The sequence below is a fragment of the Mangrovibacillus sp. Mu-81 genome (genome assembly GCF_036867415.1).
In the GTDB taxonomy this organism is placed as follows: domain Bacteria; phylum Bacillota; class Bacilli; order Bacillales; family Bacillaceae_B; genus Rossellomorea.
In genome coordinates, this window is the sequence record NZ_JBAJHU010000015.1 from 1 (window position 1) to 56335 (window position 56335).

Consider the following 56335-nt stretch of genomic DNA (forward strand, 5'->3'; position numbering starts at 1 on the left):
TTTATTAATTTATCACATCTCAACGTGTGAAGTCAACTGTTTTTTGAATTAATTTTTTCATGCGTTTTCGATATGTTCGATGGCGCAACAGCGACGATTAATAATATACCAAGATTTTTTTACGGGGTCAATACATTTTTAAAGTTTTTTTCAACTTATTAATTGATGACAATTGAAAACAGCTTTCCGTGGACTGGCTGTTCCTGCCGGAAGGCAAGTCCAATTAGAAAGCCGCTGAACATATTAATATTTTTCTTTTTTGTCATTGCTGGTCTTCATATATTTGAGGCATTCTTTATGACTTGCAAATCTGCGGAATAACGAAAAAAGGATTTTATATCGTTCGTCCATTGCCCGCTTCACAATTTGATCAATCCGGGCATCTTTCAGGTCAAACAGGATTTCATCCATTTCTCTTTTCAACAGATATTCCAACTCTTGTCTTTCTCTGTCATCAATCATTAACCCCAGCAAGTAAGTCACCCCTTTTTGTTGTTATTTGTAGTTTTTTCCATCCGGAGGGTTTTATAATCACTTTTTTTCTGAAGTTAGATATTTTTTCTGAGGACATGCATATCTTTAAAAGAGATATACCGTAACGGAGGGATTGTGTAATGAATGTTTTCTATACCGTAAATGCGAAAAGAATGAAACAGATCACTCTGGTCATCGTCATCTCGTTCTTTACTGCTCTGTTTGTTTATAGCAGTACGCTCTCTTCTGTTCCAGTATTTGGGACGAAGGATGGACCGAAGGCCATTTATAAAGGCGAAAAAGGTATAGCTTTAACGTTCAATATCGGATGGGGCGATGAAAAAGCAAAGCCGATATTGGAGGAATTAAAGAAATTAAACGTTCAATCGGCCACTTTCTTCCTGTCAGGATCATGGGCTGAACGCCATCCTGATTTGGTTGAGCAAATTGTGAAAGCAGGATATGAAATCGGTAATCTTGGCTATGCATACTCGGATTACACCGACATGGAATCGAACAAAATCAGACAGGATATCTTGAAAGCTGATACCGTTTTTGAAAAGCTGAATGTAAAAGGTGTAAAATTGCTGCGTGTTCCGACCGGTCACTTTAATAAAGAAACATTGAAGGTGGCTGACGGCCTCGGTCTGACTGTTGTTCACTGGAGTGTGGATTCGAAGGATTGGACCAATCCCGGGACAGATGAGATTGTCGAAAATGTGGAAGATGCCAAAAAAGGGGATATCATTCTCCTTCACGCTTCCGATTCGGCAAAGCAGACCAAAAAAGCGCTGCCTGCTATCGTGAAAACCCTGAAGGCGAAAGGGAACTTTGTGAGCGTGTCCGATATGATTTCAAATGGTGATGCAAAATCGACTTTGATACAATAACCAAAAACCCCTGAAAGAGCTCAGCCTCTTTCAGGGGTTTTTATTAATTCTTTTGTTGTTTATTTTGTCTGTCGACCCGGGACTGCTCAATGTATTCAGGTAGTTTCAACAGCTGGTATGCGTTACAAACCACTAAAGCGATCAACATGAGGTACAGCCATTTAATGGAGTTAACCAATAGGACAGGAAGCCACTCAAGCGTGGTTACAACCACCATGAAGAACAATGCAGAAATGAACGTATTTGTCCTGGCTTCTGATTGTTGATTCTTCAAGTACGCAACCAGCATTCCCACCAATAAGATCCCGATTCCCAGGAATATATACGCAGTATAGGAAGCACCCTCTTCTGCGAAAGCTCTGAATCGGAAGTAGATAAGGTCGAATAGGACAAATGCAATCAAAACCACCTGGACTGAATTCCAGAAGCTTTTAAACATCCCCATCCCGAACTGGTGAATGGTCAAATAGGCAAAGTAGCCCATTTGGCTGATGACGCTGAAAGTGAAACCCACAAATAAAAACCATAAAAGGCTGGATAATAATCCGATTATATTTCCATCTTGAATAAAAGGGCTGTATTGATCCCATCTAATGAAAAGAGACGCAATAGCGGTTACTGCTCCACCTAGAATTAACGTATGTACAAAAAAACGAATCCAATTTCGGATGGTCACTTCATTTTTCCTCCAAATATAAAATATACACTCTGGTTGATTGTACCAACGCCACCTTAAAAAATCTAGGTTCCAGTATTGGATGTGTATATTTTTTTCGCAGTTTCTCATATTAAAGGTAAGGGAATTTGTATGGAAGGAGCCTACCCATGAAAAAACATTCCTTTCTTTTTCTACTGTCCATTCTCCTTTTAACCGCTTGCGGCGGAGGGGGAGATACAGGCAGCAGTAAAATGGATTATGAAGAAACCAAGAAAATGGTTGCCGATATATTAAAGACCGATGATGGAAAAAAGGCGATTCAAGAAGTGATGGCAGATGAAAAAATGAAGTCAGAGCTTATTATGGATCAAAAAGTGGTGAAGGATACCATTTCAAAAACCCTTACCTCCGATAAAGGCACTGAATTCTGGAAAAAATCATTCGAAGATCCCAAGTTTGCTGAATCCATGGCAAAAAGCATGAAGGACGGCAATGAAAAGTTACTGAAGGATTTGATGAAAGATCCTGAGTATCAAGGGATGATGATGGATTTAATGAAAGATCCTGAATTTCAAAAGGAGTTAACAGAAGCCTTAAAGAGTAAAGAGTACCGCGAACATCTTCAAAAAGTGGTCCTCGAAACATTTGAAAGTCCGTTATTCAAAGCCAAGATCCAGGATCTCCTGCTTAAAGCAGCAGAGGAAGCCGGCAGCGGGAAAGCTGAAGAAGGCGGCGGCGAACAACAAAGCGGGCAAACCGGCGGCGGACAGAGCGGCTCTTCTGGCGGAGGCGGAGGTCAAAACGGCAGCTGATCCAAAAAGGACAAATGGTCAGGGAAGAAATTCCCGCAGCCATTTGTCCTTTCATTATGTTATGACAATTTCTCAATGACCTTATGTGCAATTTCCCCGTAAATCTGACCAAGTCTGTGATCCTCTGCATAAATCGACGGAGCGAAATCTTCTTCATTCCAATCAGGCTGCTGCAGTGGCAGTTTGCCCAGTAGGTCTGTGCGCAATTCTTCAGTCAGTTTCTCACCGCCGCCCTGTCCGAATACAAATTCCTTCTCTCCGGTCAGCTTGCTTTCAAAGTAAGCCATGTTCTCAACGACACCAAGGATGTCATGATCGGTCTGTAATGCCATAGCCCCGGCACGAGCCGCAACAAACGCTGCAGTCGGATGAGGGGTGGTGACGATGATTTCCTTACAGTGTGGAAGCATCGTGTGAACATCCAATGCCACATCTCCCGTACCCGGCGGCAGATCAAGCAGCAGATAATCCAGATCGCCCCACTCTACTTCGGAGAAGAAATTATTCAGCATCTTCCCGAGCATCGGCCCTCTCCAAATGACAGGTGCGTTGTCTTCAACGAAGAAGCCCATTGAAATGACTTTGACGCCAAAACGTTCTACTGGAATAATCCTTTCCCCGCGGACAACCGGACGCTTGACGATCCCCATCATGTCAGGGACGCTGAATCCGTAAATATCCGCATCGATCAATCCTACTTTTTTTCCTTGACGGGCAAGCGCGACTGCCAGGTTGACAGATACAGTGGATTTGCCGACTCCGCCTTTACCGCTGGCGATGGCAATAAAAGTCGTTTTACTAGCCGGAGATAATAAATCCGTGCCTTCTCCGCCTGTCCCTCTATGCTTTTCAAGTTCTTCCTGAGGAAGTTCGGTAAATCGGATTCCAACAGATTCCGCTCCGTTGTCCTTCAATAATTGTACAACCTTCTGCTGGAATTGCAGCTGTTCACCTGACCCGGTCTTCGCAAGTGCAATTTTTACACTAACATGTGCTTTTTCTTCTTTCACACTAACTTCGGCAACACCATTGGTTTCTTTTAATGTTTTATGTAAAAAAGGATCTTCCAAGCGGGATAAAAGATCGCGTGTCTGCTGTTCTGTTAACATGAATAACCACCCTTTTTTATGTATTCGGTTTCAACTAGTATCAGTATAACATATCGTTATCTGAAATAACTGTTAAAAGGGTTGGAATGCTTTCCTTGAATATCATTAGGGATGCTCACTATTTCAACAAACCAAAAAAAGAGGCTGGGACAAAACAAAAAAAACAACTGCCTAAAGGCGAACATTATAAGTGTGGATTCTAAATACCGCTAATGATTTCCGTGCAAGACTTCGCTTTCCGCGGGTAGCCCGTGAGCCTCCTTTAAATTCGAGGAGTAATTGTCCAGCTGCAGGGCTTAGAGGCACATGACATAAGTCAAACCGACCAAGAAGGCAAAGAACGCCTTCGTGGCCGATTCGCCTTATGCCACACGCCTCTGAGCAAAGCCCTTCCGCTTTTCTGATAGGAGTCTTCGTCTTGCACTCCAAGCAACCGCTCGAACAAGCTATATACTAAATGGACATTTGAACAAAGCTAATAAAAAACCCGAACTGATTTGAACTTATAATTCAAATTAATTCGGGTTTTATTCAGATTAAAACACTTTTGTACCTGCCTCTATTGGTCATTGTGGATTAGCCATGTGTTTCTGGGCGAAGATCAGTCCGTTATTCAAGGAACTGAATGTTTTCAGTTCTTTTAAATCGATTCCCAGGTTGATGAGCGTCTGGGCAATTTCCGGACGCACTCCGACGAGGATGCACTCGGCTCCGAGAAGCCCTGCCGCCCTTGTAGATTCGATAATACCTTGAGCGGCGAATGTATCCAGTACAGGGACTCCGGTAATATCCATAAAGACTATGGAAGAGTGGAATTTCGTCACTCCTTCAAGCAGGTTTTCTTTAATGCGGTTGATTCTTTCTTCATCGATATGACCGACCAGCGGCATGACCGAAATAGTATCATACAAGCGAATGACGGGAGCAGATAGCTCAACCAGCGTTTTCTTCTGGGCATTGAACGTTTCTTCCCATGTGTCTGTACACTTGCTGATCATTTTATTAAATACCGGATCAAACCAGCGGTCGATGTCACCATATATCTCCAGCACTTCTTCTTTCGTTAAGTCTTCTTTCATCAGGACGGTCAAGGCTGCCCTTCTGAACGATTGATATCCTGCAGATATATATTCAAGCGCTTTATTGTGTTTGACTATTTTTCTATAGAGATCATCAAAGTCCTTGAAAAATCTTTCATTATTCTGTTGAAGACTATTATAAATCGATTCGAACAACTCAGTCTTCACTTGTGTATTCTCGTAATACGAAATATTCAACTTGTCCGTTGTTTCTTCCAGGTCCTTGACCCACCTGGTATATAGATCATCATGATGCTGTTCGAGCATTTTCATCATCGTTGCATTCATCATTTACCGAACCCTTCCTATCCTAAGTAACTAATGTTGATACTTTAATTGTAGACTACTTTCAGGCTTCTAATACTCTATACCCCAACCTGCTCATTCTTAACGTGTATACATGTAAATAACAAAAAAAGCCGCTCCCGATACAGGAGAAGCTTCCATGATCAATTTTCTTTGGTCAGATAGTTCAAGACACCTTGATAGATAGAGGCTGCCACTTTTTCCTGATAATCGCCGTCCAGGAGATTGGACCGTTCTTCAGGATTTGAAAGGAAACCGATTTCCACGAGAGCACCCGTTTTCTTCGCATGCTTCAGGATATACACACTTTGAAGACCCTTTGCTTCCCTGCTCGTGTTTTCCAGGTTCCGGGTAATTTCTTTCTGAATGGCTTTTGAAAGTTCCTTGTTTTCCTCGTACTTCGGATTATAGAAAGTCTGTGCGCCGCTCCACTTCGGGGAAGGAATGGAATTTAGATGGATGCTTAAAAACAGGTCTGCTTCTGATTCATTGATCAGGTTCAGACGCTTGTGTAAATCCTCTACCTTTCTCCGGCTGTATCCTTTCGTATCTTCAGATGCTAAGTCTTTGTCTTCTTCCCGGGTCATAATGACGAGGGCTCCCTGCTCCTGCAGATAATCCCTGATCATCAGGGATACACTTAAAGCAATATCCTTTTCCAGGGCATCTTCATCCCCCGCTCCCCCATCAGGACCCCCATGACCGGGATCGATATATATGATCTTTCCTGACAAGGGAAGATTCCATGAATCCCATGTATCCTTGTCGAGGATCTTATATTGAATGATAAATAACAAGATCCCGAGGGCAGCAATAATCCCTGCAACCTTCAACTTCTGTCTCATGTCACTCCCCCTATTTCAGTAAAGGCTGGTACCTCTCCCTTTCTTTACTAAAAATATGGGACAAGAAACAAATTTAGAACAGAAAAAATTAATGAAGACGGAGCTTCAGCCGCTTGATACCTTTATCATAGCCTTCCGACCACCATGTTTCCACAAAGTGCTCACAGCTGAAATAGATGGATTCGTCCGCTTGGTTGGAGACGCCCATCTCCGACCAGTACAGCCAGAAATTATAAAGCGTGTCGATAAAATGCTTTAATTCTTCATCGCATCTCTTTTTGACCGCTTCCCTGTCTTCTCCGGTGTACCCGAACTTACTTGCTTTTCCTCCCAACAGGTAGGCTTCGATCGCGACATCGAAGCATGCTTCATCAAACCCCTGCTGCATAAAGACGCCGCCTTGAATTTTTATATATCCAAAATGCTTCCTTACACTTTCCTGAAGCATTTTAATCGAAATTTCCTTAAGTAGCTTTCTTTCCGATTTGATTTGCTTTTCTCTTCTCTTTGTATTGAATGTTGTAATAACGTTCAACGTGAATCCACCCCTTTGAACGTATTTTCCTACTGATGGGAGGTCTTCATTCGAGTAACTGTTACCAATTTTGATGAATAAGGACCTTCTGAATACCGCCAATGATTTCTGTTCATCCGCTGGATAAAGCCAATACCAGCCACGATTTAATCTTTAGTATAAAATATAAAGAGACGAGGCAAATTAATCCTCGTCCCGATGTCTCCTATTATTTTGTGAAATACCATTTCCAGAGGGATACTCCTGTTATGAGCAGAAATGTGATGAACCCATACAGCCAAATGGAAAGCATTCCGTTAACAAACATATTCTTTCCCCCTTTCCATCAATTGATGTTGTATGTCTTTTCAATCGTTTCAGTATTGACAGCCTGCGGTGCTTTCATTAATGGAGCAAGTACCGAAATTGTGGCGATACCGATGAAGGTGGCGATGGCTCCAGCCATCATCGTACTCGGCACGATTCCTCCGAAGTACAGGATGAGATATGAAAGCAGACCGCTGATCATCGACCACTCCGCCGCCCGGGCATGTGCTTTTCTCTTTCCATAAACAGCATAGAGAATCGGTCCCATCGTTCCTGCCGCAACACCGGATATGCCGATCCACATGATATCACCCATGTAGGCAGGCGGTTTCAATACAATCAAGAATGCAACCAGTCCGATAAGCGGAACAGATAGCCGGCTGATTTGAAGGGCTATTTTCTCGGCTTTAGATTCACTGACGTTTACGATCCCTCTTTTCACCAGTACTTTCAGAAAGATATCATTGGCAAAAACGGTTGAGATGGAAACAAATAATCCATCAGTCGTCGACATTGCAGCAGCAAGGATGACCACGCCCAAGATGGCTACAATGATGGCAGGAAATGCCCATACTGCATATTCCATCAAAGCCAGGTCAGGTGCTGTGATCGAATTGCCGAGTGCAGCCCTGCTGTAGATTCCGCCAAACAGGACAAACAACGAGAAGGCAGCAGCGATCACATAGGTCAAAATCATTTTCCCTAAATCCTTTTCACTCTTCAGTCCCAATACCTTGTTAAATAAATGCGGGGCAGAAGCGAATGCCCACTGAATTACAATTGCACCAGTCACCAGGCTAAGCGAGGAGAAATGAGCAGAATCGGGATTGAATACCTGAACCAAATTCCCATCCTGGCCGGCAAGTTTGCCGCTGATCCCCTCAAAAGTCGACGTGACGCTTCCTTTCCAGAACACAACAATTCCAGATATGAAGATGAAAACACCCGCCACTGCCATCATGACCGCTTGTACAGCATCTGTATAAATGTCAGCATATGCCCCGCCTCCGAATACGTAAAGCACGACGATCACTGCGATGAAAACCAAGCCGCCTTTATAGGACATCCCAAGCAGATATTCAAAGATACGGGCACCTGCAACAAATTGAGCAGAAATATAAAAGATGTTAAACAATAAAATCAGACCTGAACCGACCCTCAGGAAATCACTGTTATAAAAATCCCCGAGCCAGTCGGGAAGGGAAAGTGATTTTTGGCCGGTATTCAATTTCCTTACTTTTTTGGCCACCATCAAGACGCCGATCGGTCCACCGCCGATAATCGCCAAAAACAACCAGAGATTGGATAATCCCCAATCATGCGACCACCCCGGGTAACCAAGGAATGTAGCTGCGCTTAAATAGGTTGCCGCAAAGGAAAGACCAAGTACATAAGGTCCGAGATTTTCACCTCCGATCGCAAAGTCGCTGACACTTTTTGTTTTTTTGGCACTGACAAATCCCAAAGCAAACATAGCAACCAGAAATATCGCAAATCCTATCCATGTATATAATGCTAAATCACTCATTCTTTACTCCCTTCTCTCACTTGTGTGATGAGGTTTATCCTAAACTTGAACAGGTGTAAGCTTTTTGGCTGGATGATTCTCCCGTAAATGCGCATGGCCTTTTCCAAACATATTCTCCCTCAATGTTGATCCCTCGTATTCCTTCCGGTAAATCCCGCGTTTTTGAAGTTCTGGAACCACATGATCGACAAACTCCGCGAATGTACCCGGTGAATACGTCTGGGCGATATTAAATCCATCCGCATCGCCTTCTACTGCCCAATTCTCGATTTTGTCTGCGATTTGCTCCGGTGTACCGATGAACTTCACTGTCCCATTTCCAAGACCATGATTCTTAATCGCTTCCCGGAGCGTCCATTTTTTGTTAGGGTCCTTTCCATACATATCGAGATTTCCCTGCATGGCATCCGTTTCAATGTCCTCGATATACTGATCAGGATCGAATTGTGAAAAGTCAATACCTGTATGACCCGATAGAAGAGAAGCCGTTCCTTCATAGCTGACGTGGTTCGTCAATTCTTCATATTTGGCATATGCTTCTTCCTCTGTTGAACCAATGATCGGCAGTACCATCGGGAAGATGAGTATGTCCCCTTGGTTTCTTCCCTGTTCCTCCGCCCGTCTGCGGATATCCGCTGTATATAGTTTCAATCCATCCAGCGAATGATTTTTAGTGAATACCGCTTCCGCATGTTTGGCTGCAAAATCCCTTCCTTTTGGGGAAGAACCTGCCTGGAACAGAACAGGAGTGCGCTGCGGAGAAGGTTCCACAAGATGCGGGCCAGGCACATTGAAGAACTCTCCATCATGGTTAATCGAATGAACTTTATTTGGTTCCGCAAACGCGTCGTTTTCCCTGTCATATACCACTGCATCCTTTTCCCAGCTGTGCTCCCAAAGCTTATAAACAACTTGGAGAAATTCATCCGCCCGGTCATATCGGAGTTCCTTAGGAAGCCTTCCGGAAAGTCCGAGGTTAACAGCTTCACTTTCTAAATAAGACGTCACCACATTCCAGGCAACCCTGCCTCCTGTTAAATGGTCTAGAGTTGATAGTTGGCGGGCCAGTGAATAAGGCTGTGCGTACGTCGTGGAGATGGTCGGTGCAAATCCGAGATGCTCCGTGACAGCAGCCATGGCTGAAATAGGGATGAGCGGATCATGAGCCGGAAGCTGCACCGCACCCCTGACAGCCGCATCGTAACTGTTTTCGTATACGCTGTACGTGCCAAGCACATCTGCAATGAACATCGCATCAAATTTACCGCGTTCCAACGTTTGAGCCGCTTCAATCCAATAAGCCAAGCTGTTATGGGATGTTCCACGATCCTTTTCATGTTTCCATAATCCTGTTGAATGCGGGGACGGTGAGTTTTGTATAAAGCCGTTTAAATGAATCTGTTTTTTCATCATTGCATCTCCTCTTCACTTTTTGTCCGTGGCTTAAGAGTCACTTTAAATAAAACTATTCTTATGATTTTACTCGGTTTAGAAGCACCGGCTCTCCACTTGCAGGGACTCCAACACTTCTCAAAATAAAAAACCTCTCCCGATGAGGAAGAGGTTTTAATATTTATAACGCCCTCTCATCTTCCAAGCATACGCTTGCTGGAATTAGCACCTTGTTACAACGTAACGGTTGCTGCGGGATCACGGGACCAGATTCCTCCCCCGGCTCTTGATAAGGAAATGTTCTATTGAGTTAGTTGAATGTAGATTATCATAACGGAGTCAAAATAATCTGTCAAATCAGAATTTAAATTTATTTAAACGGGTATTTGTGAGGATGGTCACAGGTTCGGTATTGGAAACGCTTACTGAACTTTTTCAAATTTTTTTATCCGCTTTCGGTAAAGAGATTGATTTATTCAACGATTGATCGAGAATTACTCGGGATTCTATTTCACCTTTCTTAAGGAATATTGAACTATTTTCAGTATAGAATATAGTCATAATTAATCTTTTTAGTAGTGATTGTACAAATGGAGGGGTGCAGGTTTACTTACTTGAAAAAATGAACAATGCCTATTATACAATGCTGGGTAGTTATCAAGGTTTATGCTCGAAATTTTTGTTTTTTGATCGAAAAAACTCATATATGATCGAAATTCTGATTTTATGAGCAATATCCTAAATTTATGATCGAACTACCGAATTTTCGAGAAATGCGCTTTCCCATACTCCAGCCATCCAACCTGGACTTCTGCCAAAGTCAAAAAAAGACCCCCAACCCAATAAGGTTGAGAGTCTTTGAAAGCCATAATTAACGCTTAGAGAATTGTGGTGCACGACGAGCGCCTTTAAGACCGTATTTCTTACGTTCTTTCATACGAGCGTCACGAGTTAATAATCCAGCGCGTTTTAGAGTACCGCGGTACTCAGGATCAGCTTGCAGTAAAGCACGAGCGATTCCGTGACGGATCGCACCAGCTTGACCAGCATAGCCTCCACCATGTACGTTTACTAAAACGTCATAGTTACCAAGAGTTTCAGTTGCAACTAGTGGCTGCTTGATTACTTCTCTTAGTGCTGCGAATGGGATATATACTTCTACTTCACGATCATTGATAACAATGTTACCGTTACCTGGTACTAAACGTACGCGAGCTACTGAGCTCTTACGACGACCAGTTCCGTAATATTGAACTTGAGCCAAGATAATAACCTCCTCTTATTAATTATCCACGAAGTTCGTAAACTTCTGGTTGTTGTGCTTGGTGTGGATGCTCAGATCCAGAGTATACATGAAGCTTCTTGATCATTTGACGACCTAAAGAACCTTTAGGAAGCATACCTTTGATCGTAAGCTCTAACATTTTCTCTGAATAGTTTGTACGCATTTCTAATGCAGTACGCTGCTTCAAACCACCAGGGTGGTTACTGTGACGGTAGTAAATCTTGTCAGTAAGTTTTTTACCAGTCAATTCGATTTTTGAAGCATTAAGAATGATTACATGATCACCAGTGTCAACGTGTGGTGTGAATGTTGGTTTGTGTTTACCGCGTAGAACTGATGCAATTTCACTAGCTAAACGACCTAGAGTTTTGCCTTCAGCATCTACAACGTACCATTTACGATCGATTTCGTTGGCTTTTGCCATATACGTAGTACGCATGAGTTTACCTCCTATTAAATGAATCCGTAGTATTTATTTTCAAATCACAATAAGTTTCCGGGGCTTATCGTGGGGTTAATAACATACCATATGCTATAATATCTTGTTCTAAAGCGAATGTCAAGGGAATGTTACACCTGGATTAGTTGTTTTAATAAAAAATGATTTATTTAAATTGAATCTCTTCATTTTCACTCTCATACTCTACCTCCCAAAGATAGAGCCCATGCGGTGGAGCGGTCTTCCCTGCACGGTTCCTGTCTTCCGCAGCAAGTATGCTCTTCATGTCCTCACTGCGAATATTACCAGAACCTACCTCCAGCAGGGTGCCGACCAGGATTCTCACCATATTATAGAGGAAGCCGTCTCCCTTGAAGGAAAAAACGAGTCCGTCTTCAAGTTCGGTAATGGTGATGCTGTATAAATTCCTTACTTTGTCTTCCACTTCCGTTTTGGCAGAGCAAAAGCTTGTGAAGTCATGCTTCCCTATTAAATCAAGCGCCGCTTTTTTCATCTCCCCGATTGAGAGCGTATGAGGATAATGAAGGGCGAAATGTCGATGGAAGGGACTCCGCCACTCCTCTGTATATACTCTGTATCGATATTCCTTGTTGACCACGGAAAACCGTGCGTGAAAGTCTTCAGACACAAATTCGGCATGCTTGATCGTCACTTCATCAGGCAGCCTTGTATTCAACACGACCGGCCATTTCTCTTGAGGAATCGTTAACGGGGTATCAAAATGGAATACCTGACCGTAGGCATGGACCCCTGCATCCGTCCTTCCTGAAGCCGTGACGCGTATCCGCACCCCTTTATGGATTGCACTCAGGGTATCCTCAAGCACCCCTTGTACGGTCCGCTGGCGCGGCTGTATCTGATACCCGTGAAACCCGGTCCCGTCATATGAAATCGTACATTTTACACGCTGCATATCGTCACTCCCTATCCTCTGAAGAATAGTAATAAAGCTGTCAGTATGATAAGTACACCAAGGGCACCGGTATCTTTCTTATGCCAGGAAAGGAGCCTGTATTTCGTCCTTCCTTCGCCGCCCTGATAGCCTCTTGCTTCCATTGCTGTCGCCAGGTCCTCTGCACGCTTGAAAGCACTCACAAATAAAGGGATGAGCAGCGGAATGATCGCCTTGATACGTTCTTTGACCGGCCCGGAAGAGAACTCTGCCCCCCTGGCGATCTGAGCCTTCATGATTTTATCCGTTTCTTCCATCAGGGTCGGGATGAACCGTAACGAGATCGACATCATCAGCGCAAGTTCATGGACGGGAAACTTTACCTTCCTCAGCGGGTTCAATAAAGTTTCCAGTCCATCGGTGATCGTGATCGGTGATGTCGTAAGTGTCAGTAAAGATGTGATCAAGATCAGGTAAAAGAATCGCAGGGATATAAAAATACCCTGACGCAGTCCTTCTTCATGTATTTTAAGAAAACCTAAATCCAGGATGACCCCGCCTTCTTTCGTGAAAAATACATGCATGAAAAACGTAAACAGGATCAGCCATAGAATGGGCTTCAGTCCTCCGATGATAAACCGGATGGGAAGATTGGAAAAAATAAGTGCAGTAAGTGTAAATGCGCCCAATATTGCATACGTGACAAAGTTATTCGCTAAGAACACGACACAAATAAATCCAAAAATAAAGAGCAGCTTCGCCCTTGGATCCATGCTGTGCAGAATCGAGTTGGCCGGTACATAACGGCCGAATATCATCTTCTCCATCATAGTGAGCCGCCTCCCTTATCAAAGGAGCGAACGGTTTCAGCGAGTTCTTCAATCGTCAAACAGGTAACGCCGAGCTTCCTGCCGATGCTCTCTTCCAGCTTAAATTGGAAACGGACCACATCAGGTACATCCAGTCCCATTTCAAATAATTCCTTTGGATTCGAGAAAATATCCTGAGGGGTGCCCTTTCTCTTCAGGCGCCCCTTCTGCATGATGACAATCTCATCGGCATAGTAGGCCGCGTCTTCCATACTGTGGGTGACCAGGATCGTGGACAGGCCTTTTTCTTTGTGGAGATCATAGAACATATCCATGATTTCACGCTGCCCGCGAGGATCGAGCCCGGCTGTAGGCTCGTCCAATACGAGCACATCCGGGTTCATGGCAAGGACACCTGCAATGGCCACCCTTCTCATTTGACCTCCTGATAAATCGAATGGGGATTTGTGAAGGATGTCCTCAGAAAGCCCGACTTTCACAATCAGTTCCTTTGCTCTTACTTTTGCCTCTTCCTCAGAGACCCCGAAATTCATCGGACCATAGCAAATATCTTTAAGGACCGTTTCTTCAAATAATTGATGTTCAGGGAATTGAAAGACAATACCGACCTTTTGCCTGACCGGTTTCAAACTCTTCATCTTTTTATCCGGGCTGATTTGGTAATCCCCTACCTTCACCACTCCTGCTGTAGGCTTAAGCAGTCCATTCAGGTGCTGTAGCAGCGTTGATTTCCCTGAGCCCGTATGACCGATCACAGCCAAAAATTGGCCGGAAGGAATGGAAAGATTAATATCTTCCAGGGCAAGCTTTTCGAAAGGGGTCTTATACGAATAACGATATTCTACTTGTTGAAATGAGATTTGCATAACTCGTTCACCAGCTCTTCTTCTGTAAAATATGTTTTGGATAATGGTATACCCGCATTCTTCAACGACCCTGAAAGCTTAATAGTGAATGGGGAATCAAGCCCCAGTTCCTTTAATTCGTCCTCCAGCAGGAAAATATCCTGCGGGGTCCCTTCCTTAAAGACTTCCCCGCGATTGAGTACGATGATTCGATCAGCCTTCGCCGCCTCCTCGAGGTCATGTGTGATTGAAATGACGGTCAGATTCTCTTTTTCTTTAAGATTTCTAACCGTCTCCAATACTTCTTTCTTCCCTTTCGGATCAAGCATGGATGTGGATTCGTCCAGGATGATGATATCAGGCTGCAAGGCAACCACTCCAGCGATAGCCACCCGCTGTTTTTGGCCGCCTGACAAATGGTGCGGCTCTTGATCAAGAAAATCTTCCATATGGACACGTTTTAACGCATCATTCACTCTTTGTACCATTGATTCATACGGTACCCCATGGTTTTCTAACCCAAAAGCCACATCATCTTCCACTGTCGCACCAACAAACTGATTATCTGGATTCTGAAAGACCATCCCTATCTTAGCGCGGATATCCCAGATTGACTTTTCTTCTAGGGAAATACCGTCTACCGTTACCTCTCCCTTTTCAGGAAAATGCAGGCCATTCAACATCTTTGCAAGTGTTGATTTACCGGAGCCATTATGCCCGACGATCGCAAGCCACTCCCCCTGCTCAACATGAAGGCTGATTCCTTCCAAAGCATAAGCTTCCTGTTCCGGATAACGGAAATAAACATCATTTACCTTAATCATCTCACGCATGATAAAACCTCCTCTATGCTCATCAATTCTCAGCTGAATTTCAGCTCTGCTCTGCTATTTGTAATCTTTTGAAAATAGATTTCTGTTGACCATTTCTTCCGCTGCAGGCATTTGCTTTCCGCGGGGAGGAAAGCGAAGCCTTCCACGGAAATTAATAGCGGAATTAGAAGTACAATAAATAAATAATAGCAAAATTCCATATAAATAAAAAAAAGCCTGCACCCCGACCAAAGAAAAGAATCCTTTTCTTGTTCATCCATGAACAGCTTCTATCGTTATAGAAGTCGGAAGGGGTGCACGAGCTAGACGAGTCAGCCGTGCTGCTCATCGTAACGCTCTGCTTTTCATCATCAATCATGCACTTATACAAAAAGGGCAAAGAAGCAGTTAAGGATTAACTGTCCCGCCCTTAATGTTAGTAGTCACGAATTATTAAACTAATTCGATGATTGCCATTGGAGCACCGTCACCACGGCGAGGACCAACCTTCATAATGCGAGTATATCCGCCTTGACGCTCGTTGTAACGAGGAGCGATGTCAGAGAATAACTTTTGAAGAGCATCTTGGTTGTTTTCAGCGTTTGCAATTTCTTTACGAATGAATGCAGCAGCTTGACGACGTGCGTGAACATCACCACGTTTGCCTAATGTGATCATTTTTTCCACAACTGAACGAAGCTCTTTCGCGCGAGTTTCAGTTGTTTCAATACGCTCGTTGATGATTAGGTCAGTAGCTAAATCACGTAGCATTGCTTTACGTTGAGCACTAGTACGTCCTAACTTTCTGTAAGCCATTAAGGGTTCCCTCCTTTGTTGAAACTATCTATCTAAAATGATTATCAATCGTCTTTACGCAAGCCTAATCCAAGGTCTTCAAGTTTTACTTTGACCTCTTCAAGAGATTTACGTCCTAGGTTGCGCACTTTCATCATATCTTCTTCAGTCTTGTTAGCAAGCTCTTGAACAGTGTTGATTCCAGCACGCTTCAGGCAGTTGTAAGAACGAACAGAAAGATCTAATTCTTCGATCGTCATCTCAAGAACTTTTTCTTTTTGATCTTCTTCTTTTTCTACCATGATTTCAGCATTCTGCGCTTCATCTGTAAGGCCAACGAAAATATTCAAGTGTTCTGTCAGAATCTTTGCACCTAAAGAAATCGCTTCTTTCGGTCCAATACTTCCATCAGTCCATACATCAAGAGAAAGTTTATCATAGTTCGTCATTTGACCAACACGAGTATTTTCTATTTGATAATTAACGCGTGAAACTGGAGTGTAAATAGAATCGATTGGGATCACACCGATTGGAAGATCCTCACGTTTGTTTTGGTCAGCAGGTCTGTATCCACGTCCGCGTGATGCGCTTAAACGCACACGGAAGTGACCACTTTTAGACAATGTGGCGATGTGTAAATCAGGATTTAACACTTCCACATCACTATCATGAGTAATATCAGCAGCTGTAACGACCCCTTCACCCTGCACATCAATTTCAAGCGTCTTCTCTTCATCAGAGTAAATCTTTAACGCTAATTTTTTGATATTCAAAATGATGGATGTGACATCCTCTACGACGCCTTCAATTGTTGAAAACTCATGCAGTACTCCATCTATTTGAATAGATGTGACAGCGGCACCTGGGAGTGACGATAATAGGATACGACGTAAGGAGTTACCCAAAGTTGTACCATATCCACGCTCAAGTGGTTCTACGACGAACTTTCCATATGTGGCATCATCGCTGATCTCAACCGTTTCAATTTTTGGTTTTTCAATTTCGATCATTAATATTTACCCTCCTTCAAAACGTCGAAACTCCGGGCTAAATAATATGAAGTCCGAAATTCCCCATGTTTACGTTCCCTATTGTGCACCAACAACTGGTTACCTTTTTCTGAATGAACGTATTTTGTATCATATCCCATTATAGACAACGATACAAAATTTATACAGAAAAATTAAACGCGGCGACGTTTTGGCGGACGGCATCCGTTATGAGGAACTGGAGTAACGTCTCTGATTGCAGTAACTTCAAGACCGGCAGCTTGAAGAGCACGGATAGCAGCTTCACGTCCAGCTCCAGGGCCTTTAACTGTTACTTCAAGAGTTTTTAAACCGTGTTCCTGGGAAGCTTTTGCAGCAGTTTCAGCAGCCATTTGTGCTGCGAAAGGAGTAGATTTACGAGAACCTCTGAATCCTAGTGAACCTGCACTTGACCATGCAACAGCGTTTCCGTGAACATCAGTGATAGTTACGATTGTATTATTGAATGTAGAACGAATGTGTGCAATACCAGCTTCGATATTCTTTTTCACACGACGTTTACGAGTGTTTGTTTTACGTGCCATACTAAGAAGTAACCTCCTTTACCTATTATTTTTTCTTGTTTGCTACAGTCTTACGAGGACCTTTACGTGTACGAGCATTGTTCTTCGTATGTTGTCCACGAACAGGTAGTCCACGACGGTGACGAAGACCGCGGTATGAACCGATTTCCATAAGACGTTTGATGTTTAGAGAGATCTCACGACGAAGATCACCTTCAACTTTTAATTTATCAACGATATCACGAATCTTTCCTAGTTCGTCTTCAGTTAGATCGCGAACGCGAGTATCTTCAGAGACACCAGCTTCTGAAAGAATTTGTGTCGCAGTATTTTTACCAATACCGTAGATGTATGTTAATGAAATGACAACACGTTTGTCACGTGGAATGTCTACACCAGCAATACGTGCCATAGTGATAGCGCACCTCCTTTTAGTTTAGCCTTGTTTTTGTTTGTGTTTAGGGTTTTCACAGATAACCATGACTTTACCTTTTCTGCGGATAACTTTACATTTTTCGCAGATCGGCTTAACAGATGGTCTAACTTTCATCTTATTCTAACCTCCTTAATAGTACGGAGTGCAATAGATTATTTATAACGATAAGTGATTCTACCACGAGTTAAGTCATACGGTGATAGTTCAACTGTCACTTTGTCACCAGGGAGGATACGGATGAAGTGCATACGAATCTTTCCTGAAACATGTGCCAGAACTGTATGACCATTTTCTAATTCTACCTTAAACATCGCGTTAGGCAAAGTCTCAGCGACTTTCCCTTCCACTTCAATTACATCATCTTTAGCCATCGAACATGTCTCCCTTCTTCTCATCAATTAAAACTTCATTTACAAACTTTGAAACAGCATAACGCAGTTTACCGTTCGTCACTCTTCCTGTTTCGATAATACTGTTATGAACTTCTGGAGAAACATAGTCAAACAGTTGAAGATGTCCGATATTCTTTCGCTTGGCGCGATCAAATTTACGTTTATCTCCGTCTGCTATGAGTACAAAACGTTCATCCAATTGCTGAACAACGACCGAATATGTTCCAGCTTCCCTGCCCTTAAGCGGCAGAACAATCTGACCTATACCCGGCATCGCCGAATCTGACTCGATCAATCCAATCACCTTCACTTAGGCTTTCGTCAATATCTCATAGCCTTCTTCAGTAATTGCAATGGTGTGTTCAAAGTGCGCACACATTTTATCATCAACTGTCACGACTGTCCAGTTATCTGATAACGTTCTAACATATCGACTTCCTGCATTAACCATTGGTTCAATAGCCAGTACCATGCCAGGCTTTAAGCGAGGACCTTTGTTAGGAGGTCCGTAATGAGGAATCTGAGGGTCCTCATGTAAGTCTTGACCAACTCCGTGCCCTACATACTCTCGAACGATAGAAAAGCCATTTGCTTCAACAAAAGTTTGAATACTATGAGAGATATTCGACAGACGTTCGCCTGGTTTAGCTTCTTTAAGCCCCAGATATAAAGATTCCTCTGTTACATCGAGAAGCTTTCGGGTTTCATCATCAATCTTCCCAACTGGATATGTCCAGGCGGAGTCTCCGTGATAGCCGTTATATTTCGCACCGATATCGATGCTGATAATGTCGCCATCCTTCAGTACCCGTTCACCCGGAATTCCATGAACCAGCTCGTTGTTGACTGAAGCGCAGATGCTGCCACGAAACCCATTATACCCTTTAAAAGATGGAATTGCATCATGTTTACGAATGAATTTTTCAGCAATTGCATCCAATTCTTTCGTCGATATTCCAGGAAGAATATGCTTCTGCAATTCCGCATGAGCCAATGCCACAATCCTGCCGGCTTGCCGCATGATCTCAATCTCTCTCGGAGTTTTACAAATGATCATACTGAAAGGCCTCCAAGTAATTCATCAATGTCATCAAACACTTTATCGATGTCTTGTTGACCGTCAATGTTTTTGAGATAGCCTTTATCATCGTAGTATGCCAAAAGCGGTTGAGTTTGCTTGATGTTTACGTCCAGGCGATTTTGAACTGTTTCCTCGTTATCATCAGCACGCTGATACAATTCTCCGCCGCAACGATCACAAACGCCCTCTGCTTTTGGTGGATTAAAGACAAGATGATAAGTAGCGCCGCACTCTTTACAGATTCTGCGACCTGTCAAACGCTCCATCAGGATGTCCTTATCTACATTTATATTAATGACATAATTCATTTTTTTACCAAGATCAGCGAGGATGTTTTCAAGTGCCTCTGCTTGAGCTACCGTTCTTGGAAACCCATCAAGTAAGAAGCCACTGCCACAGTCCTCTTTGCTTAATCGTTCACGGACGATTCCGATTGTCACTTCATCAGGGACAAGATCGCCATTATCCATGAATGATTTAGCCTTCAAGCCAAGCTCAGTGCCATCTTTGATCGCAGCACGGAACATATCACCTGTCGAAATATGAGGGATACCATATTTTTCAACGATTTTCTCAGCTTGAGTGCCTTTTCCTGCGCCTGGTAAGCCCATAAGAACTATATTCACTCGAACTCCCCCTCAAATGTCTATAAAATGGCTTCAGGAACAGAACCGTTCCCGAAAACCCTCTTATTTAATGAACCCTTTGTAGTGACGTTTCACCAGCTGTGCTTCCAATTGCTTCATTGTCTCTAGAGCAACACCAACGACGATCAAGAGACTTGTTCCGCCAATTTGTGCCGCAGGAGGCAGTCCAGCGAAGTTAATGAAGAACACTGGAAGAATGGAGATCACTGATAAGAAAATAGCCCCTACAAATGTTAGACGATACAGAACGCGAGTGAGATACTCTTGTGTGGTTTTACCCGGACGGATACCAGGGATATAGCCACCTTGCTTCTTCAAGTTCTCCGCCATTTGTTCCGGATTTACTTGAATGAAAGCATAGAAGTACGTAAAGGCAACGATCAAAGCAACATAAATGATCATCCCGACCGGCTTAGTATAATCAAAGATGTACTGAATCGTACTTGTCACATCATTTTCACCAAAGAAAGTGGAAATGGTCTGAGGAGTGATAATAAAAGAAATCGCGAAGATTACTGGAATAACACCCGCTGCATTTACTTTCAATGGAAGATGCGTTGATTGTCCGCCAACCGGACTGCGCCCCACTAAGCGTTTTGCATATTGAATCGGAATTTTACGCAGTGCTTGTTGAATAAACACTGTTCCAACAACGATTGCAATAACTGCCAATACTAAAAGTGCAAGAACGACAATGCGAAGGAAAAGCTGCTCGCCTGCTCCTTCGATTTGCTGAGCATAAATTTGGTTTACAGTGTTAGGAATCGCAGCTACGATACCTGCAAAGATCAGGATCGAGATACCATTTCCAACACCTTTAGCTGTGATCTGTTCACCCAGCCACATAAGAAAAGCCGTACCAGCTGTCAATACCAATGCGATTAACAGGTACGTGCTTACTCCAGGGCTTTGGATAAGCATTCCACCATAAATTCGGTTAAAGCCGTAGGACATACCCAGTGCTTGAATGAAACCTAATACAATTGTGAAATAACGAGTGAACTGAGCTAATTTACGGCGGCCGACTTCACCTTGCTTTGACCATTCAGTGAACTTAGGGACAACGTCCATTTGGAGCAGCTGAACAATGATCGAAGCCGTGATGTAAGGCATGATTCCCATCGCAAAGATCGAGAAGTTCTGCAGCGCACCACCGCCAAACGTATTCAGGAATCCGAGAATTCCTGCCTGGTCTTGCATCTTCAGTACATTTGCGTCAACATTTGGCACCGGAATGAAGGTACCAAGACGGAAGACGACTAACATTAAAAGGGTGAAGATAATTTTATTTCTTATATCACCCACGCGCATAAAATTGGAGATAGTTTGAAACATTAGATCACCTCAGATGTACCGCCAGCAGCTTCAATAGCTTCTTTAGCAGTGGTTGAGAATTTGTGTGCTTTTACTGTAAGCTTTTTCTCGATTGAACCTTTACCAAGAATCTTAATTCCTGCTTTTTCGTTACTTACTAAACCAGTTTCAACTAGTAAAGTCGGAGTAACTTCTGTACCATCTTCGAAGCGATTCAATGCGTCAAGATTGACGATTGCGTATTCTTTACGGTTGATGTTAGTGAAACCGCGTTTCGGTAAACGTTGGAATAAAGGAGTTTGACCACCCTCGAATCCTGGGCGAGTTCCTCCGCCAGAACGAGCGTTTTGTCCTTTATGACCTTTACCAGCAGTCTTACCATTACCAGAACCAATTCCGCGTCCTACACGGTTGCGGACTTTACGAGAACCTTCTGCAGGTTGTAACTCATGTAATTTCATGTCGGCACCTCCTTATTATCGAAACAACTCGATTATTTTTCTGTTACCGTTACAAGGTGAGCAACTTTGTTGATCATACCGCGGATAGCAGCATTATCTTGTTGCTCAACTGTTTGGTGCATTTTGCGAAGTCCCAAGGCTTCAACCGTTTTACGTTGATCTTGCGGACGACCAATAACACTTCGAGTGAGGGTAATTTCTAGTTTGTTAGCCATCGTTATCCCTCCCTTATCCTAATAGTTCTTCTACTGATTTACCACGTAATTTAGCTACGTCTTCAGCACGCTTTAATTGTTTTAAACCTTCGATTGTTGCACGAACCATGTTAATTGGAGTGTTGGATCCTAGTGATTTAGAAAGGATATCTTGTACCCCGGCTAATTCTAGTACCGCACGAACAGGTCCACCAGCAATAATTCCTGTACCCGCAGAAGCAGGCTTGATAAGAATTTGACCAGCACCAAATCGTCCAGTTACTAAGTGTGGAGTTGTACCTCCAACCATAGGAACTTCAATTAGATTTTTCTTCGCATCTTCAATCGCTTTACGGATTGCATCAGGAACCTCTTGAGCTTTACCAGTTCCGAAACCAACGTGACCGTTTTTGTCGCCGACTACTACAAGAGCAGCGAAACGGAAACGACGTCCACCTTTAACAACTTTCGCAACACGATTGATTGTAACTACGCGTTCTTCAAATTCTAGTTTGTTTGGATCAATACGACGCATCTGGATTGTCCCTCCTTTTTATTAAAATTCTAAGCCGTTTTCACGAGCTGATTCAGCTAAAGCTTTAATACGGCCATGGTATAAGTATCCACCACGGTCAAATACTACAGATTTTAAACCTTTATCTGCTGCACGTTTCGCAACTAGTTCTCCAACTTTCGCTGCTGCTTCAACAGTGTTAGTGGATTCTAATCCGAAATCTTTATCTTTGGAAGATGCACTTGCAAGAGTAACACCGTTCATATCATCGATAATTTGAGCATAGATGTTTTTGTTAGAACGGAAAACGTTCAGACGAGGACGAGTTTCAGTTCCAGTAATTTTAGAACGTACACGGGTATGTCTTTTCTTACGTGTTTTGTTCTTATCTGGCTTAGTAATCACCTACGGTCACTCCTTTCTTATTGCCTACGCGGCATTATTTACCTGTTTTACCTTCTTTACGACGAACATATTCACCTTCGTAGCGAATACCTTTTCCTTTGTAAGGCTCAGGAGAGCGTACTGCACGAATGTTAGCAGCTAATGCACCAACACGTTCTTTATCGATGCCTTTGATTGAAATCTTAGTGTTTGATGGCACTTCGATCTCGATGCCTTTTTCAGCTTCGATTTCAACTGGGTGAGAGTACCCAACGTTAAGCACAAGCTTAGCACCTTGTTTTTGAGCACGGTAACCTACACCGACAAGCTCAAGATTTCTTTCGAATCCTTTAGATACACCTTCAACCATGTTCGCGATCAAAGCACGAGTTGTACCGTGTAACGCGCGGTGTTCTTTTGCATCAGAAGGACGAGTAACTGTTACTGTGTTACCTTCTAATTCTATTTTAATTTCAGAACTGAATGTACGAGAAAGTTCACCTTTAGATCCTTTTACAGTTACCAGGTTATCTTCACCCACTGTAAGAGTAACGTCAGATGGCATTTCGATAGGCTGTTTTCCTACACGTGACATCCTGTTGCACCTCCATTCATTTAAAAACTATTACCAAACGTAAGCTAATACTTCTCCGCCCACTTGTTGTGCACGAGCTTCTTTATCAGTTAAAACACCTTGAGAAGTGGAAACAAGTGCGATACCTAATCCGTTTAATACTCTAGGTACTTCAGTAGATTTTGCATATACACGTAAACCAGGTTTAGAGATACGCTTTAATCCAGTGATTACGCGCTCGTTGTTTGCTCCATATTTCAAGAAAATGCGGATAACACCTTGTTTGTTATCTTCAACATATTCTACGTCACGTACGAAACCTTCACGTTTGAGGATTTCAGCGATTTCTTTCTTGATGTTGGAAGCAGGAACTTCCAATCTTTCGTGACGAACCATATTCGCATTACGGATGCGAGTAAGCAAATCTGCAATTGGATCTGTCATTGTCATAATAATTTACCTCCTTCCCAAAATAGGGTATTACCAACTAGCTTTCTTAACGCCAGGAATCTGACCCTTGTATGCAAGTTCACGGAAACAAATACGGCAAAGCTTGAATTTACGGATTACTGAATGAGGACGTCCGCAACGTTCACAACGTGTGTACGCTTGAACATTATGCTTTGGCGTGCGTTTTTGTTTCGCAATCATTGATTTTTTAGCCACATTTTCGCCTCCCTTATATAGCGATTACTTTTGGAATGGCATTCCGATTTGAGTTAATAACTCACGAGCTTCTTCATCTGAATTAGCTGTAGTTACGATAACGATATCCATACCACGTACTTTAGATACTTTATCATAGTCGATCTCAGGGAAAATCAATTGCTCTTTTACTCCAAGAGTGTAGTTACCGCGACCGTCGAATGCTTTCTTAGAAACACCGCGGAAGTCACGTACACGTGGAAGAGAAACAGAAATTAATTTATCTAAGAATTGGTACATACGCTCTCCGCGAAGAGTAACTTTTGCACCGATTGGCATACCTTCACGAAGGCGGAAGCCAGCGATAGATTTCTTTGCTTTCGTTACAACTGGTTTTTGACCAGTGATTTGTGTCAATTCATCAACTGCTACATCAAGAGCCTTTGAGTTTTGAACAGCATCACCGATACCCATGTTTACAACGATCTTTTCAACTTTAGGTACTTCCATTACTGATTTGTAATTGAATTTGCTCACAAGAGCTGGACTGATTTCACTTTGGAATTTTTCTTTTAGGCGGTTCATCCAGAATACCTCCCTTCTTTATAGAACTATTTATCTAGAACTTCACCTGATTTTTTTGCTACACGTACTTTTTTGCCGTCTTCCGTTTTATAACCTACACGAGTTGCCTCGTTAGATTTCGGATCTAATAGCATTACGTTTGATACGTGGATAGATGCTTCTTGGCTGATGATCCCGCCTTGCGGATTCATCTGTGAAGGCTTAGCGTGTTTTTTCACAACGTTGATTCCTTCAACCAGCACTCGGTCTGTCTTAGGGAACGCAGCAAGAACAACACCTGTTTTGCCTTTGTCTTTCCCAGTAATGACCACTACTTTATCGCCTTTTTTTACATGCATTTCATCGCACCTCCTTGAATGGCCCAATGCTAATCTATTAAAGAACTTCTGGAGCTAAAGATACAATTTTCATAAAGTTGCTGTCACGTAATTCACGAGCGACAGGTCCGAAGATACGAGTTCCACGCGGGCCTTTGTCGTCACGGATGATTACACATGCGTTCTCGTCAAATTTGATGTAAGTACCGTCTTGACGACGTACACCAGACTTGGTACGAACGACAACTGCCTTAACTACGTCACCTTTTTTAACAACGCCACCTGGTGTTGCTTGTTTTACTGTACATACGATTACATCACCGATGTTAGCAGTCTTGCGTCCAGAACCACCAAGAACTTTAATCGTTAATACTTCACGAGCACCAGAGTTGTCAGCAACTTTTAAACGTGATTCTTGTTGAATCATGTAGGTTACCTCCCTTCGGAATAAAAAATTATCCGAGCAAATATATTAGATAATAACTGCTTTTTCAACAACTTCTACTAAACGGAAACGTTTCGTAGCAGATAGTGGACGAGTTTCCATGATACGTACGATATCGCCTACTTTTGCTTCGTTGTTCTCATCATGAGTTTTAAACTTCTTAGAGTACTTTACGCGCTTGCCGTATAGAGAATGCTTTTTATAAGTTTCTACCATAACCGTTACTGTTTTATCCATTTTGTCGGAAACAACACGGCCAGTGTAAACCTTACGTTGGTTGCGGTCACTCATTTAAGCAAACCTCCTCTCATTTATCGATTGTTAACCCCGATCTCTCTTTCACGGATTACAGTTTTCATACGAGCGATCCCTTTGCGGACTTCACGGATGCGGGCTGTGTTTTCAAGTTGGCCAGTCGCAAGTTGGAAGCGAAGGTTAAATAACTCTTCTTTCAGAGTTTTGACTTTTTGTTCTATTTCGGCAGTGGTTAGGTCACGAATCTCATTAGTTTTCATTTGATTCACCACCAATTTCTTCTCGTTTTACAAACTTGCACTTCACAGGAAGTTTGTGTGCTGCAAGACGAAGAGCTTCACGAGCAACCTCTTCAGAAACACCAGCTACTTCAAACATGATTTTTCCAGGCTTAACTACTGCTACCCAACCTTCAGGAGCCCCTTTACCAGAACCCATACGTACTTCTAAAGGCTTAGCAGTGTAAGGTTTGTGAGGGAAGATTTTAATCCATACTTTACCGCCACGTTTCATGTAACGAGTCATAGCGATACGGGCAGATTCGATTTGACGGTTTGTGATCCAAGAAGCTTCAGTAGCTTGTAAACCGTATTCACCGAACGCAACTTCTTGACCGCCTTTAGCACGACCACGCATTTTACCACGGTGTTCGCGACGATGTTTAACGCGTTTAGGTAATAACATAATTATTTGCCTCCTTCCTCAGATTTCTTTCTTGTAGGAAGAACTTCTCCACGGTAGATCCATACTTTAACACCAAGCTTACCGTAAGTAGTGTCAGCTTCTTCATGAGCATAGTCAATGTCAGCGCGTAGAGTATGAAGTGGAACAGTACCTTCACTGTAATGTTCAGCACGAGCGATGTCAGCTCCGCCTAGACGACCAGATACTTGTGTTTTAATTCCTTTTGCACCAGCACGCATCGCACGTTGGATCGCTTGCTTTTGAGCACGACGGAATGAAACACGATTTTCTAATTGACGAGCAATGTTTTCTGCTACTAATTTAGCATCAACGTCAGCTCTTTTGATTTCAACGATGTTGATGTGTACACGTTTTGAAGTCAGTTCGTTAAGAGCTTTACGAAGAGCTTCAACTTCAGTACCACCTTTACCGATAACCATACCAGGCTTAGCTGTATGAACAGTAATGTTGATACGGTTTGCAGCGCGTTCGATTTCCACTTTAGAAACAGAAGCGTCTACTAATCGTTTTGCAATATATTCACGTACTTTTAAGTCTTCGTGTAAAAGTGTAGCGTAATCTTTGTCTGCGTACCATTTAGACTCCCAATCACGAATTATACCGACACGAAGTCCGACCGGATGTACTTTTTGACCCACGGATTATCCCTCCTTCTTTTCTGATACTACAAGTGTAATGTGACTTGTACGTTTGTTAATTTGACTTGCACGACCCATCGCACGTGGACGGAAACGTTTAAGTGTTGGTCCTTCATTTACATAAGCCTCAGTAACGATCAGGCTGTTAATATCCATGTCATAATTATGCTCTGCGTTTGCGATAGCAGATTTAAGTACTTTTTCAACGACTGGTGAAGCTGCCTTAGGCGTGTGCTTAAGAATCGCAACTGCTTCTCCAACTTGCTTACCTCGGATTAGATCAACGACTAAACGTACTTTACGAGGAGCAATACGTACTGTTCTAGCAACAGCTTTTGCTTGCATTAGGATACCCTCCTCTCAATTAGCGTCTTGTTTTCTTATCATCACTTGCATGACCTTTGTAAGTACGAGATGGTGCGAATTCACCAAGCTTGTGTCCTACCATGTCTTCAGTGACGTATACAGGTACATGTTTACGACCATCGTAAACTGCGATAGTGTGACCGATGAATGCTGGGAAGATCGTTGAACGACGAGACCAAGTTTTTACTACTTTCTTGCCTTCGGTTTCGTTCAATTTTTCTACCTTGCTCATTAAATGATCATCAACAAAAGGTCCCTTTTTTAAGCTACGACCCATGTTTGAACCTCCCTTCGTGATTGGTCTACGGCTCTAAATGAGAACCGTAGTTCAACCCCGTTATTTTTTGCGACGACGCACAATAAATTTATCTGATTTGTTGTTCTTCTTACGAGTCTTGTATCCAAGAGTAGGTTTACCCCATGGAGACATTGGTGATTTACGTCCGATTGGCGCACGTCCTTCACCACCACCGTGTGGGTGATCGTTAGGGTTCATGACAGAACCACGAACTGTTGGGCGCTTGCCTAACCAGCGGGAACGTCCAGCTTTACCGATATTGATAAGTTCGTGCTGCTCATTTCCGACTTGACCGACAGTAGCGCGGCAAGCAGAAAGGATCATACGAGTCTCACCAGAGTTAAGGCGTACAAGAACATACTTACCTTCTTTACCAAGTACTTGACCGGATGTTCCAGCAGAACGTACCAGCTGTCCACCTTTACCTGGTTTAAGTTCGATATTGTGTACTACTGTACCAACAGGGATGTTGATAAGTGGTAACGCATTACCTGTCTTGATATCCGCTTCTGGTCCAGACATTACTTCCATACCTACTTCGATTGACTTAGGTGCAAGGATGTAACGCTTTTCTCCATCAGCGTAGTTGATTAGTGCAATATTTGCAGAGCGGTTTGGATCGTATTCGATCGTAGCAACGCGTCCAGGTATACCATCTTTATCACGTTTGAAGTCGATGATACGGTATTGACGCTTATGACCGCCGCCTTGATGACGAACTGTTAACTTACCTTGGTTGTTACGGCCACCCTTTTTGTGCAGGGGTGCTAAAAGTGACTTTTCCGGAGAATCCGTAGTGATTTCAGCGAAATCAGAGCCAGTCATGCCGCGACGACCATTAGAGGTAGGTTTGTACTTTTTAATCGCCATGTTTTTCCCTCCTCTTCTTAATTAAGTGAATTATACTTCAAAGAATTCGATTTCATTACTATCAGCAGTAAGTTTCACGATTGCTTTACGACGCTTGTTAGTGTAACCAGCGTGTTTACCCATACGCTTGAACTTACCTTTGTAGTTCATGATGTTTACTTTTTCAACTTTTACGTCAAAGATTTCTTGAACAGCGTCTTTAACTTGAGTTTTGTTCGCTCTAGTATCTACTTCGAACGTGTACTTTTTCTCAGACATAAGATCTGTAGAAGCTTCTGTAATTACGGGGCGCTTAATGATTTCACGTACATCCATTATGCAAGCACCTCCTCTACTTTTTCAACAGCTGATTTAGTCATCACTAGTTTGTCGTGTCCTAATACATCAAGAACGCTGATTCCCTCTGCAGGAACAACTGTTACACCAGGGATGTTACGAGCTGAAAGTGCTACGTTTTCGTCAAGACCATCAGTTACCACTAATGTTTTAGCGTTAACAGAAAGACCTTTAAGAACGTTAGCAAATTCTTTTGTTTTTGGAGCATCAAATGATAATGCTTCTAATACTAAGATGTTTTCTTCCACTACTTTAGAAGAAAGCGCAGATTTGATCGCTAAGCGACGAACCTTCTTAGGTAATTTGTAGCTGTAGCTGCGTGGAACCGGTCCAAATACAACACCGCCGCCGCGCCATTGTGGAGAACGGATTGACCCTTGACGAGCACGACCAGTTCCTTTTTGACGCCATGGTTTACGTCCACCGCCACGCACTTCAGAACGATTTTTTACTTTATGATTTCCTTGACGTAATGAAGCTCTTTGCATTAATACTGCTTCAAACAGTACATGTTTGTTTGGTTCAATACCAAATACAGAGTCGTTCAGTTCGATATCACCGACTTTAGAGCCTGTTTGGTTAAATAATGCTACTTTCGGCATTCTTATTTCCTCCTTTCCTGGAAAGTTCTATTATTTAGCTGCTTTGATAGCTGTCTTTACTTTGATCAGTTGCTTCCTAGGTCCAGGTACATTACCTTTTACTAAGATCAGGTTGCGTTCTGCATCCACTTTTACGATTTCAAGGTTTTGAATCGTAATTTGTTCTCCACCCATACGTCCAGGTAATAATTTACCTTTGAATACACGGTTCGGATCTACAGGACCCATTGAACCAGGACGACGGTGATAACGGGAACCGTGGGACATAGGTCCGCGAGATTGGTTATGGCGCTTGATAGCACCTTGGAAACCCTTCCCTTTCGATACTCCTGTTACATCTACTACATCGCCTGCAGCGAAAATATCAACTTTGACTTCTTGACCAACTTCGTACTCTTCTACGTTTACACCGCGGATTTCACGGATGAAGCGCTTAGGAGTAGTTTCAGCTTTAGCAACGTGGCCTTTCTCCGGCTTGTTTGAAAGCTTTTCGCGTTTATCTTCGAAACCAACCTGGATCGCATTGTATCCATCAACATCTAATGATTTCTTTTGAAGAACAACGTTTTGAGCAGCTTCAATTACAGTTACAGGGATAAGATCACCGTTTTCAGCAAAAACTTGAGTCATACCAATCTTTCTTCCTAAGATTCCTTTGGTCATAAGTCACACCTCCTGTTAATTATGATTTTATAAGATTAAAGTTTGATTTCGATATCTACACCAGATGGTAAGTCTAAACGCATAAGCGCATCAACTGTTTGTGGTGTTGGGTTCACAATGTCGATTAAGCGTTTGTGTGTACGCATCTCGAATTGCTCACGAGAATCTTTGTATTTGTGCACAGCACGTAAGATTGTGTAAACAGACTTTTCTGTTGGTAGTGGGATCGGTCCTGAAACCGCCGCACCAGAACGTTTTGCTGTTTCAACAATTTTCTCAGCTGATTGATCAAGAATTCTGTGATCATAAGCCTTTAAACGAATACGAATCTTTTGTTTTGCCATTATTTTCCCTCCTTTTTCGCCTATTTTTGAATAGACATTCTCCATGGAAATTTCCCACACACTCGCCATGGCAAAGCGGCCGGGTGTGTCAGCAACCTTCCATTTCATCGCAGTCAAAGACCAACATTGTCTATTATAACTAAAACACCTAGAAGATGCAAGAGTTTCTTGCAAAATCTATATGTTTCGCACACTTTCTCTATTATACAAATTGGGTGTACGGAATTCAAGTGTATGAGGAGTTTTCATAATATTAAATAATGATTGCTTGCTGGGCATTTATATTGAGAGCTCGGGTTTATTTCTGAAGATATATTATATAGAAGAAACACGTTTTTCGAGAAAAGTTGTTTTTGAAATGGTTAGCTCGGAAAGTTGGAACTGACTCATTGCAGAAGTATATTAATGAGGTTTGTTATTGAAACGTTCTTAAAGGGATATGACTTGGCAGCATCAAAGGATCAATCTCTCCAATCAAACAAAAAAACAGATGGACATAAAGTCCATCTGTTTTCGTATCATCAAAGATTACTCAGTGATTGTAGCTACTACTCCAGCACCTACAGTACGTCCACCCTCACGGATAGAGAACTTAGTACCTTCTTCGATAGCGATTGGAGCGATAAGCTCAACAGTCATTTCGATGTTATCGCCAGGCATAACCATTTCTACACCTTCAGGAAGGTTACAGATACCAGTTACGTCAGTTGTACGGAAGTAGAACTGTGGGCGGTAGTTAGTGAAGAATGGAGTGTGACGTCCACCTTCTTCTTTAGAAAGAACATAAACTTCAGCTTTGAACTTTGTGTGTGGTGTGATTGTACCTGGCTTAGCAAGTACTTGTCCACGTTGGATATCTTCACGAGCTACCCCACGAAGTAAAGCACCGATGTTGTCTCCAGCTTCAGCATAGTCAAGAAGCTTACGGAACATTTCTACACCTGTAACAGTAGTAGACTTAGGCTCTTCAGAAAGACCGATGATGTCGATTGTGTCTCCAACTTTAACTTGTCCACGCTCAACACGTCCAGTAGCAACTGTTCCACGACCTGTGATTGAGAATACATCCTCAACCGGCATCATGAATGGCTTTTCAGTGTCACGCTCTGGAGTTGGGATGTAGCTGTCTACAGCTTCCATAAGTTCGTAGATTTTTTCTTCCCATGCAGGATCTCCCTCAAGAGCTTTAAGAGCAGAACCTTTGATTACTGGTACGTCATCTCCAGGGAAATCGTACTCAGAAAGAAGGTCACGTACTTCCATTTCTACTAATTCAAGTAGCTCTTCGTCATCTACCATGTCACATTTGTTCATGAATACAACTAGGTAAGGTACACCTACTTGACGAGAAAGAAGGATGTGCTCACGAGTTTGTGGCATTGGACCATCAGCAGCAGATACTACTAGGATACCGCCGTCCATTTGTGCAGCACCAGTGATCATGTTTTTAACATAGTCAGCATGTCCTGGGCAGTCAACGTGTGCATAGTGACGAGTGTCAGTTTCGTACTCAACGTGTGCAGTAGAGATTGTGATTCCACGTTCTCTTTCTTCTGGTGCACCATCGATTTGGTCATAAGCCATTGCAGTTCCACGACCATACTTCTTGTGAAGAGTAGTTGTGATTGCAGCAGTTAAAGTTGTTTTACCATGGTCAACGTGACCGATTGTACCGATATTCGCATGTTGCTTGGAACGATCAAATTTTTCCTTACCCATTTGAAAATCCTCCTTTAATTTTAAAAGAAATAAGTATATTGTTAGGTCATTTTCAGAAGTGGATTTCTCCACCCCTGAGAAATTTAAAGCTTACAATAGTATTTATACTTTAATGAAGGGAATAAATCAATTATTCACCTTTATTTTTTTTGATGATTTCTTCTGAAATCGACTTAGGTACTTCTTCGTAGTGATCGAAGTGCATGGAGTATGTTCCGCGTCCTTGTGTGTTAGAACGAAGAGACGTTGCATATCCAAACATTTCTGATAGAGGTACGAACGCTTTAACGACTTGTGCGTTACCGCGGGCTTCCATACCTTCTACACGTCCACGACGAGAAGTAACGTCACCCATGATATCTCCAAGGTATTCCTCAGGGATAACAACCTCTACCTTCATCATTGGCTCAAGGATTACCGGCTTACATTTAGAAGCGGCATTCTTAAGTGCCATTGAAGCAGCGATCTTAAACGCCATTTCAGAGGAGTCAACATCATGGTATGAACCATCGAATAATCTTGCTTTAACATCAACCAGCGGGAAGCCGGCAAGTACACCATTTTCAAGTGCATCTTGAAGACCAGCTTGTACTGCAGGGATGTATTCACGAGGAACTACACCACCGACGATACCATTCTCGAATTCGAATCCTTTACCTTCTTCGTTAGGCGCGAATTCGATCCAAACGTGTCCGAATTGTCCACGTCCACCAGATTGACGTGCAAACTTACCTTCAACTTTAGCCGTATCACGGAATGTTTCACGGTAAGATACTTGAGGAGCACCAACGTTTGCTTCAACTTTGAATTCACGCTTCATACGATCAACGATGATATCTAAGTGAAGCTCACCCATACCCGCGATGATAACCTGTCCAGTTTCCTGGTCAGTATGCGCACGGAATGTAGGATCTTCCTCTTGCAGTTTTTGTAGCGCAGTCGTCATTTTATCTTGGTCAGCTTTTGATTTAGGCTCAACCGATAAAGAGATAACAGGCTCAGGGAATACCATTGATTCAAGAATAACAAGATTCTTTTCATCACATAGTGTATCACCAGTACTTGTATCTTTAAGTCCAACTGCAGCTGCGATATCCCCAGCATAAACGCTTGAGATCTCTTCACGGGAGTTCGCGTGCATTTGCAGGATACGTCCTACGCGCTCACGCTTGCCTTTAGAAGAGTTTCTTACGTATGAACCTGAGTCTAAGACACCAGAGTACACACGGAAGAATGTTAATTTACCAACATAAGGGTCAGTTGCAACTTTGAAAGCCAACGCAGAGAATGGAGCTTCGTCTGAAGATGGACGAGTCACTTCTTCTTCTGTTTCAGGAACAAAGCCTTTGATATCTTCAACATCAGTTGGTGCTGGAAGATAATCAATTACTGAGTCAATTAATAATTGAACCCCTTTGTTTTTGAAGGCAGATCCACATACTACCGGATAGAACTCAACAGTTAGAGTTGCTGTACGGATAGCTGCTTTAAGCTCATCATTTGTAAGCTCTTCACCTTCCAGGTATTTCATCATTAACTCTTCATCAAGTTCAGAAACTGCTTCAATTAACTTGCCGCGGTATTCTTCAGATTGTTCTTTGTACTCATCAGGGATTTCACGTGCTTCAGCGCGTGTTCCAAGGTCATCTTCGTAGAAATATGCTTTCATTTCCACTAAGTCGATGATTCCTTCGAAGTCATCCTCAGCACCGATAGGAAGCTGGATAGGATGCGCATTCGCTTGTAAACGCTCATGAAGAGTACCTACAGAGTAAAGGAAGTCAGCACCGATTTTGTCCATTTTGTTAACGAACACTACACGGGGAACCCCGTAAGTAGTTGCTTGGCGCCAAACCGTTTCAGTTTGAGGCTCAACACCTGATTGAGCATCAAGGACTGCTACTGCACCATCAAGTACACGCAGAGAACGTTCAACTTCAACAGTGAAGTCTACGTGTCCAGGTGTATCGATGATGTTGATACGATGGCCTTTCCATTGAGCTGTTGTCGCAGCAGATGTGATCGTGATACCACGCTCTTGCTCCTGCTCCATCCAGTCCATTTGAGAAGCACCTTCGTGAGTTTCTCCGATTTTATGGATACGACCGGTGTAAAATAGGATACGCTCAGTTGCAGTTGTTTTACCGGCATCGATGTGTGCCATGATACCGATATTACGAGTGTTTTCTAAGGAGAACTCTCTTGGCATGTGGTCTTTCTCCTTCCTTATATGAGTGTGATTTGTTTGAAATTAAAGATTACCAGCGATAGTGAGCAAACGCTTTGTTCGCTTCAGCCATCTTGTGTGTATCTTCACGCTTCTTGACAGAAGCACCAGTGTTATTAGCTGCATCTAGGATTTCGTTAGCTAAACGCTCTTCCATAGTCTTCTCACCGCGAAGACGAGAGTAGTTTACTAACCAACGAAGACCTAAAGTCGTACGACGCTCAGGGCGAACCTCAACAGGTACTTGGTAGTTTGAACCACCAACACGACGGGCTTTAACTTCCAATACCGGCATGATATTCTTTAAAGCTGCATCGAATACTTCCATTGCATCTTTCCCAGAACGCTCGCTGATGAGATCAAACGCTGCGTATAATTTCTTTTGAGCTTTACCTCTTTTACCGTCAATCATGATTTTGTTGATTAAGCGGGTAACTAATTTAGAATTGTACATTGGATCAGGTAAAACGTCTCTTTTTGCTACAGGACCTTTACGTGGCATGTGATTTCCTCCTTTCAATGAGAAATGAATCTATTATTGATTTATTATTTTTTAGCTGCTTTAGGGCGCTTCGTTCCGTATTTAGAACGTCCTTGCATACGGCCTTCAACTCCAGCTGTATCAAGCGCACCACGTACGATATGATAACGCACCCCCGGTAAATCCTTTACACGTCCTCCACGGATAAGCACGACACTGTGCTCTTGAAGGTTGTGACCGATACCAGGAATGTAAGCAGTAACCTCGATTCCATTTGTCAAACGAACACGTGCATATTTACGTAAAGCCGAGTTCGGTTTCTTTGGAGTCATTGTACCTACACGAGTACATACACCACGTTTTTGTGGAGAAGACAAGTTCGTGTGCACTTTCTTAAAGCTGTTATAACCTTTGTTAAGTGCTGGTGACTTAGACTTTGTAGATTTTGACTGACGAGGCTTGCGAACTAATTGGTTAATAGTTGGCATTTTGTTTTCCTCCCTTCTAACTTGTTAAGCCCACACATCCAGGTGGTTCATTTTTGGGTAAAAGTAAAGTTTTTGCAGATATAGTCTACAAAAACTATTTTACTGTATAATCGCAACAGCTGCCGCCCCAACATCTATTCCGCACGATTTACCAAGCTTCTTCATTGAATCCACTTTGTGAACCGTCACGTCCAGATCTTTAGCTGTCTGCACTACTTTAGCTATTACCTTGGGATCAGCATCTTCCGCGATAACAACTTCCAGTACATGACCATTCTTCAGAGCTTTCACTGCTTGCTTTGTCCCTACAATAATTTCTTTCGCCTGTGATACTTTTTCATAAGACATTTGATATCCTCCAAAGTAGCAGGTTATTAATAGGAGCAACCTTGAATATATTATCATCTTAAAATTGCTGTGTCAACACAGAATTAAAAGATTTATAAAAGCTAACTCTTAGAATGTGATTTCTCTCTAAGAGTTAGCCATATTAGATTACTCTACTGTAACAGTCGCTTCGCTGGTTTCTTCAGCTAAAACAGGTTCTGCTTTGCGGTAGCGCTGCATACCTGTACCAGCCGGTACCAGTTTACCGATGATGACATTTTCCTTCAATCCTAGGAGTTCATCACGTTTTCCTTTAATCGCAGCATCCGTTAACACACGTGTTGTTTCCTGGAATGAAGCTGCAGATAAGAAGGAATCCGTCTCAAGGGAAGCTTTCGTGATACCAAGCAGTACAGGTCTTCCTGTTGCCGGAATGCTTCCATCAAGCAATGCTTTCTCATTCGCATCTCTGAACTGGTGAATATCCATAAGAGTACCCGGAAGTACCTCAGTTTCACCCGCATCGATCACGCGAACTTTGCGAAGCATTTGACGGACCATGACTTCAACGTGCTTATCTCCGATTTCAACCCCTTGCATACGATATACTTTTTGTACTTCGCGCAGCAAGTATTCTTGAACGGCTGATACGTCACGTACTTTAAGAAGTTCTTTCGGATCGATCGAACCTTCCGTAAGCTCCTGTCCGCGATCAACTTTATCGTTGACAGCAAACTTAAGGCGTGCTGTATAAGGTGCTGTGTAACTTCTTGATTCCACGTCACCTTGAACAGTGATTTCGTATTGACGGTCTTTTCCTTCGCCGATCGAAGTAATGATACCATCAATTTCAGATATGACAGCCTGACCTTTCGGATTACGCGCTTCGAAAATTTCCTGGATACGCGGTAAACCTTGGGTGATATCGTCTCCTGCAACCCCGCCGGTATGGAACGTACGCATCGTTAACTGTGTGCCAGGTTCCCCGATTGATTGTGCAGCGATGATACCGACTGCTTCTCCTACCTCTACCTTCTGACCAGTAGCTAAGTTTGTACCATAACATTTTTCACACACACCGTGGCGTGTGTTACATGTGAATGCTGAACGGATTGAAACATGTTCGACACCCGCATCTACAATGGCTTTCGCCAAGTCTTCATTAATCAGCTGATTTTCATCGACAAGGATCTCATCCGTTTCAGGGTGGCGCAATGTTTTACGTGAATAACGTCCAAGCAGACGTTCTTCAAGAGGTTCGATGATTTCTGTCCCCTCTTTAATGGAACCTACCAACAAACCTCTGTCAGTTCCACAGTCTTCTTCACGTACGATAACATCCTGGGCCACATCAACAAGACGGCGAGTCAGGTAACCTGAGTCAGCTGTTTTCAGTGCTGTATCGGCAAGACCTTTACGGGCACCGTGTGTAGAGATGAAGTATTCAAGAACCGTCAGACCTTCACGGAAACTTGATTTGATCGGCAATTCAATGATTCGACCGGCCGGATTGGCCATCAGACCACGCATACCAGCAAGCTGAGTGAAGTTGGATGCATTACCACGGGCACCTGAGTCACTCATCATGAAGATCGGGTTGCGCTTATCAAGAGTCGCCATTAATTTACCTTGAATTGTATCTTTAGCAGCACTCCAGATGGAGATGACACGATCATATCTCTCATCTTCCGTAATCAGACCGCGTTTGAATTGCTTCAATACGTTATCCACTTTACTTTGTGCTTCGACCAGGATCTGTTCTTTTTCAGCCAATACTACGATATCTGCGATACCGACTGTAATACCGGCTTTGGAAGAATATTTGAATCCTAAGTCTTTCATTTTATCGAGCATTCTTGACGTTTCCGTTATCGCAAACTTCTTGAATATTTCAGCGATGATGTTTCCTAAGAAACCTTTTTTGAACGGGTTGATCAACTCACGGCTTTTCACTTCTTCTTTGATATCAGTTCCCGGATCAACAAAGTACTTTTCTGGCGTTACTTCTTCCAAGTTCGTCTTTGTCGGTTCATTAATGAATGGGAATGAATCCGGTAAAATCTCGTTAAAGATCACTTTACCAACCGTAGTCAATAACATTTGTTTATTCTGTTTCTCAGTGAACGTTTTGTTATGAAGTGTTCCTGCATGGATTCCGATGCGGGTATGCAAGTGTACATAACCATTTTGGTAAGCAAGCAGTACTTCGTTTGCGTCTGAGAAGACCATGCCTTCCCCGACAGCATCCTCACGTTCAAGTGTAAGGTAATAGTTACCCAGTACCATATCCTGTGATGGTGTAACGACTGGTTTACCATCTTTAGGATTCAAGATGTTTTGGGCAGCCAGCATCAGCATGCGCGCTTCAGCTTGTGCCTCAGAAGATAATGGTACGTGAACCGCCATTTGGTCACCGTCAAAGTCCGCGTTGTATGCTGTACATACGAGCGGGTGAAGACGGATTGCTCTACCTTCTACAAGAGTTGGTTCAAATGCTTGAATTCCAAGTCTGTGAAGAGTAGGTGCACGGTTTAAAAGAACAGGGTGTTCTTTAATTACCTCTTCCAATACATCCCATACTTCCGGCTGTACGCGTTCTATTTTGCGCTTTGCACTCTTGATGTTGTGAGCCAATCCTTTTTCAACAAGTTCTTTCATCACAAACGGCTTGAATAATTCAAGTGCCATTTCTTTCGGAAGACCACATTGATACATCTTAAGATTAGGTCCAACAACGATTACAGAACGACCGGAATAGTCAACACGTTTACCAAGAAGGTTTTGACGGAAACGGCCTTGCTTCCCTTTAAGCATGTGAGAAAGGGATTTCAATGGACGGTTACCTGGTCCGGTTACCGGACGTCCGCGGCGGCCATTGTCAATTAAAGCATCGACTGCTTCCTGAAGCATACGCTTCTCATTCTGAACGATGATGCTTGGTGCTCCAAGATCCAATAATCGTTTTAAACGGTTGTTACGGTTGATGACCCGGCGATATAAATCGTTCAGGTCGGATGTTGCAAAACGTCCGCCATCCAATTGAACCATTGGACGAAGCTCAGGAGGAATGACCGGCAGTACATCAAGGATCATCCAATCAGGATCATTTCCTGAGTTTCTGAAAGATTCCACTACCTCAAGACGCTTTATTGCACGGGTACGGCGCTGGCCTTGAGCTGTTTTCAGTTCTTCTTTTAAGAAATCTGCTTCTTTATCAAGGTCAATATCCTGCAGAAGCTTTTTGATCGCTTCAGCACCCATTGCAGCTTGGAATTTCACTCCGTATTTCTCACGATAAGCACGGTACTCTTTCTCGGAAAGAAGCTGCTTTCTTTCAAGAGCCGTGTCACCAGGTTCAGTTACGACATAGGAAGCGAAGTAGATGACTTCTTCCAATGCACGCGGGGACATGTCCAAGACTAATCCCATACGGCTTGGAATTCCTTTGAAGTACCAGATGTGAGATACAGGGGCGGCGAGTTCAATGTGACCCATACGTTCACGTCGAACCTTCGCCTTCGTCACTTCTACTCCACAACGGTCACAAACTACGCCTTTATAGCGTACACGCTTGTATTTACCACAGTGACATTCCCAGTCCTTTGTAGGACCAAAAATACGTTCGCAGAACAATCCATCTTTTTCTGGCTTTAATGTACGATAGTTAATGGTTTCAGGTTTTTTGACTTCCCCGAAAGACCACGAACGGATCTTATCGGGGGAAGCTAAACCAATTTTCATATATTCAAAGTTATTTACATCTAGCAAGGGGCCTACCTCCCTTTTAATCTACAGGCTCTAACCCTTATTGCTCTAAATTTATTCTTTTGACCCAACTGTCTCGGATTCTTGCTCATTAGACTCAGAGATATTTAGCGTGTCAGCTTGTTGTACTTCTTCTTCATCCTCTAAGTCACGCATTTCGATTTCTTCTTCGTTGCCTGAGAGGATCTTTACATCCATACCTAAACTTTGAAGCTCTTTGATCAGAACCTTGAATGATTCTGGAACCCCAGGCTCAGGTACGTTTTCGCCTTTGACGATCGCTTCGTATGTTTTCACACGGCCGACAACATCATCGGATTTGACTGTAAGGATTTCTTGCAGTGTATATGCGGCACCGTATGCTTCAAGTGCCCATACCTCCATCTCACCGAAACGCTGACCGCCGAATTGTGCTTTACCACCGAGCGGCTGCTGCGTAACAAGTGAATAAGGACCAGTAGAACGGGCGTGAAGTTTATCGTCAACCATGTGGGCAAGTTTGATCATGTACATGATACCAACAGATACACGGTTGTCGAACGGTTCGCCTGTTCTGCCATCGTAAAGAACAGTTTTGGCATCGCGTGCCATGCCTGCTTCTTCGATTGTAGACCAGACATCTTCTTCACGTGCACCATCGAATACCGGTGAAGCAACATGGATGCCCAGATATCTTGCCGCCATACCCAAGTGAAGCTCCAGCACCTGACCGATGTTCATACGAGATGGTACCCCTAATGGGTTAAGCATGATATCGATTGGTGTTCCGTCCGGTAAATACGGCATGTCTTCTTCTGGTAAGATCTTCGAGATAACACCCTTGTTACCATGTCGGCCGGCCATTTTGTCACCTTCAGAAATCTTACGTTTCTGAACGATGTAGACTCGGACCAGCTGATTGACACCAGGCGGTAATTCGTCGCCGTCTTCACGGTTGAAGACCTTCACATCGAGGATGATTCCTCCGCCGCCGTGAGGTACACGAAGGGATGTATCCCTTACTTCACGGGCCTTCTCACCGAAGATCGCATGTAATAAACGTTCTTCAGCAGTTAACTCTGTTACACCTTTAGGCGTTACTTTACCTACAAGCAAGTCGCCGTCTTTCACTTCTGCACCGATACGGATAATCCCGCGTTCGTCAAGGTTGCGCAGTGCATCCTCACCGACATTCGGGATATCACGAGTGATTTCTTCCGGCCCAAGCTTTGTATCACGGGACTCAGACTCATATTCTTCAATATGAATGGAAGTATATACGTCGTCTTTCACAAGACGCTCACTCATGATGATCGCATCTTCATAGTTGTAACCATCCCAAGTCATGAAACCAACCATGACATTACGCCCCAAGGCTAATTCGCCTTTCTCCATGGAAGGACCATCAGCGAGAATTTCCCCTGTTACGACACGGTCGTCTTCACTTACGATCGGACGCTGGTTGTAGCAAGTTCCCTGATTGGAACGGATGAATTTTTGCATTCGGTACTTATCGAGGTCACCCTTTACTTCCTGACCATCGATTTCTTTCACACGGCGAACCCAGACTTGTTTCGCCTCAACCTTTTCGACAATACCATCATGCTTACAGATGACTGCAGCCCCGGAGTCTTTCGCTGATACGTGTTCCATACCAGTTCCTACAATCGGAGACTCTGGATTCATAAGAGGTACTGCCTGACGCTGCATGTTCGCTCCCATCAGAGCACGGTTGGAGTCATCGTTCTCCAAGAAAGGAATACAAGCCGTCGCGGCTGATACTACTTGTTTCGGTGATACATCCATGTAGTCTAGGCGCTCTCGCTTGATTACCGTGTTTTCACCACGGAAACGGGCGATTACTTCTTCATCAAGGAATGAACCATCATCACCAAGACGGGCATTCGCCTGAGCCACTACATAGTTGTCTTCTTCGTCGGCTGTCAAATAATCGATACGGTCGGTTACTTTGCCTGTATCGGGATCGACACGACGATAAGGTGTTTCGATAAATCCGAATTTATTCACCTTCGCAAAGGAAGAAAGTGAGTTGATCAGTCCGATGTTCGGCCCCTCAGGTGTTTCAATCGGACACATACGTCCATAGTGGGAATAGTGAACGTCACGCACTTCAAAGCCGGCACGCTCACGAGTCAGACCACCAGGCCCCAATGCAGAAAGACGGCGTTTATGCGTCAATTCCGCTAAAGGATTCGTTTGATCCATGAATTGAGATAACTGGGAGCTTCCAAAGAACTCTTTGATTGAAGCAATGACCGGACGAATGTTGATCAATTGCTGCGGAGTGATCGTGTTTGTGTCCTGGATGGACATTCTTTCACGGACCACACGCTCCATACGGGAAAGACCGATACGGAATTGGTTCTGTAACAATTCGCCAACCGAACGTAAACGACGGTTACCTAAATGGTCAATATCATCTGTGAATCCTACTCCATGCAGTAAGTTGAAGAAGTAAGAGATAGAAGAAATGATATCGGCAGGTGTGATGTATTTGACTTCTTCATCTACATACGCGTTGCTGATTACATTAATCTCTTGTTCTCCCTCTTCGTTTGGAGAGTAAATTTTAATAGATTGGAGGAGGACATCCTCTTCCAATACTCCACCGGACTGCTGATATGTCTTGAAGCCTATTCCTTCTTCTAAATATGGAATGACTTTATCAAGAGCACGACGGTCCAGAACCGTTCCTTTTTCTGCCAGAATCTCACCCGTTTCCGGATCTGCTAGAGTTTCCGCTAGAGTCTGACCAAATAAACGGTTCTTAATGTGAAGCTTTTTGTTCATCTTATAACGTCCAACGTTTGCCAAGTCATAACGCTTTGGATCAAAGAAACGTGAAACGAGTAAACTTTTAGCATTTTCTACTGTAGGAGGTTCTCCTGGACGCAGACGCTCATAGATTTCGAGCAATGCTTTGTCGATACCTTCCGTGTTGTCTTTCTCGAGCGTGTTACGAATGTACTCATTATCACCGACTAAATCGATGATTTCTTGATCAGAGCCAAACCCAAGGGCACGTAAAAGAACCGTTACCGGCAGTTTGCGAGTTCGATCAATTCGCACATATACAACATCTTTTGCATCTGTTTCATACTCAAGCCAAGCTCCGCGGTTTGGTATAACGGTAGCAGTAAACCCTTTCTTTCCGTTCTTATCTACTTTTCCGCTAAAGTAAACACTAGGTGAACGTACAAGCTGAGATACGATTACACGCTCAGCTCCATTAATGACAAACGTACCTGTATCCGTCATCAATGGGAAATCACCCATAAATACGTCTTGATCTTTCACTTCTCCAGTTTCCTTATTCACAAGACGGACTTTCACCCTAAGCGGCGCAGAGTAAGTTACATCTCTTTCCTTTGATTCTTCCACCGAGTACTTTGGCTCTCCCAGACTATAATCAATAAATTCTAAAGAGAGATTACCAGTGAAGTCCTCAATCGGAGAAATGTCACGGAACATTTCTCTTAACCCCTCATCAAGAAACCATTGATACGAGGAAGTTTGAATTTCGATTAGATTCGGCAATTCTAAAACTTCACTGATACGCGCAAAACTTCTGCGTTGGCGGTGTCGTCCATACTGAACTAGTTGACCTGTCAACTGATTCACCCCTCAAATCAAGCGTTTTGGTTGTGTCTATATGTCTATAGTAGATATGCACTCTACACAAGACAAAAAGAAAAAGGGTTTTAATGATAAAACCTCATTTTCATATGACGAACTATTATTTTATAATCTTTTCCAATTTATCCATTATGTATACATATGGACACAATACCGGAAAATAATATTTTTGCATTTTATAATGTTATCATAGCGCTAAAGCTACGTCAACGGATTTATTTTACCGATTTCAAAATGTAATAGCCTTTCTTTTTTGCGACAACCTCTACATTTGAAAACAGTTCTTCCATTTTGTCCATGGCAGATGGAGCGCCTTGCTTCTTCTGAATAACGACCCATAATTCACCTTTTTCCGCCAGGAAGCCGCAACTCTCGGACAGAATCGAATGAACTGTTTCTTTCCCTGCCCTGATCGGAGGGTTTGTAAGGATTGCTGCAAAGCCTGTCTCTTCCACATTTTCATAACGGTCACTTTGATAGATGCTGACATTTTGCACACCATTCGTGTTCGCGTTTTCAATCGCCAAAGAGAGAGCTCTTTCGTTTACATCGACCATATGAACCACACGGTCTCCGAACTCTTTCGCCAAAGCTAAGCCGATCGGCCCGTAGCCGCATCCGACATCCAGCAAAGCACCTTCTGTTTCAGGCAGCTCGAATGTTTCGATAAGTGTTCTGGAACCGAAGTCCACTTCCCTCTTCGAAAATACTCCCTGATCCGTTTTGAAGCGGATGGAATGTCCACGCAGTTCAAATTGAATCGTTTGAGGATTACTCTCTGCCTCTGGTTTATTGGAATAGTAGTGATTGGTCATTATTACACCTCCATCATTTCATGTCCTTATATTCAGGAATGCATTAAAGTGATTAACCAAAAGAAGAAAAAAGCCCGCTTATAAAGCGAGCTTTTCTTCTATGCGATTATTACTTAACTTCTACGCCAGCGCCAACTTCTTCAAGTTTAGCTTTAAGCTCTTCAGCATCTTCTTTAGAAATGCCTTCTTTAAGAGCTTTTGGAGTGTTGTCAACAAGTTCTTTCGCTTCTTTAAGTCCAAGACCTGTGATTTCACGAACAACTTTGATAACTTTGATCTTTTGAGAACCAGCGCTCTCAAGGATAACGTCGAATTCAGTTTTTTCAGCAGCAGCTTCTGCTCCGCCACCAGCAACAGCTACAGGTGCTGCAGCAGTTACTCCGAATTCTTCTTCGATTGCTTTTACTAGATCGTTTAATTCAAGAACTGACATTTCTTTAATCGCGTCAATGATTTGCTCTTTACTCATTTTAAATTTCCTCCTTAGTATGTTGGTTCATAATTATTATTCAAGCGACTCTGTTTAACTTACGCGCCTTGTTCTTCTTTTTGGTCTGCAACGGCTTTTGTAGCCAATGCGAAGTTGCGCATTGGAGCTTGAAGCACGCTGAGTAGCATAGAAAGAAGTCCTTCGCGGCTTGGAAGTTCAGCGATAGCTTTAACATCTTCAACAGATGTGATTGTTCCTTCGATAACACCGGCTTTGATTTCAAGTGCTTCGTGATCTTTAGCGAAGTTATTAAGGATCTTGGCAGGAGCTACGACTTCTTCTGAACTGAACGCGATTGCGTTTGGACCAGTTAAGAATTCGTTTAACCCTTCAAGACCAGCTTCTGCTGCAGCACGACGAGTCATTGTGTTTTTGTACACTTTGAAGTCGATGCCAGCTTCACGAAGTTGTTTACGAAGCTCGGTTACTTCAGAAACGTCAAGACCACGGTAGTCTACAATGATTGTAGATACACTGTTCTTTAGCTTGTCAGAGATTTCTCCGACGATGTGTTGCTTTTGTTCTAGAATGCTGCTCATCATTACACCTCCTGTAGATTGACTGATGAACATTTATACCGTCATCCAATAAAAAATGCCCTTATATCAAGGTAGACATAAGGGCATCGCTAACACGCTCTACGCGTATTTTTTATCGCAATTACCTCGGCAGGAAATTAAGCTCTGGACGAGCACCTGCTGTCTACGGTACAAATGTATTCGTTTTTTAACAACAGAACTAATTATAGTGATTAGTTCTTAGTAAGTCAATACCAAATTATGCCTTAACTGCAAAAGTTGAAGGATCAACTTTAACACCAGGACCCATCGTTGAAGTAACAGCAACGTTCTTCATGTACGTTCCTTTAGCAGCAGAAGGTTTAGCTTTAAGCATCGTTTCATACATAGTCGTGAAGTTCTCAACTAATTTTTCGCTGTCGAAAGAGATCTTTCCAACAGGAACGTGTACGTTACCAGCTTTGTCAGCACGGTATTCAACTTTACCTGCTTTAATTTCGTTAACAGCTTTTTCGACATCGAAAGTCACTGTTCCAGTTTTAGGGTTTGGCATTAAACCTTTAGGTCCTAATACACGGCCAAGCTTACCAACTTCACCCATCATGTCCGGAGTTGCAACGATTACGTCAAACTCGAACCAGCCTTGTTGGATTTTAGTGATCATGTCTGCATCACCAACGAAGTCAGCGCCAGCAGCTTCTGCTTCTTTCGCTTTATCGCCTTTAGCGAATACAAGAACTTTTTGAGTTTTACCAGTACCGTGCGGAAGTACTACCGCGCCGCGGATCTGCTGGTCATTCTTACGAGTATCTACACCTAAGCGGAACGCTACTTCTACAGTTGCGTCAAACTTAGCGATGTTTGTTTTCTTTACTAATTCGATTGCTTCTTCGACTGAGTAAGCTGCAGTACGATCTACAAGCTTTTGAGCTTCAAGAAACTTTTTACCTTTTTTAGCCATTTTATAATTTCCTCCTTGATGTGGTTTTAGCGGAATAACCTCCCACGAAATAAGGTTGCGAGAGTGAAACAGTACATTTCATCATCGCAACCTCGTTCAACAGGAACATTCAAATAAGCGAAGCTGGATTAGTCTTCGATGACGATACCCATGCTGCGCGCAGTTCCTTCTACCATGCGCATAGCTGATTCAACGCTAGCTGCATTTAAGTCAGGCATTTTTGTTTCAGCAATTTCACGTACTTTATCGCGTTTAAGTGTTGCCACTTTCTTGCTGTTCGGTTCGCCTGAACCAGACTCGATACCAGCCGCTTTCTTAAGTAGAACAGCTGCAGGTGGAGTTTTTGTGATGAATGTAAATGAACGGTCTTCAAATACCGTAATTTCAACAGGAATGATTAAGCCAGCTTGATCTGCTGTACGAGCATTGAATTCCTTACAGAATCCCATGATGTTAACACCTGCTTGACCTAATGCAGGACCAACCGGTGGAGCTGGATTAGCTTTCCCCGCAGGAATCTGCAATTTAACCATTTTGATAACTTTTTTAGCCACGAGACACACCTCCTTAAGTCCGTGATGTGGTTATTGGGCTTTTCACCCTCCCACTCAAATGTAAAAAATGTCTTTATCAACATAAAGAACGTTTATTAGTTTCAGTATCTCTTGTCGAGACGCACTGACTTATGAAATATTATCACTTTTTCAGAGTGATTTCAAGTTCTTTTCCATTATAATTTATCAATTTGAGAGAAATCAAGTTCTACCGGGGTATCTCTGCCGAACATATTGACATGAACTTTGACTTTGGATTTGGCAGAATCGATTTCTTCAATCGAGCCTGTGAAGTTAGCAAACGGACCTTCGTTCACCTTTACCGTCTCGCCCAATTCGAAATCAATTTCGACCTTCTTCTCGGTCATGCCCATTTGTTTCAGAAGATACGTCACTTCTTCCGGAAGCAGAGGTGTAGGCTTTGATCCCGAACCCGTCGAACCGACGAAGCCTGTCACTCCCGGAGTATTACGGACAACATACCAGGAATCATCCGTCATGACAATTTCCACGATGACGTAACCCGGAAATACTTTCTTCTTCACTACTTTTTTCTTACCGTTCTTAATATCTGTCTCTTCTTCTTCAGGTACGAGCACGCGGAAGATCTTATCTTGCATCCCCATTGATTCAACACGTTTTTCAAGATTGGCTTTAACCTTGTTCTCATAGCCTGAATAAGTATGAACTACATACCAATTCTTCTCCATTTGATAGGACTTAGCGTCCGTCCCTCCTCGCTATTTAAAGAATACTGTTTGACTTTTTTCTACAAATGAAAAAACCCGTAAAAGTGAACGGGCTTAAAGGTCATGTACTCTATTATTGTTCATTATACCATGCTTTGACATGTTATATACAACTAATTCTATCTTTCTCTTATTGACCGATAATTAAACGCATCAATTCGGAAATCCCTAAATCGATAACAGCAAAGAAAACAGCAACGAAAATGACTGTCGTGATAACAGTGATTGTGTAGCGTGTTAATTCTTTACGTTTTGGCCAGCTGACCTTTCTCATCTCTGATGCAACATTGCGAAAGAAATTAACCATCCTTTTGTAACCTCCAACTTGTATCAATACGCAAGACTTCTCACTCAACTATTTTGTTTCTTTGTGTAGGGTGTGAGCATTGCATGTATTACAAAACTTCTTTATTTCCAGCCTCACCGATTGATTGCGGTTACTTGGGACACTGTAATTTCTTGAACCGCACACCGAACAGGCCAGTACTAGTTTAGCAGCCATAATCATTCACCTTAACATATACATAGTAAGTCCTATCAAAAATAACACGGGCACCAATTTGTGTCAATAACACATTTACATGGTTATTTCCCGTACCTCAAGATATCTCTCGAGCTTACGCTTTACCCGCTGTAAAGCGTTATCAATTGATTTGACATGACGGTTCAATTCTTCCGAAATTTCCTGATAGGATTGTCCATCCAAATAAAGTGCCAGGACTTTCCTCTCAAGGTCGCTGAGCAGCTGGGCCATTTTATCTTCCATGTTATCGAATTCTTCACGATTGATAATGAGCTCTTCCGGATCCATAACCTTCGTACCTGAAATAACATCCAGCAAAGTCCTGTCGGATTCATCATCATAAATGGGCTTGTCCAATGAAACATATGAATTGAGCGGTATATGCTTCTGTCTTGTGGCTGTCTTGATCGCCGTTATGATCTGTCTGGTGATGCAAAGCTCCGCAAATGCTTTAAATGAAGTAAGCTTGTCCTCTTTGTAATCACGGATGGCTTTATAAAGACCGATCATCCCTTCCTGTACGATATCCTCTTTGTCTGCACCGATCAAAAAATACGAACGGGCTTTAGCCCTCACGAAATTGCGGTATTTCTTAATCAGAAAATCGAGCGCTTCACTGTTACCCTGATGAACGGCTTCTATTATCCCTTCATCACCCATACCTTCAAATTGACTGGTAAATGTATTCTTCATGGTGTTATTGCTCACACACATCCCCCCGCGCAAAACAATAGATAGAAATATTATACATTACAGAAAATTCAATCGTCAACCGGTCATCGGTCTCCCCGGCGCCATTTTTCGAAAATTTCAGTAATTTCTTCGGAAAGATGAATCTTTGAAGATGGCTTTGTGTCAGTGGATTTACGGACTTTTCTTTCAATCTTTTTTTCGATGACATTTATTTCTGTCAGAAGTTCCCTCGCTGATTTACGGAGGGCACCCTGACCGAAGATTGCCCATTGTTCGGTGAAATCGGATGTTGCCACATGGATTTGGGTTTTAATATTACCGAGCTCGATAGCCAGCTTCTCGATCCGTTCATCCGCCGTTTCATTTTCCTTTGTAAATAATACTTCCACCTTGTAATTATTGTATTTACGCGCGATTCCCTGGACATAGTACGCATCGAAGACCACGATGACCCGGTAACCTGTGTATCCTTGATATTCGGCCATCTGCTCGACCAGCCGATCTCTGGCTGCCGCCAGGTCCTTTTTCTTTAACTCATTCAGTTCCGGCCAGGCACCGATAATGTTGTAGCCATCCACAAGGAGAATATCCATTCCGCACTACTCCCCCAATGGGCGGCGATTCCGATAAACCTCATACATCAACACACTGGCTGCCACCGAGGCATTCAAGGATGTGACATGGCCCGCCATCGGAAGTTGAACCAGGAAATCACACTTCTCGCGAAGAATCCGGCTCATCCCTTTTCCTTCACTTCCGATAATGAGCCCGATTGGCAATGTTCCGTCAAGCTGACGGTAATCCTGCCTGCCCGATGCATCCGTGCCTGCGACCCACACACCGCGTTCCTTCAGCTCGTCCACCGCTCTCGAGAGATTTGTGACGCGGGCAACAGGAATATGTTCGATTGCTCCCGTGGAAGCTTTGGCTACTGTGGACGTCAATCCAACCGCCCGGCGTTTTGGAATGATGATCCCGTGAGCACCTGTTGCATCAGCTGTTCTCATGATGGATCCAAGATTATGAGGGTCTTCAAGCTCGTCCAGAATAAGAACGAACGGATCTTCCCCTTTCTGTGCCGCCTTATCAAAAATATCATCGATTTCCGCATATGTATAAGCAGCCACCGAAGCAACGACACCCTGATGATTCTCTGCTACCATCTGTTCTATTTTCTTTTTCGGAACGTATTGAACCATTACCTTCGATTCTTTGGCAAGACCGAGAATCTGCTGAATCGATCCCTTCTGGGAACCTTCCGCAATCCATATCTTATTAATTTCCCTCCCCGACTTCAACGCTTCAATGACGGGGTTTCTTCCACCGATAAAATCCTTGCTCATGTCTTATTCCTCCTTTCCTTTCAGTTCGAAAATGATCTTGATCAGCTCTTCCAGCCGTTCAGTCCGGTTAAGTAAAAATAGATAGCCGATCAGTGCTTCAAAAGCCGTGCTGTGATTATATGTCTGCACATCTGTATTCTTAGGTACACTCCCTGATTTGGCATTGCGCCCGCGCTTGACGATACTGACCTCTTCATCGGTCAAGCGGTCTTCTTCAAAAAGCTTCTTCAAGATTGCTGCCTGCGCTTTCGCTGATACATAGTTGGTTGCCGCTCTGTGAAGCTGGTTCGGCTTGATTTTCCCCTTTGTCAACAGGAACTGCCGTACATATGTTTCATAGACGGCATCCCCCATATACGCAAGGGCAAGTGCATTTATTTGTTTGGCATCGATTTGTTCATTTGTTTCGTATATCATCAGGATCCTCTTTTCCAGCGGGTACCCTGTGGTGTGTCTTCTAAAATGATCTTCATTTCTTTCAATGTATCACGGATTTCATCCGCCAACTGGAAGTTTCTGTCCTTTCGGGCCTGGATGCGTTTTTCAATCAACTCTTCGACTTCTTCGTCCAGCAGCTCCGCTTCCGCTTGCAGGCTGAGACCCAGTACATCAAAGAAATTCTCAAATTGATGAGTGAAAGAATCAATGACCTCCACTGCGGTATTCTTCTCCATCAGATAGTAGTTGGCTTGCTTGGAAAGTTCAAACAGGACTGAAATACCATTCGCTGTATTGAAGTCATCATCCATTTCGGAAATGAACTGATCTTTTAACCCTGCAACCTTATCCAGCCATTCCTGGTTGTGATCCGTGAGATCCGTACTTGAATCCTTGCGGTGTTTAAGGTTTTCATATGCAGTCTTGATGCGGTCAAGGGCCGTTTCGGCATTTTGCAGGACTTCAAGATTGTAGTTGATTGGATGCCTGTAGTGAACGGACAGCATGAAGAACCTCAGAACCTGCGGATCCTGTTCTTTGATTATGTCATGGACCAATACGAAATTACCGAGTGACTTTGACATCTTCTCATTATCGATATTGATGTAACCATTATGCATCCAATATTTGGCGAATTGCTTGCCCGTCAGTGCTTCTGTCTGTGCGATTTCATTTTCGTGATGAGGGAAAGTGAGATCCTGTCCGCCTGCATGGATATCGATGCTGTCACCAAGATAACGCTTGGCCATCGCAGAGCATTCGATGTGCCATCCGGGGCGGCCGCTTCCCCATGGGCTATCCCATGAAATTTCGCTTTCCTTGGCCGCTTTCCATAGTACGAAATCAAGAGCATCCTCTTTCTTATCGCCTACATCGATACGCGCACCCGCCTTTAGTTCATCGATTGGCTGATGAGACAGTTTGCCGTATCCTTCAAATTTTCTCGTACGGTAATACACATCACCCTGCGATTCATAAGCATAGCCTTTTTCAACGAGGGCAGAAATGAAGTCGATAATCGTATCAATATTTTCAGTAACGGTCGGATGAATATCCGCTTTTTTGCACCCGAGCGCACCAGTGTCTTCAAAATATGCTTGTATAAAACGCTCGGCTATGGCCGGGACTTCCTCGCCCAATTCATTCGCCGCTTTGATCAATTTGTCATCCACATCTGTGAAGTTGGATACAAATTGAACGTCAAACCCCCTGTATTCCAGATAGCGTCTGACTGTATCGAATACAATGGCTGGCCTGGCATTCCCGATATGAATATAGTTGTAAACTGTCGGGCCGCACACATACATTTTCACTTTACCCTCTTCCAGCGGCTGAAATTCCTCTTTCTTTCTCGTCAACGTATTGTATAAACGAATCGTCACATTGATCGACTCCTTCCCTCATATTCCTTCACTACTGTTTTTAGTTCATCGATTTCTTCCTGCATCTGTTTCATCCGGTCGTATACAGGATCAGGCAGGTTGCTGTGATTCAGATCTTTCTGTACCTTTACCCCGTCCCTGATTACGATTCTGCCCGGGATACCGACCACAGTGGAATCGGGCGGTACATCTTTCAGCACGACAGAACCCGCTCCCACTTTAGAATTTTCTCCAATTACAATCGAACCTAATACTTTTGCTCCTGTTGCAATCAGGGCATTATCGTGAATCGTGGGATGACGCTTTCCTTTTTCCTTACCGGTCCCCCCAAGTGTGACCCCTTGGAAAATCGTCACGTTGTTCCCTATTTCACATGTTTCCCCAATCACCACACCCATGCCGTGGTCGATGAAGAATCTGCGGCCGATCTTTGCCCCGGGATGAATCTCGATGCCTGTAAAGAATCGGCTGATCTGAGAAATCACACGTGCGAGGAAAAAGAACTTCCGCTTGAAAAATGCATGGGCAATCCGATGGGACCAGATGGCATGGAGTCCGGAATACGTCAGAACCACTTCAATGTAACTCCTCGCAGCCGGGTCCTGATCGAACACAACATCTATATCTTCTTTAAATGTCTTAAACATCGTCTCCCCTCCTATCTTGAAAGCTTTATAAGGAAATAAAAAAACGTCTCTGTCATCATGACAGAGACGCATAGGCAGCGCGGTTCCACTCTGATTGAGAAGAGTCACTCTCCTCCACCTCATCCTGTTAACGGCAGGGAAACCGCCATTACCTACTTATTTCAGTAACGGGCTCTGAGGTGCATTTCAGAAAAAGAGAGGCCTGAACCACTTTCAGCCGGTGATGGTTCTCTCTAAAAAGCGTCCTTTTCTTACTTCTCCTCATCAACGCGATTAGTATAATTAATTAATTGGTACTCTTACTATATTACATTTATTCATAAATGTTAACCTAAAAGACTTTGAAGACGATGCTTTACATTATCTTTCCCTAAAAGCTCAATCGCATTCGGCAGTTCAGGACCGTGAGTCTGTCCCGTAACGGCCGCACGGATCGGCATGAACAGCTTTTTCCCTTTATGGCCAGTCGATTTTTGGACAGCCTTGATCGATTTTTTGATTTCAGCCGCTTCGCAGTTTTCAAGTGCATCGATTTCTTCCAGGAACGCCTGCAGCACTTCAGGAACTTGTTCTTCCTCCAATACGGCTTTAGCATCCTCATCGTATTCAATACCTGTATTGAAGAACATTTCTGACAGTTCTACGATTTCTGCACCAAAGCTCATTTGCTCCTGATAAAGCGAAATGACGCCTTTAGCCCACTCACGCTTCTCATCTGTCATTGGTTCTTCCAGCTTGCCTGCCTTGATCAGGTGCGGAAGTGAAAGCTCAACAACTTGGTCGAGTTCAAGGTTCTTCATATATTGATTGTTCATCCATGTCAGCTTCTGGTTATCAAAAAGGGCAGAAGAAGTGGATAGGCGTTCGGGATCAAAGATTTCGATGAACTGGTCTTTTGAGAACAGTTCTTCTTCCCCCTTCGGAGACCATCCGAGTAAGGCAATAAAATTGAAAAGTGCTTCCGGAAGGTAACCAAGAGCTTCGTATTGCTCGATGAATTGGATGATGCTTTCATCCCGCTTACTCAGCTTTTTACGGCTTTCATTCACGATCAGCGTCATATGGCCGAATACAGGGGCTTCCCATCCAAGTGCTTCAAAGATCATCAACTGCTTAGGCGTATTCGAGATATGGTCTTCACCGCGCAGCACGTGGGAAATCTTCATTAAGTAATCATCCACTGCTACCGCAAAATTATACGTTGGCGTTCCATCTTTCTTTGCAATAACAAAGTCACCGATACCATCCGATTCGAAGGAAACATCCTCTTTCACGATGTCGTTGAAAGAATACACTTTGCCTGCAGGCACTCTGAAACGAATGCTTGGCTGGCGGCCTTCTGCAGCCAGACGGTCCTGGTCTTCTTTCGTCAGATTGCGGCATTTGCCTGAATAACGGGGCATCTGACCTGCAGCTGTTTGAGCTTCACGTTCAGCTTCCAGCTCTTCTTCCGTGCAATAACATTTATAAGCCTTTTCGCTTTCTAAAAGCTCGTTCAGGTACTGTTCATAGATATGATTCCGTTCAGATTGACGATACGGGCCGTATTCACCCGGCTTATCCACACTTTCATCCCAATCGATGCCAAGCCATTGAAGATATTTCAGCTGACTTTCTTCTCCGCCTTCTATGTTTCTCTTCTTATCTGTATCTTCAATGCGGATGATGAATTTGCCGTTTACACTGCGGGCATATAGATAGTTGAACAGGGCTGTTCTTGCGTTGCCGATATGTAAATGTCCCGTTGGACTTGGGGCATAACGTACACGAACTTCATTTGTCATGATTGTTTCCTCCTTCATGGTTACGTACTTTCAATCCTCTGACCTATTTTAACACCGTTGTGACAGGGAATAAAGCGAATTCCAATGGTTATTTCTTTTTGATCAATACCGTTGTCTGGGCGGCGATTCCTTCTCCTCGTCCTGTAAAACCAAGTTTCTCTGAAGTGGTTGCCTTGACGTTGACTTGGGTGATGTCGGCTTCTAGCAGCCCCGCGATTCTTACTCTCATTTCATCGATGTATGGGCGCATTTTCGGCTGTTGGGCGATGATGGTACAGTCGATATTCCCAAGTTCGTATCCTTGTTCTTTCACCAGCAGCCATACATGTTGAAGCAGCTTGGCCGAATCTGCGTCTTTGAATTCCGGGTCGGTGTCAGGGAAGTGCTTGCCGATATCACCTGCTGCAATCGCACCCAGGCAGCCATCCGCCACTGCGTGGAGCAATACGTCTGCATCAGAGTGACCCAGTAATCCTTTTTCATACGGAATGGTCATGCCTCCCATGATCAGGGGTCTGCCTTCTGTTAATTGATGTACATCAAAACCTTGTCCGATTCTAAACATGTTTGTTCCCTCCACTCATTTCCTCTTGTTTCTTTACAATTGCTTCTGCAAAGTACAAATCTTCAGGTGTCGTCAGTTTAATATTATCGTAATCACTCTCAACGACTGAAACGCCGATGTTCAGCCTCTCCACAAGGGAAGCATCATCCGTACCCAGGAATCCTCCTTCAGCCGCTTCCGAATGCGCCCGCTTCAATAATGAAACACGAAAAGCCTGTGGAGTCTGTACCATCCACAAGCTTGAGCGTTCAATCGTTTCTTCGACCGCTCCTTCGATTACTTTCTTGATGGTATCTTTCACCGGGACAGCGGCAATCGCGGCTCCCGAGGATTTTGCCTCTTCTACAAGATGATGGATCGTCGTTGATTTTATGAATGGTCTTGCCCCGTCATGAACAAGAACGATCTCGTGGGAAACCTCAAGCAATGCATTATATACTGAGTGCTGTCTTTCATCTCCGCCTTCGACCAGTTTGATGACTTTTTTGATGTTGAAGCGCGTGATCAAATTTTGCAGCGCTTCACGGTCACCGGGATGGATGGCCAGATAGATGCCTTTGCAGTCAGGGTCATGATCAAACACCCGCAGTGTATGAATGATGACCGGGCAGCTATTCAATTCAAGCAGCAATTTATTTTTACCCGCTTTCATCCTCTTTCCTTGTCCGGCAGCAGGGATGACAACTTGATACTCCATACCTTAACTCCTTTAACTCCGTTTTCTCAATTCTTATTATAGCTTACAGTATCAAAGGAGCCAGAGCAAAGTTGTTTGTTGATGATTTGTTGGCTTATTTTCAAAGAGCTAAAATTTCCATCGTTTGGTTATAAGTAAAACATATCTAAACTCCGCTGTTGATTTCCGTGCAAGACTTCGCTTTCCGCGGCTGACCCGTGAGCTCCTCGGCTTTTTGCCTCCGGGGTCTCGCTTTGGCCACTTCTCTCGCAGGAGTCTTCGTCTTGTACTCCAATCAACAGCGGGAAATGCCTATTACAAAGACTAAATTCTTTTTCAGAATCTTTGATTCAATTTTTTCAATATCAATTTTTATAACACATCATAAAGTAAGCCAGCCTAAAAGAATGTTACCTTTCAGACTGACTTGGTTATAGTGGGCTGGGCGAGCCGCCTCCGCTCTTCTATCTGTCCAGCTCCGGCGGCTAGCCCCTCGAGGTCATAAGCTAAATGATCCATGAAGGCAAAGTACGCCTTCCCGGACCATTCATCTTATGCTTGTCGGGGCTGGGCGAGCCGCCTCCGCTTTTCTATTTATAGTGCTTTTTCCAATTGCTTGGGTTTGGCGAAGATCATTCGTCCTGCAGAGGTTTGCAGTACGCTGGTTACAAGGACATCGATGTATTTGCCAATGTAGTTGCGGCCTTCTTCGACGACGATCATCGTTCCGTCGTCCAAGTATGCAATACCCTGATTATGCTCTTTCCCGTCTTTGATCACTTGCACCTTCAATTCTTCTCCCGGAAGAACAACCGGCTTGACTGCGTTTGCCAAGTCGTTGATATTTAATACTTGTACACTTTGAAGGTCACATACTTTATTCAGGTTAAAATCATTCGTTACCACAATTCCATTCGTAATCTTTGCCAGTTTCACAAGCTTAGAATCTACTTCCTGAATTTCCTCAAAGTCGCCTTCATAAATCTGCACCTCTACAGGCAGCTCTTTTTGGATCCGATTTAGAATATCAAGACCTCTTCTTCCGCGATTCCGTTTCAATACGTCTGACGAATCGGCAATATG

72 protein-coding genes, 1 riboswitch and 2 other annotated features (1 of these 75 cut by a window edge) are annotated in these 56335 nt (G+C 43.3%); of the genes, 2 read left to right on the top strand and 70 right to left on the bottom strand.

Translation table 11 applies throughout. From position 1 onward, the window contains the following. Nucleotides 1-243 precede the first annotated feature (243 nt). On the bottom strand, nt 244-474 hold the full coding sequence (locus V6B33_RS19795) for a hypothetical protein (RefSeq protein WP_334219398.1): 231 nt from the start codon (nt 472-474) through the stop codon (nt 244-246). Nucleotides 475-614: 140 nt separating this feature from the next. Here V6B33_RS19795 and pdaB point away from each other — a divergent pair, with 140 nt between their 5' ends. Next, complete coding sequence (pdaB, locus tag V6B33_RS19800) at nt 615-1364, top strand: polysaccharide deacetylase family sporulation protein PdaB (protein ID WP_334219399.1); 750 nt, start codon at nt 615-617, stop codon at nt 1362-1364. Between the two features lie 43 nt (nt 1365-1407). Here the strand turns inward: pdaB and V6B33_RS19805 are convergent, their stop codons facing one another. Then, nucleotides 1408-2040, bottom strand: a complete 633-nt coding sequence (locus V6B33_RS19805) for a KinB-signaling pathway activation protein (RefSeq protein WP_334219400.1) — start codon at nt 2038-2040, stop codon at nt 1408-1410. Nucleotides 2041-2189: 149 nt separating this feature from the next. Here V6B33_RS19805 and gerD point away from each other — a divergent pair, with 149 nt between their 5' ends. Then, nucleotides 2190-2834, top strand: coding sequence for a spore germination lipoprotein GerD (gene gerD, locus V6B33_RS19810; RefSeq protein ID WP_334219401.1), 645 nt, complete (start codon nt 2190-2192; stop codon nt 2832-2834). 59 nt (nt 2835-2893) lie between these two features. Here gerD and V6B33_RS19815 read toward each other — a convergent pair whose 3' ends face one another. The 68 genes from V6B33_RS19815 to V6B33_RS20150 all read right to left on the bottom strand — a co-directional run. After that, nucleotides 2894-3943, bottom strand: coding sequence for an Mrp/NBP35 family ATP-binding protein (locus V6B33_RS19815; protein ID WP_334219402.1), 1050 nt, complete (start codon nt 3941-3943; stop codon nt 2894-2896). 566 nt (nt 3944-4509) lie between these two features. Further along, nucleotides 4510-5313: an STAS domain-containing protein gene (locus V6B33_RS19820; protein ID WP_334219403.1), complete on the bottom strand. Its 804-nt coding sequence runs from the start codon at nt 5311-5313 to the stop codon at nt 4510-4512. Between the two features lie 158 nt (nt 5314-5471). Next, nucleotides 5472-6173, bottom strand: coding sequence for an N-acetylmuramoyl-L-alanine amidase CwlD (cwlD, locus tag V6B33_RS19825; RefSeq protein ID WP_334219404.1), 702 nt, complete (start codon nt 6171-6173; stop codon nt 5472-5474). Nucleotides 6174-6261: 88 nt separating this feature from the next. Next, the gene (locus V6B33_RS19830) at nt 6262-6708 is read right to left on the bottom strand and encodes a DUF2521 family protein (RefSeq protein ID WP_334219405.1); all 447 of its coding nucleotides are present in this window, start codon (nt 6706-6708) and stop codon (nt 6262-6264) included. Between the two features lie 325 nt (nt 6709-7033). Further along, nucleotides 7034-8542 (bottom strand): sodium:solute symporter family transporter, encoded by a 1509-nt coding sequence (locus V6B33_RS19835; protein WP_334219406.1) that lies wholly within the window; start codon nt 8540-8542, stop codon nt 7034-7036. A gap of 39 nt (nt 8543-8581) precedes the next feature. Then, nucleotides 8582-9955 (bottom strand): LLM class flavin-dependent oxidoreductase, encoded by a 1374-nt coding sequence (locus tag V6B33_RS19840; RefSeq protein ID WP_334219407.1) that lies wholly within the window; start codon nt 9953-9955, stop codon nt 8582-8584. 170 nt (nt 9956-10125) lie between these two features. Further along, nucleotides 10126-10230: riboswitch (SAM riboswitch) on the bottom strand. Nucleotides 10231-10805: 575 nt separating this feature from the next. Further along, on the bottom strand, nt 10806-11198 hold the full coding sequence (rpsI, locus tag V6B33_RS19845; RefSeq protein WP_172250513.1) for a 30S ribosomal protein S9: 393 nt from the start codon (nt 11196-11198) through the stop codon (nt 10806-10808). Nucleotides 11199-11220: 22 nt separating this feature from the next. Further along, nucleotides 11221-11658 carry a 50S ribosomal protein L13 gene (rplM, locus tag V6B33_RS19850; RefSeq protein WP_334219408.1) on the bottom strand — a complete coding sequence of 146 codons (438 nt, stop codon included), beginning with the start codon at nt 11656-11658 and terminating at the stop codon, nt 11221-11223. Nucleotides 11659-11824: 166 nt separating this feature from the next. Next, nucleotides 11825-12592 (bottom strand): tRNA pseudouridine(38-40) synthase TruA, encoded by a 768-nt coding sequence (truA, locus tag V6B33_RS19855; RefSeq protein WP_334219409.1) that lies wholly within the window; start codon nt 12590-12592, stop codon nt 11825-11827. An 11-nt stretch (nt 12593-12603) separates the two neighbouring features. Then, a complete protein-coding gene (locus tag V6B33_RS19860) occupies nt 12604-13401 on the bottom strand; it encodes an energy-coupling factor transporter transmembrane component T family protein (protein ID WP_334219410.1) in 798 nt (265 codons plus the stop codon). Then, nucleotides 13398-14267, bottom strand: a complete 870-nt coding sequence (locus V6B33_RS19865) for an energy-coupling factor ABC transporter ATP-binding protein (protein ID WP_334219411.1) — start codon at nt 14265-14267, stop codon at nt 13398-13400. The genes V6B33_RS19860 and V6B33_RS19865 overlap by 4 nt, the downstream gene beginning before the upstream one ends. Beyond that, complete coding sequence (locus V6B33_RS19870) at nt 14243-15079, bottom strand: energy-coupling factor ABC transporter ATP-binding protein (protein ID WP_334219412.1); 837 nt, start codon at nt 15077-15079, stop codon at nt 14243-14245. Before V6B33_RS19870 ends, V6B33_RS19865 begins: the two co-directional genes overlap by 25 nt. A gap of 432 nt (nt 15080-15511) precedes the next feature. Beyond that, on the bottom strand, nt 15512-15874 hold the full coding sequence (rplQ, locus tag V6B33_RS19875; protein ID WP_071617130.1) for a 50S ribosomal protein L17: 363 nt from the start codon (nt 15872-15874) through the stop codon (nt 15512-15514). Nucleotides 15875-15918: 44 nt separating this feature from the next. Then, a complete protein-coding gene (locus V6B33_RS19880) occupies nt 15919-16863 on the bottom strand; it encodes a DNA-directed RNA polymerase subunit alpha (RefSeq protein WP_034765941.1) in 945 nt (314 codons plus the stop codon). Between the two features lie 173 nt (nt 16864-17036). Continuing rightward, a complete protein-coding gene (gene rpsK, locus V6B33_RS19885; RefSeq protein WP_032085294.1) occupies nt 17037-17426 on the bottom strand; it encodes a 30S ribosomal protein S11 in 390 nt (129 codons plus the stop codon). A gap of 25 nt (nt 17427-17451) precedes the next feature. Beyond that, nucleotides 17452-17817: a 30S ribosomal protein S13 gene (gene rpsM, locus V6B33_RS19890; protein WP_172254178.1), complete on the bottom strand. Its 366-nt coding sequence runs from the start codon at nt 17815-17817 to the stop codon at nt 17452-17454. 24 nt (nt 17818-17841) lie between these two features. Then, complete coding sequence (gene rpmJ / locus V6B33_RS19895) at nt 17842-17955, bottom strand: 50S ribosomal protein L36 (protein WP_003156543.1); 114 nt, start codon at nt 17953-17955, stop codon at nt 17842-17844. A 38-nt stretch (nt 17956-17993) separates the two neighbouring features. Further along, on the bottom strand, nt 17994-18212 hold the full coding sequence (gene infA / locus V6B33_RS19900) for a translation initiation factor IF-1 (protein ID WP_034765945.1): 219 nt from the start codon (nt 18210-18212) through the stop codon (nt 17994-17996). Then, entirely contained in the window at nt 18205-18528 is a 324-nt protein-coding gene (locus tag V6B33_RS19905) for a KOW domain-containing RNA-binding protein (RefSeq protein ID WP_334219413.1), read from the bottom strand. The genes infA and V6B33_RS19905 overlap by 8 nt, the downstream gene beginning before the upstream one ends. A 15-nt stretch (nt 18529-18543) precedes the next feature. Next, nucleotides 18544-19290 (bottom strand): type I methionyl aminopeptidase, encoded by a 747-nt coding sequence (gene map / locus V6B33_RS19910; protein ID WP_334219414.1) that lies wholly within the window; start codon nt 19288-19290, stop codon nt 18544-18546. After that, nucleotides 19287-19940 carry an adenylate kinase gene (locus tag V6B33_RS19915; RefSeq protein WP_334219415.1) on the bottom strand — a complete coding sequence of 218 codons (654 nt, stop codon included), beginning with the start codon at nt 19938-19940 and terminating at the stop codon, nt 19287-19289. Before V6B33_RS19915 ends, map begins: the two co-directional genes overlap by 4 nt. A gap of 63 nt (nt 19941-20003) precedes the next feature. After that, nucleotides 20004-21296 carry a preprotein translocase subunit SecY gene (secY, locus tag V6B33_RS19920; protein WP_334219416.1) on the bottom strand — a complete coding sequence of 431 codons (1293 nt, stop codon included), beginning with the start codon at nt 21294-21296 and terminating at the stop codon, nt 20004-20006. Continuing rightward, complete coding sequence (gene rplO, locus V6B33_RS19925; protein WP_032085288.1) at nt 21296-21736, bottom strand: 50S ribosomal protein L15; 441 nt, start codon at nt 21734-21736, stop codon at nt 21296-21298. Before rplO ends, secY begins: the two co-directional genes overlap by 1 nt. Before the next feature lie 32 nt (nt 21737-21768). Then, nucleotides 21769-21951 (bottom strand): 50S ribosomal protein L30, encoded by a 183-nt coding sequence (rpmD, locus tag V6B33_RS19930; RefSeq protein ID WP_032085287.1) that lies wholly within the window; start codon nt 21949-21951, stop codon nt 21769-21771. Nucleotides 21952-21964: 13 nt separating this feature from the next. Continuing rightward, nucleotides 21965-22465 carry a 30S ribosomal protein S5 gene (rpsE, locus tag V6B33_RS19935; protein WP_334219417.1) on the bottom strand — a complete coding sequence of 167 codons (501 nt, stop codon included), beginning with the start codon at nt 22463-22465 and terminating at the stop codon, nt 21965-21967. A 21-nt stretch (nt 22466-22486) separates the two neighbouring features. Continuing rightward, nucleotides 22487-22849 carry a 50S ribosomal protein L18 gene (gene rplR / locus V6B33_RS19940; protein ID WP_334219418.1) on the bottom strand — a complete coding sequence of 121 codons (363 nt, stop codon included), beginning with the start codon at nt 22847-22849 and terminating at the stop codon, nt 22487-22489. Between the two features lie 34 nt (nt 22850-22883). Continuing rightward, complete coding sequence (gene rplF / locus V6B33_RS19945) at nt 22884-23423, bottom strand: 50S ribosomal protein L6 (protein WP_334219419.1); 540 nt, start codon at nt 23421-23423, stop codon at nt 22884-22886. Nucleotides 23424-23453: 30 nt separating this feature from the next. Beyond that, nucleotides 23454-23852: a 30S ribosomal protein S8 gene (gene rpsH, locus V6B33_RS19950; protein WP_071617123.1), complete on the bottom strand. Its 399-nt coding sequence runs from the start codon at nt 23850-23852 to the stop codon at nt 23454-23456. 30 nt (nt 23853-23882) lie between these two features. After that, nucleotides 23883-24068 carry a type Z 30S ribosomal protein S14 gene (locus tag V6B33_RS19955; protein ID WP_010191505.1) on the bottom strand — a complete coding sequence of 62 codons (186 nt, stop codon included), beginning with the start codon at nt 24066-24068 and terminating at the stop codon, nt 23883-23885. 24 nt (nt 24069-24092) lie between these two features. Beyond that, the gene (rplE, locus tag V6B33_RS19960) at nt 24093-24632 is read right to left on the bottom strand and encodes a 50S ribosomal protein L5 (RefSeq protein WP_071617122.1); all 540 of its coding nucleotides are present in this window, start codon (nt 24630-24632) and stop codon (nt 24093-24095) included. Between the two features lie 26 nt (nt 24633-24658). After that, a complete protein-coding gene (rplX, locus tag V6B33_RS19965; RefSeq protein WP_334219420.1) occupies nt 24659-24970 on the bottom strand; it encodes a 50S ribosomal protein L24 in 312 nt (103 codons plus the stop codon). Between the two features lie 37 nt (nt 24971-25007). Then, nucleotides 25008-25376: a 50S ribosomal protein L14 gene (rplN, locus tag V6B33_RS19970; protein ID WP_032085280.1), complete on the bottom strand. Its 369-nt coding sequence runs from the start codon at nt 25374-25376 to the stop codon at nt 25008-25010. 45 nt (nt 25377-25421) lie between these two features. Further along, a complete protein-coding gene (gene rpsQ / locus V6B33_RS19975) occupies nt 25422-25685 on the bottom strand; it encodes a 30S ribosomal protein S17 (RefSeq protein WP_032085279.1) in 264 nt (87 codons plus the stop codon). A gap of 20 nt (nt 25686-25705) precedes the next feature. Next, nucleotides 25706-25909, bottom strand: a complete 204-nt coding sequence (rpmC, locus tag V6B33_RS19980; protein WP_032085278.1) for a 50S ribosomal protein L29 — start codon at nt 25907-25909, stop codon at nt 25706-25708. Next, nucleotides 25899-26333, bottom strand: a complete 435-nt coding sequence (gene rplP / locus V6B33_RS19985) for a 50S ribosomal protein L16 (RefSeq protein WP_032085277.1) — start codon at nt 26331-26333, stop codon at nt 25899-25901. Before rplP ends, rpmC begins: the two co-directional genes overlap by 11 nt. A 2-nt stretch (nt 26334-26335) precedes the next feature. Further along, nucleotides 26336-26992, bottom strand: coding sequence for a 30S ribosomal protein S3 (gene rpsC / locus V6B33_RS19990; RefSeq protein ID WP_172253791.1), 657 nt, complete (start codon nt 26990-26992; stop codon nt 26336-26338). A 3-nt stretch (nt 26993-26995) separates the two neighbouring features. Next, a complete protein-coding gene (gene rplV / locus V6B33_RS19995; protein WP_334219421.1) occupies nt 26996-27337 on the bottom strand; it encodes a 50S ribosomal protein L22 in 342 nt (113 codons plus the stop codon). A 19-nt stretch (nt 27338-27356) separates the two neighbouring features. Then, nucleotides 27357-27635, bottom strand: coding sequence for a 30S ribosomal protein S19 (gene rpsS, locus V6B33_RS20000; protein ID WP_334219422.1), 279 nt, complete (start codon nt 27633-27635; stop codon nt 27357-27359). Between the two features lie 60 nt (nt 27636-27695). Further along, on the bottom strand, nt 27696-28526 hold the full coding sequence (rplB, locus tag V6B33_RS20005; RefSeq protein WP_334219423.1) for a 50S ribosomal protein L2: 831 nt from the start codon (nt 28524-28526) through the stop codon (nt 27696-27698). Nucleotides 28527-28556: 30 nt separating this feature from the next. Then, on the bottom strand, nt 28557-28841 hold the full coding sequence (rplW, locus tag V6B33_RS20010) for a 50S ribosomal protein L23 (protein WP_334219424.1): 285 nt from the start codon (nt 28839-28841) through the stop codon (nt 28557-28559). After that, a complete protein-coding gene (rplD, locus tag V6B33_RS20015; RefSeq protein WP_334219425.1) occupies nt 28841-29464 on the bottom strand; it encodes a 50S ribosomal protein L4 in 624 nt (207 codons plus the stop codon). Before rplD ends, rplW begins: the two co-directional genes overlap by 1 nt. Before the next feature lie 30 nt (nt 29465-29494). Continuing rightward, the gene (gene rplC / locus V6B33_RS20020) at nt 29495-30127 is read right to left on the bottom strand and encodes a 50S ribosomal protein L3 (RefSeq protein ID WP_334219426.1); all 633 of its coding nucleotides are present in this window, start codon (nt 30125-30127) and stop codon (nt 29495-29497) included. 35 nt (nt 30128-30162) lie between these two features. Next, a complete protein-coding gene (gene rpsJ / locus V6B33_RS20025; RefSeq protein ID WP_007085291.1) occupies nt 30163-30471 on the bottom strand; it encodes a 30S ribosomal protein S10 in 309 nt (102 codons plus the stop codon). A 528-nt stretch (nt 30472-30999) separates the two neighbouring features. Next, nucleotides 31000-32190, bottom strand: coding sequence for an elongation factor Tu (tuf, locus tag V6B33_RS20030; protein ID WP_334219427.1), 1191 nt, complete (start codon nt 32188-32190; stop codon nt 31000-31002). 130 nt (nt 32191-32320) lie between these two features. Further along, nucleotides 32321-34399: an elongation factor G gene (gene fusA, locus V6B33_RS20035; RefSeq protein ID WP_334219428.1), complete on the bottom strand. Its 2079-nt coding sequence runs from the start codon at nt 34397-34399 to the stop codon at nt 32321-32323. Between the two features lie 49 nt (nt 34400-34448). Beyond that, entirely contained in the window at nt 34449-34919 is a 471-nt protein-coding gene (rpsG, locus tag V6B33_RS20040; RefSeq protein WP_064091212.1) for a 30S ribosomal protein S7, read from the bottom strand. A 44-nt stretch (nt 34920-34963) separates the two neighbouring features. Continuing rightward, nucleotides 34964-35386: a 30S ribosomal protein S12 gene (gene rpsL / locus V6B33_RS20045; protein WP_032085266.1), complete on the bottom strand. Its 423-nt coding sequence runs from the start codon at nt 35384-35386 to the stop codon at nt 34964-34966. A 99-nt stretch (nt 35387-35485) separates the two neighbouring features. Beyond that, complete coding sequence (locus tag V6B33_RS20050) at nt 35486-35734, bottom strand: 50S ribosomal protein L7ae-like protein (protein WP_334219429.1); 249 nt, start codon at nt 35732-35734, stop codon at nt 35486-35488. Nucleotides 35735-35881: 147 nt separating this feature from the next. Continuing rightward, a complete protein-coding gene (rpoC, locus tag V6B33_RS20055) occupies nt 35882-39481 on the bottom strand; it encodes a DNA-directed RNA polymerase subunit beta' (protein ID WP_334219430.1) in 3600 nt (1199 codons plus the stop codon). A gap of 51 nt (nt 39482-39532) precedes the next feature. Further along, nucleotides 39533-43090 (bottom strand): DNA-directed RNA polymerase subunit beta, encoded by a 3558-nt coding sequence (rpoB, locus tag V6B33_RS20060; RefSeq protein ID WP_334219431.1) that lies wholly within the window; start codon nt 43088-43090, stop codon nt 39533-39535. A 239-nt stretch (nt 43091-43329) separates the two neighbouring features. Further along, nucleotides 43330-43929 carry a class I SAM-dependent methyltransferase gene (locus V6B33_RS20065; RefSeq protein WP_334219432.1) on the bottom strand — a complete coding sequence of 200 codons (600 nt, stop codon included), beginning with the start codon at nt 43927-43929 and terminating at the stop codon, nt 43330-43332. A 109-nt stretch (nt 43930-44038) separates the two neighbouring features. After that, the gene (gene rplL / locus V6B33_RS20070; protein ID WP_334219433.1) at nt 44039-44398 is read right to left on the bottom strand and encodes a 50S ribosomal protein L7/L12; all 360 of its coding nucleotides are present in this window, start codon (nt 44396-44398) and stop codon (nt 44039-44041) included. A gap of 59 nt (nt 44399-44457) precedes the next feature. Beyond that, nucleotides 44458-44958, bottom strand: a complete 501-nt coding sequence (gene rplJ / locus V6B33_RS20075) for a 50S ribosomal protein L10 (RefSeq protein ID WP_334219453.1) — start codon at nt 44956-44958, stop codon at nt 44458-44460. Nucleotides 44959-45000: 42 nt separating this feature from the next. Then, nucleotides 45001-45145: a sequence feature (ribosomal protein L10 leader region), on the bottom strand. Between the two features lie 51 nt (nt 45146-45196). Beyond that, nucleotides 45197-45898 (bottom strand): 50S ribosomal protein L1, encoded by a 702-nt coding sequence (rplA, locus tag V6B33_RS20080; RefSeq protein ID WP_334219434.1) that lies wholly within the window; start codon nt 45896-45898, stop codon nt 45197-45199. Between the two features lie 128 nt (nt 45899-46026). Further along, entirely contained in the window at nt 46027-46452 is a 426-nt protein-coding gene (gene rplK, locus V6B33_RS20085) for a 50S ribosomal protein L11 (protein ID WP_032085258.1), read from the bottom strand. A 176-nt stretch (nt 46453-46628) separates the two neighbouring features. After that, complete coding sequence (gene nusG, locus V6B33_RS20090) at nt 46629-47162, bottom strand: transcription termination/antitermination protein NusG (RefSeq protein WP_334219435.1); 534 nt, start codon at nt 47160-47162, stop codon at nt 46629-46631. Nucleotides 47163-47331: 169 nt separating this feature from the next. After that, nucleotides 47332-47508, bottom strand: coding sequence for a preprotein translocase subunit SecE (secE, locus tag V6B33_RS20095; RefSeq protein WP_334219436.1), 177 nt, complete (start codon nt 47506-47508; stop codon nt 47332-47334). 48 nt (nt 47509-47556) lie between these two features. Further along, a complete protein-coding gene (rpmG, locus tag V6B33_RS20100; RefSeq protein WP_442915572.1) occupies nt 47557-47709 on the bottom strand; it encodes a 50S ribosomal protein L33 in 153 nt (50 codons plus the stop codon). 69 nt (nt 47710-47778) lie between these two features. Then, a complete protein-coding gene (sigH, locus tag V6B33_RS20105; protein ID WP_334219454.1) occupies nt 47779-48417 on the bottom strand; it encodes an RNA polymerase sporulation sigma factor SigH in 639 nt (212 codons plus the stop codon). 83 nt (nt 48418-48500) lie between these two features. After that, nucleotides 48501-49010 (bottom strand): NYN domain-containing protein, encoded by a 510-nt coding sequence (locus V6B33_RS20110; RefSeq protein ID WP_334219438.1) that lies wholly within the window; start codon nt 49008-49010, stop codon nt 48501-48503. Nucleotides 49011-49016: 6 nt separating this feature from the next. After that, nucleotides 49017-49760: a 23S rRNA (guanosine(2251)-2'-O)-methyltransferase RlmB gene (gene rlmB, locus V6B33_RS20115; RefSeq protein WP_334219439.1), complete on the bottom strand. Its 744-nt coding sequence runs from the start codon at nt 49758-49760 to the stop codon at nt 49017-49019. A gap of 3 nt (nt 49761-49763) precedes the next feature. Then, nucleotides 49764-50177 carry a Mini-ribonuclease 3 gene (locus V6B33_RS20120; RefSeq protein ID WP_334219440.1) on the bottom strand — a complete coding sequence of 138 codons (414 nt, stop codon included), beginning with the start codon at nt 50175-50177 and terminating at the stop codon, nt 49764-49766. Then, nucleotides 50177-51580, bottom strand: a complete 1404-nt coding sequence (cysS, locus tag V6B33_RS20125) for a cysteine--tRNA ligase (protein WP_334219441.1) — start codon at nt 51578-51580, stop codon at nt 50177-50179. The genes V6B33_RS20120 and cysS overlap by 1 nt, the downstream gene beginning before the upstream one ends. Next, a complete protein-coding gene (cysE, locus tag V6B33_RS20130) occupies nt 51577-52227 on the bottom strand; it encodes a serine O-acetyltransferase (protein WP_334219442.1) in 651 nt (216 codons plus the stop codon). The genes cysS and cysE overlap by 4 nt, the downstream gene beginning before the upstream one ends. A 59-nt stretch (nt 52228-52286) precedes the next feature. Beyond that, nucleotides 52287-52504: a binding site (T-box leader), on the bottom strand. A gap of 49 nt (nt 52505-52553) precedes the next feature. Then, nucleotides 52554-54011 (bottom strand): glutamate--tRNA ligase, encoded by a 1458-nt coding sequence (gltX, locus tag V6B33_RS20135; RefSeq protein ID WP_334219443.1) that lies wholly within the window; start codon nt 54009-54011, stop codon nt 52554-52556. 88 nt (nt 54012-54099) lie between these two features. Continuing rightward, complete coding sequence (ispF, locus tag V6B33_RS20140; RefSeq protein ID WP_334219444.1) at nt 54100-54576, bottom strand: 2-C-methyl-D-erythritol 2,4-cyclodiphosphate synthase; 477 nt, start codon at nt 54574-54576, stop codon at nt 54100-54102. Then, complete coding sequence (gene ispD / locus V6B33_RS20145; protein ID WP_334219445.1) at nt 54569-55273, bottom strand: 2-C-methyl-D-erythritol 4-phosphate cytidylyltransferase; 705 nt, start codon at nt 55271-55273, stop codon at nt 54569-54571. Before ispD ends, ispF begins: the two co-directional genes overlap by 8 nt. A gap of 573 nt (nt 55274-55846) precedes the next feature. After that, on the bottom strand, nt 55847-56335 hold the end of the coding sequence (locus tag V6B33_RS20150; RefSeq protein ID WP_334219446.1) for a PIN/TRAM domain-containing protein. Its footprint extends 603 nt past the window's final position; 489 of the gene's 1092 nt are visible here — the last part of the coding sequence; its start codon lies beyond the right edge, outside the window; its stop codon occupies nt 55847-55849.

Excerpts from the sequence above, each read along its gene's own strand:
- pdaB (WP_334219399.1), top strand. The coding sequence starts at position 615 with ATGAATGTTTTCTATACCGTAAATGCGAAAAGAATGAAACAGATCACT.
- gerD (WP_334219401.1), top strand. The coding sequence starts at position 2,190 with ATGAAAAAACATTCCTTTCTTTTTCTACTGTCCATTCTCCTTTTAACC.
- V6B33_RS19815 (WP_334219402.1), bottom strand. The coding sequence starts at position 3,943 with ATGTTAACAGAACAGCAGACACGCGATCTTTTATCCCGCTTGGAAGAT.
- V6B33_RS19820 (WP_334219403.1), bottom strand. The coding sequence starts at position 5,313 with ATGATGAATGCAACGATGATGAAAATGCTCGAACAGCATCATGATGAT.
- cwlD (WP_334219404.1), bottom strand. The coding sequence starts at position 6,173 with ATGAGACAGAAGTTGAAGGTTGCAGGGATTATTGCTGCCCTCGGGATC.
- V6B33_RS19835 (WP_334219406.1), bottom strand. The coding sequence starts at position 8,542 with ATGAGTGATTTAGCATTATATACATGGATAGGATTTGCGATATTTCTG.
- V6B33_RS19840 (WP_334219407.1), bottom strand. The coding sequence starts at position 9,955 with ATGATGAAAAAACAGATTCATTTAAACGGCTTTATACAAAACTCACCG.
- rplM (WP_334219408.1), bottom strand. The coding sequence starts at position 11,658 with ATGCGTACTACGTATATGGCAAAAGCCAACGAAATCGATCGTAAATGG.
- truA (WP_334219409.1), bottom strand. The coding sequence starts at position 12,592 with ATGCAGCGTGTAAAATGTACGATTTCATATGACGGGACCGGGTTTCAC.
- V6B33_RS19860 (WP_334219410.1), bottom strand. The coding sequence starts at position 13,401 with ATGATGGAGAAGATGATATTCGGCCGTTATGTACCGGCCAACTCGATT.
- V6B33_RS19865 (WP_334219411.1), bottom strand. The coding sequence starts at position 14,267 with ATGCAAATCTCATTTCAACAAGTAGAATATCGTTATTCGTATAAGACC.
- V6B33_RS19870 (WP_334219412.1), bottom strand. The coding sequence starts at position 15,079 with ATGCGTGAGATGATTAAGGTAAATGATGTTTATTTCCGTTATCCGGAA.
- rplQ (WP_071617130.1), bottom strand. The coding sequence starts at position 15,874 with ATGGCTTACAGAAAGTTAGGACGTACTAGTGCTCAACGTAAAGCAATG.
- V6B33_RS19880 (WP_034765941.1), bottom strand. The coding sequence starts at position 16,863 with ATGATCGAAATTGAAAAACCAAAAATTGAAACGGTTGAGATCAGCGAT.
- rpsK (WP_032085294.1), bottom strand. The coding sequence starts at position 17,426 with ATGGCACGTAAAACAAACACTCGTAAACGTCGTGTGAAAAAGAATATC.
- rpsM (WP_172254178.1), bottom strand. The coding sequence starts at position 17,817 with ATGGCACGTATTGCTGGTGTAGACATTCCACGTGACAAACGTGTTGTC.
- rpmJ (WP_003156543.1), bottom strand. The coding sequence starts at position 17,955 with ATGAAAGTTAGACCATCTGTTAAGCCGATCTGCGAAAAATGTAAAGTT.
- infA (WP_034765945.1), bottom strand. The coding sequence starts at position 18,212 with ATGGCTAAAGATGATGTAATTGAAGTGGAAGGGAAAGTCGCTGAGACT.
- map (WP_334219414.1), bottom strand. The coding sequence starts at position 19,290 with ATGATCATTTGTAAAACTCCGAGAGAGATTGAGATCATGCGGCAAGCC.
- secY (WP_334219416.1), bottom strand. The coding sequence starts at position 21,296 with ATGTTTCAAACTATCTCCAATTTTATGCGCGTGGGTGATATAAGAAAT.
- rplO (WP_032085288.1), bottom strand. The coding sequence starts at position 21,736 with ATGAAATTACATGAGTTACAACCTGCAGAAGGTTCTCGTAAAGTCCGC.
- rpmD (WP_032085287.1), bottom strand. The coding sequence starts at position 21,951 with ATGGCTAACAAACTAGAAATTACCCTCACTCGAAGTGTTATTGGTCGT.
- rpsE (WP_334219417.1), bottom strand. The coding sequence starts at position 22,465 with ATGCGTCGTATTGATCCAAACAAACTAGAATTTGAAGAACGCGTAGTT.
- rplF (WP_334219419.1), bottom strand. The coding sequence starts at position 23,423 with ATGTCACGTGTAGGAAAACAGCCTATCGAAATGCCATCTGACGTTACT.
- rpsH (WP_071617123.1), bottom strand. The coding sequence starts at position 23,852 with ATGACAATGACAGATCCAATTGCAGATTTGCTTACTCGCATCCGTAAT.
- rplE (WP_071617122.1), bottom strand. The coding sequence starts at position 24,632 with ATGAACCGCCTAAAAGAAAAATTCCAAAGTGAAATCAGTCCAGCTCTT.
- rplX (WP_334219420.1), bottom strand. The coding sequence starts at position 24,970 with ATGCATGTAAAAAAAGGCGATAAAGTAGTGGTCATTACTGGGAAAGAC.
- rplN (WP_032085280.1), bottom strand. The coding sequence starts at position 25,376 with ATGATTCAACAAGAATCACGTTTAAAAGTTGCTGACAACTCTGGTGCT.
- rpsQ (WP_032085279.1), bottom strand. The coding sequence starts at position 25,685 with ATGAGTGACCGCAACCAACGTAAGGTTTACACTGGCCGTGTTGTTTCC.
- rpmC (WP_032085278.1), bottom strand. The coding sequence starts at position 25,909 with ATGAAAACTAATGAGATTCGTGACCTAACCACTGCCGAAATAGAACAA.
- rplP (WP_032085277.1), bottom strand. The coding sequence starts at position 26,333 with ATGTTATTACCTAAACGCGTTAAACATCGTCGCGAACACCGTGGTAAA.
- rplV (WP_334219421.1), bottom strand. The coding sequence starts at position 27,337 with ATGCAAGCAAAAGCTGTTGCTAGAACAGTACGTATTGCTCCTCGTAAA.
- rpsS (WP_334219422.1), bottom strand. The coding sequence starts at position 27,635 with ATGGGTCGTAGCTTAAAAAAGGGACCTTTTGTTGATGATCATTTAATG.
- rplB (WP_334219423.1), bottom strand. The coding sequence starts at position 28,526 with ATGGCGATTAAAAAGTACAAACCTACCTCTAATGGTCGTCGCGGCATG.
- rplW (WP_334219424.1), bottom strand. The coding sequence starts at position 28,841 with ATGGATGTACGTGAAATCATTAAGCGCCCCGTAATTACAGAAGCTTCT.
- rplD (WP_334219425.1), bottom strand. The coding sequence starts at position 29,464 with ATGCCGAAAGTAGCATTATTTAACCAAACAGGCTCTAAAGTCGGTGAT.
- rplC (WP_334219426.1), bottom strand. The coding sequence starts at position 30,127 with ATGACCAAAGGAATCTTAGGAAGAAAGATTGGTATGACTCAAGTTTTT.
- rpsJ (WP_007085291.1), bottom strand. The coding sequence starts at position 30,471 with ATGGCAAAACAAAAGATTCGTATTCGTTTAAAGGCTTATGATCACAGA.
- tuf (WP_334219427.1), bottom strand. The coding sequence starts at position 32,190 with ATGGGTAAGGAAAAATTTGATCGTTCCAAGCAACATGCGAATATCGGT.
- fusA (WP_334219428.1), bottom strand. The coding sequence starts at position 34,399 with ATGCCAAGAGAGTTCTCCTTAGAAAACACTCGTAATATCGGTATCATG.
- rpsG (WP_064091212.1), bottom strand. The coding sequence starts at position 34,919 with ATGCCACGTAAAGGTCCTGTAGCAAAAAGAGACGTTTTACCTGATCCA.
- rpsL (WP_032085266.1), bottom strand. The coding sequence starts at position 35,386 with ATGCCAACTATTAACCAATTAGTTCGCAAGCCTCGTCAGTCAAAATCT.
- V6B33_RS20050 (WP_334219429.1), bottom strand. The coding sequence starts at position 35,734 with ATGTCTTATGAAAAAGTATCACAGGCGAAAGAAATTATTGTAGGGACA.
- V6B33_RS20065 (WP_334219432.1), bottom strand. The coding sequence starts at position 43,929 with ATGACCAATCACTACTATTCCAATAAACCAGAGGCAGAGAGTAATCCT.
- rplL (WP_334219433.1), bottom strand. The coding sequence starts at position 44,398 with ATGAGTAAAGAGCAAATCATTGACGCGATTAAAGAAATGTCAGTTCTT.
- rplJ (WP_334219453.1), bottom strand. The coding sequence starts at position 44,958 with ATGAGCAGCATTCTAGAACAAAAGCAACACATCGTCGGAGAAATCTCT.
- rplA (WP_334219434.1), bottom strand. The coding sequence starts at position 45,898 with ATGGCTAAAAAAGGTAAAAAGTTTCTTGAAGCTCAAAAGCTTGTAGAT.
- nusG (WP_334219435.1), bottom strand. The coding sequence starts at position 47,162 with ATGGAGAAGAATTGGTATGTAGTTCATACTTATTCAGGCTATGAGAAC.
- secE (WP_334219436.1), bottom strand. The coding sequence starts at position 47,508 with ATGGTTAATTTCTTTCGCAATGTTGCATCAGAGATGAGAAAGGTCAGC.
- rpmG (WP_442915572.1), bottom strand. The coding sequence starts at position 47,709 with ATGATTATGGCTGCTAAACTAGTACTGGCCTGTTCGGTGTGCGGTTCA.
- sigH (WP_334219454.1), bottom strand. The coding sequence starts at position 48,417 with ATGAAGAATACATTTACCAGTCAATTTGAAGGTATGGGTGATGAAGGG.
- V6B33_RS20110 (WP_334219438.1), bottom strand. The coding sequence starts at position 49,010 with ATGGATATTCTCCTTGTGGATGGCTACAACATTATCGGTGCCTGGCCG.
- rlmB (WP_334219439.1), bottom strand. The coding sequence starts at position 49,760 with ATGAGCAAGGATTTTATCGGTGGAAGAAACCCCGTCATTGAAGCGTTG.
- V6B33_RS20120 (WP_334219440.1), bottom strand. The coding sequence starts at position 50,177 with ATGATATACGAAACAAATGAACAAATCGATGCCAAACAAATAAATGCA.
- cysE (WP_334219442.1), bottom strand. The coding sequence starts at position 52,227 with ATGTTTAAGACATTTAAAGAAGATATAGATGTTGTGTTCGATCAGGAC.
- gltX (WP_334219443.1), bottom strand. The coding sequence starts at position 54,011 with ATGACAAATGAAGTTCGTGTACGTTATGCCCCAAGTCCAACGGGACAT.
- ispF (WP_334219444.1), bottom strand. The coding sequence starts at position 54,576 with ATGTTTAGAATCGGACAAGGTTTTGATGTACATCAATTAACAGAAGGC.
- ispD (WP_334219445.1), bottom strand. The coding sequence starts at position 55,273 with ATGGAGTATCAAGTTGTCATCCCTGCTGCCGGACAAGGAAAGAGGATG.